This window comes from Nitratireductor pacificus pht-3B, assembly GCF_000300335.1.
In the GTDB taxonomy this organism is placed as follows: Bacteria; Pseudomonadota; Alphaproteobacteria; order Rhizobiales; family Rhizobiaceae; genus Nitratireductor; species Nitratireductor pacificus.
In genome coordinates this window covers 167,851-222,737 of record NZ_AMRM01000003.1, presented here as the reverse complement: position 1 = coordinate 222,737, position 54,887 = coordinate 167,851, and the positions used below count along the sequence as shown (strand labels likewise).

The window sequence follows — 54,887 nt, the reverse complement described above, 5'->3', positions numbered from 1 at the left end:
TTCCATCCGGTGGTATAACGCGGCCGTCAAACGGGAACCGCTCTACGGCGCGTTACGTCCATTCGGACGCGCAAGGGACGCTGTCCCTCTGCATTGCCCGGACGTCAGGTGCTGCCGCCTGACAGCAAAATGCTCTACCGCTCGGCCTTCCGGATGAAGGCGGCGATGCGCTTCGGCAGGTCTCCGGTTTCAAGCAGCGGCGCATGTCCCTGACCCTCGACGGTGATCTGTTCCATCGCCGGATTGCGCGCCGCCATTTCCGCCAGCGTCTGCGCCGAGAGCAGGCGGGAGTTTGCGCCGCGGATCGCCATCAGGGGCATGGCAGCGAGCCCGTCGAATTGCGGCCACAGGGCGGGCAGGGGCTGGTCGAGGTCAATCGCCTGCAGCGCCTTCAGGAGCCTGGGGTCGAAGTCCGGCGACAGGAAACCGTCCTTTTCCCGGTAGAGCGCTTCGGCGAAGCGCGCCCAGTCGGCATCCGTCAGGGCGGAAAAATCGTCGCCATGCGCCGCCTTCTGGATCACGACGGCCTCGGCGAGGTTGCGCGGGCGCGGCGCGCGTTTCAGATAGGAGCGGATATGCGCCAGGCCATGGCCGTCGATCACCGGGCCGATATCGTTGAGAATCACCGCCTTCAGCGCCGCCGGCCGCGTCGCGGCGAGGACCATCGCGATCAGCCCGCCGCGCGACGTGCCGATGAAGGCGCCATGCTCGATCCCCATCACGGTCAGGCCCGCCAGGATGTCGGCGGCCTCCACCGCCACGTCATAGCGCTTCCAGTCCGGATCGTAGTCGGAAAGCCCGCGGCCGCGATAGTCGAAGGCGGCGACCCTGCGCCCGTGCTTCTGGGAGAGGAGCACCGCCAGGGCGTGGAAGTCGCGCGCGTTGCGCGACAGACCGGGCAGGCAGATGACGGGCAGGCCGCCATTGCCGGCGCCGTAGAGCCGGGCGTGCAGGCGAAGCCCGTCCTGCGCCGAATAATAGATGTCGCTATAGGTCTCGTCGGCCACCGGCGCCCCGTCCTCCGTCTGCACGATCCGCTTCCGCATCGACAGCTATAGAGTATCTTGCGGTGCGGTGGAAACGCCTGACGCCTGCAGAGGCACGGAGAAGCAGGAAGATGGCGGCATGGCCCGTCGATGACTCGGGAGCGCGCGGCGGCGACGCAAGGCGAGCGGCAGAATGCCTGAAAGGAAGGGCTTGCCGTGAATCAGCCGCCGGCCGCCAGGTCCGCCTCGATCTCGACCCGCCCGGACAGGCGCATCTTGTAGACCTGGTAGTTCTCCATCACCCGCTGCACATAGTTGCGCGTCTCGGCGAAGGGGATGCGCTCGATCCAGTCGACCACGGCGTCGATGTTCTGCCCGCGCGGGTCGCCATAGCGCTCGACCCAATCGGAAGCGCGGCGCGGGCCGGCATTGTAACCGGCGAAGGTCAGCACATAGGACCCGGCGAAACGCTCGAGCTGCTCGTCGAGATAGGCCGAGCCGAGCGTCGCGTTGTAGGCCGTATCCTGCGTCAGCCGGTCGCGCGAATAGGGCAGGCCGCTCCTGCGCGCCATCTCCCGCGCCGTTGCCGGCATGAGCTGCAGCAGTCCACGCGCGCCGGCGGGTGAGACGGCGCCGCCGTTGAACTCGGTCTCCTGCCGCGCCACCGCATAGGCGAGCGCCTTCCGGTCGGGCGGGATCGACGCCTCCGAGGGGATGGCCCCCAGCGGATGCGCCAGCGACCCGATGCTCATGCCGCGGCCGGCCGCGATCTTGCCGACGCGCAGCGCCAACATGTGGTCGCCGCGCCTTTCCGCCATCATCGCCAGCAGGGCCAGTTCGCCGGGATTGGTGAGCATGCCCGCCAGGTCGCGGTAGAGGGCAGCGGCGCGCCATTCATGGGCCGTGCCTTCCAGAAGCCTGATGGCGCGCACGGTCTCGCGCGCCGAGAACCGTCGCCGTTCCGCGTCGGTGGGAACGGGATAGGCGGCCGCCAACGCCGAGCGGCCGAGCTTTGCGGCTGCAAGCTGGCCGTAGAACGCCGCGCCAAAGGAGGCGGCGCGCTCATAATACTGCGTGGCATCGCCCGGCCCGCCGGCCTCCGCCGCGCGGCCGAGCCAGTAATAGGCGCGGGCGTTGGAGATCGGTCCCTCCGAGAGAGCGGCGATGCGCAGGAAATGCGTCGCCGCGCGGCCGGCGTCGTCCAGGTGGCGCAGCGCGTACCAGCCTGCGTGGAACTCGGCGTCGGCGGCGCGCGCCGGACTTTCGGCGGCGTGCGCGGCGGCCACGCGGTAGGCGGTCCCGGCGTCGCCGGCGTCGAGCAGTTCGCGCGAAAGGGCACGCCGCTCGATCCACCATTCGTCGGGATCGACCAGCGCGGCGGCATCGCGCGGCGCGCGCAGCATCACGGCAGCGGCCTCGGAGTAATCGCCCGCCCGGCGCAGATGGCGGGTCCGGGCGAAGAGATAGCCGGCGCTGCGCTGTTCCTTCGGAACCGCATCGAGCAGCTTGGGCGCGTCCCTGCCGCCGCGGATGACGGCGGCCCAGGCCTTCGCCAGAGCCTCGCCATTGCCGAGCTTCGCCACCCGCTCGGCCGAGCGCACGCGGTCCTCATAGAGCATGCGTTCCATGCGGAAACGGTGGTCGGCGGCCGGGATCAGCGCGCCGAATTCGCGGAGAAAGGCGGTCTCCTGCGCGGCCGAGAGCTTGGCTTGCCGCCAGACGGGCGACAGGACGGCGCGCGCTTGGTCCTGCTGGCCAAGCGCCAGATGCGCGCGGGCCAGGGCCAGCGCGCCCTCATAGGTCTCCGGTTTTCTCTGGGCGAAGATGTCGAGGACGGTTCGGGGCGAGGCGTTTTCGCGGTAGAGCGCGCGCTCCCCATGCGCGCGCAGGCCGGCGATGTCCGGCCAGCCGGACAGATCCTCCGCCGTCGCGGCGATCTCGGCGCTTGTCAGCCCCTGAAGGCCCGAAACGGCGATGGCCCAGGACAGAAGCCGCCGTTCCAGCGCCTTGCGGGGGAGGCCGTCGCGCAGGTGTCGGGCCTCGTCGAGCCGGCCGAGTGAAAGCGCATCGAGCCCGGCGAGCATCGCCTGCGCGTCTCTTCCATCAAGGCCGTCGGGCAGGGTTGGTCTGACGGTCGCGGTTCTCGTCACCTGGTCGATGGCGGCTTCCGGCGCGGTCACCGCATTGGGCCGGGCAAACGGCGTCGGCGCGACCGCAGGCAGGTCCTGCGCGGCGGCGGCCTGCGTCAGGCCACACACCGGCGCGAGGGCCAGCAGGAAAGGAAGAAGGGCGGCGCGGACTTTCATCGGGCGGCGGTTTCCCAGGACGCACGGGCAATGGTGCCGTACGGCTACTCTATCGATCACATGTGAAGTGCGGATTAAGCACCGGGCGCCCGTTTCGTCCGGGCGTTGGCCCCGGTCTTCGTCGAATCGACGCAAGTGCAAAATCGGCACAGTTTCCCGCTTCTTGCAGCCTGGAGATGGCAAGACTATGGTGCGCCGCTTGATCTTCGGTTAGAAGCGTCCGGCGCCGGCTTGCCGCCGGCGCAGACCAGCCAATTCATTCAGGAGTTCGCCATCATGTTCAGGGGGTCCCTCACAGCGCTTGTGACGCCGTTCGGCAAGGACGGGAGCCTGGACGAGAAAGCGTTCCGCGACTTCGTCGAATGGCAGATCGCCGAGGGCACGAACGGGCTGGTTCCGGTCGGCACCACGGGTGAATCGCCGACGCTGAGCCATGAGGAGCACCGCGAGGTCGTCCGCCTGTGCGTCGAGGTTGCCGCCGGGCGCGTTCCGGTGATCGCCGGCGCCGGCTCGAACTCGACCCGCGAGGCCGTGGCTCTGGCGCAATATGCCGAGACGGTCGGCGCGGACGGCGTGCTGGTCGTCACGCCCTATTACAACAAGCCGAACCAGTGCGGCCTCTACGAGCACTACGCCAGCGTGGCGCGCGCGACGAAGCTGCCGATCGTGATCTACAACATTCCGCCGCGCTCGATCATCGACATGACGCCGGAGACCATGGGCCGGCTGGCGAAGGATTTTTCCAACATCGTCGGCGTCAAGGATGCGACGGCCAAGGTCGACCGTGTCAGCGAGCAGCGGGCGAGCTGCGGCGCGGAGTTCATCCAGCTTTCGGGCGAGGACGCCTCTGCCCTGGGCTTCAACGCCCATGGCGGCGTCGGCTGCATCTCGGTGACGTCGAATGTCGCGCCGCGGCTCTGCGCCGCGTTCCAGAAGGCCTCGCTCGAGGGTGACCGGGCACGGGCAATCGAACTGCAGGACCGCCTGATGCCGCTGCACAAGGCGCTGTTCATCGAACCCAATCCGGGCGGCGCGAAATATGCGCTGTCGCGCCTTGGCCGCATGGAGAACGTGCAGCGCCTGCCGCTGGTGCCGGTCGAGACGGAAACCGCCGCGCGCATCGACGCCGCGCTCAAGCATGCGGGCTTGATGAACTGAGGCAGAGCCCCCAGTTATCCAGGACCATGGCCAAGGACAAGAATCCCAATCAGAAGACGGTCGCCGACAACCGCAAGGCGCGCTTTTCCTATGAGGTGCTCGACACGCTCGAGGCCGGCATCGTGCTGGCTGGAACCGAGGTGAAGTCGCTGCGCGAGGGACAGGCGAACATCCAGGAATCCTATGCCTCGATCGAGGGCGGCGAGTTCTGGCTGATCAACGCCTATATCCCGGAATACTTTGCCGGAAACCGCTTCAACCATGAGCCGCGCCGCAGGCGCAAGCTGCTGTTGTCCAAGCGCGAGATGGCGCGGCTGGGCCAGGCCATCGAGCGCGAGGGCATGACGCTGGTGCCGCTAAAGCTCTATTTCAACGAGCGCGGCCTGGCGAAGCTGCATCTGGCCGTCGCGCGCGGCAAGAAGCTGCACGACAAGCGCGAGACATCCAAGCAGCGCGACTGGAACCGCGAGAAGGCGAGGCTGTTGAAGCAGCATGGGTGAGAAAGAGAGCGAATAGGGAGTTTTGCTTGCGCTCCCTCCGCCTCCGCCAATTTTTCTATTCGCTATTCGCTATTCGCTACAAACCTCTCTACCGCGCCGAACACATCCACGAACATCGCCTCGGTCAGGCGCCCGGTATTGGTGTTGTAGCGCGAGCAGTGATAGCTGGAGAACAGCGTCAGCCCGGCGATCTCCTGGCGGCCGCCATGGCTGAAGGGATGCGCGGCGACGCGCCCGCCGAGCGCCCGCACGGTCGATTGATGGGCGATCAGGCCGAGCGTCACGATTGCTCGGAGACTGGGAAACCGCGCCAGCGCCGGGGCGAAGAAATGCGTCCGGCAGGTGTTGATCTCGGCGCCGACCGGCTTGTTTTCCGGAGGGACGCAGCGCACCGCATTGATGATCGCCGTATCCACCAGCTCAAGGCCGTCGTCGGGTCGGGCGGCGTAGCGGCCGCGCGCGAAACCGAAACGCAGCAGGGTGTCGTAGAGCAGGTCGCCGGCGTAGTCGCCGGTGAAGGGCCGTCCCGTGCGGTTCGCGCCGCGCAGGCCGGGCGCCAGCCCGACGATCAGTAGCCGCACCGCATCATCGCCCGCCTTGGGCGTGAAGATGGGGACGGGTCCGTTGTGCCAGTCCGGCTCCCGGTCGCGCCAGCCGGCGATGAAATCGTGCAGGCGGGGACACAGCGCGCAATCATGCGGCGGCTCGTGAAGCGCTTTGGCGGAACTCATAAATCGTCGAAAGGCTCGTCTTCATCCTGTTGCGGCTCGGCCTTGCGGACGGGCCGCTCGCTTGTCGCACGCCCGACCATGTCGCGCAACGAGACGAGATCGATGAAATTGTCGGCCTGCCGCCGCAGGTCGTCGGCGATCATCGGCGGCTGCGACTGGATGGTCGACACCACGCTGACCTTGCGCCCCTTGCGCTGCAGCGCCTCGACCAGCGTGCGGAAGTCGCCGTCTCCGGAGAAGATCACATAGTGGTCCACGACATCCGAAAGCTCCAGCGCGTCGATCGCCAGCTCGATGTCCATGTTGCCCTTGATCTTGCGCCGGCCGGCTGAATCGGTGAATTCCTTTGCCGGCTTGGTCACCACCTTGTAGCCGTTGTAGTCCAGCCAGTCGATCAGCGGGCGGATCGAGGAATACTCCTGATCCTCGACGAGGGCGGTGTAGTAGTAGGCGCGCAGCAGATAGCCGCGCTCGCGAAAGCTGCTGAGCAGCTTGCGATAATCGATGTCAAAGCCGAGTGCGCGCGATGTCGCGTAGAGATTTGCTCCGTCTATGAACAGAGCGATTTTCTCGCGTGGATCGAACATCTTGAAAAATCCCTTGTCAAAAAGATCGTATCGGAATGGCCCCGAGCCGACACGTTGCAAAAAAGGCCCAAATAGCTATCACTTATGATGAAATAGCGCTGGAAAATGATAGTTCCAACCAATAAATGGAATTGTTGTAAATACAAGCGAACCGGGTCTTGGCTCCTGCCGGAAGGACGCTTTCGGTGCTTTCGCCATCACGGCGCCGCAATTGCGTGTGCGAGCTGTCTCGCAAGCGGCAGGCGCCCTTGAATTTCGCCGGCGTTCGGGCTATGGACCCGCAAGATTCCTTCACAGATTGACGCATGAAAGGGGCACCTTATGGCCCGTGTGACCGTTGAAGACTGTATCGACAAGGTAGATAACCGGTTCGACCTGGTCCTGCTGGCCGGCCACCGCGCCCGCCAGATTTCCCAGGGCGAGGCCATTACCGTCGATCGCGACAACGACAAGAATCCCGTCGTGGCGCTGCGCGAGATCGCCGACGAGACGCTCTCGCCCGGCGACCTCAAGGAAGCGCTGATCCACTCGCTGCAGAAGCATGTCGAGGTGGACGAGCCGGAAGCCGATCTGCCGGCCATCAGCGAGCCGACCGACGCCCCCGCCGAAGCCGTTGCCGAGACGGAAGAAGAGGTCGTCTCCTTCGACCGGATGAGCGAGGAAGACCTGCTCGCCGGCATCGAGGGCCTGGTCGCGCCGGAAAAAAGCGACGATTTCTGATCTGGAGGCATCACCGGGCGCGGCTGCCTCTTCCGCCTCGGTTGTTTCCTGCCTATCTTGAACATGCGCCGTGCACGCCGCGGCGCATGTTTTGTATTGCGCGACGCATAGCCGGGCGCAGCTGGTCATAACGAGGAAGCCGCCCATGATGCGTCAGTACGAGCTTGTCGAGCGTGTCCAGCGCTACAAGCCTGACGTCAACGAGGCGCTTCTCAACAAGGCTTATGTCTACGCGATGCAGAAGCACGGCCACCAGCGCCGCGCTTCCGGCGACCCCTATTTCTCGCACCCGCTCGAAGTGGCGGCGATCCTCACCGACATGCATCTGGACGAGGCGACCATCGCGGTCGCCCTGCTGCACGACACGATCGAGGACACCAGCGCCACGCGCGCCGAGATCGACGAGCTGTTCGGCCCCGACATCGGCAAGCTGGTCGATGGACTGACCAAGCTGAAGCGGCTCGACCTGGTGTCGAAGAAGGCGCATCAGGCGGAGAACCTGCGCAAGCTTCTGCTGGCGATCTCCGAGGATGTGCGCGTGCTTCTCGTCAAGCTGGCGGATCGCCTGCACAACATGCGCACGCTCGATCACGTGCCCGAGGCGAAGCGCCTGCGCATCGCCGAGGAGACGATGGAGATCTACGCGCCGCTCGCCGGCCGCATGGGCATGCAGGACATGCGCGAGGAGCTGGAGGAGCTGGCCTTCCGCTACATCAATCCGGAGGCGTTCCGCGCCGTCACCGAGCGGCTGGCCGAGTTCTTCGAGCGCAACCGGGGCGTCATCAAGGCCATCGAGGAAGCGCTGTCGCACCTGTTCGCCGAACACCACATCAAGGCGACGGTGAAGAGCCGGCAGAAGAAGCCCTGGTCGGTGTTCCGCAAGATGGAGACCAAGGCGCTCTCCTTCGAACAGCTCTCCGACATTTTCGGCTTCCGCGTGCTGGTCGACACGGTGGAGGACTGCTACCGGGCGCTGGGCGTCATCCACGCCACCTGGTCGATGGTCCCGGGGCGCTTCAAGGACTACATCTCGACGCCGAAGCAGAACGATTACCGCTCGATCCACACCACCATCGTTGGCCCGTCGCGCCAGCGCGTCGAGCTGCAGATCCGCACCTTCGAGATGCACAGGATCGCCGAATACGGCGTTGCCGCCCATTCGATCTACAAGGATCTGGGCGGCAAGGTGAACGGCGCCGACCACAGGATCTCGCGCGACACCAATGCCTATGCCTGGCTGCGGCGCACCATCGAGGCGCTGTCGGAGGGCGACACGCCCGAGGACTTTCTCGAGAACACCAAGCTGGAGCTGTTCCAGGACCAGGTGTTCTGCTTCACGCCGAAGGGGCAGCTCATCGCTCTGCCGCGCGGCGCGACGCCGATCGACTTCGCCTATGCGGTGCACACGGATGTCGGCGACACCTGCGTCGGCGCCAAGGTCAACGGCCGCATCATGCCGCTGATGACGGAACTGAAGAACGGCGACGAGGTGGAGATTGTCCGCTCCAAGGCGCAGGTGCCGCCTGCCGCGTGGGAATCGGTGGTGGTCACCGGCAAGGCGCGGGCGGCCATCCGCCGCGCCACGCGCAACGCCATCCGCAAGCAGTATTCCGGCCTCGGCGCGCGGATCCTCGAACGCGCCTTCGACCGCGCGGGAAAGACGTTTTCGCGCGATGCGCTGAAACCCATCCTGCACCGGCTGGGCCGCCAGGACGTGGAGGACGTGCTGGCCGCCGTGGGGCGCGGCGAGCTGTCCTCGCAGGATGTCGTGCGCGCCGTCTTCCCCGACTACAAGGACGAACGCGTCACGCAGGCGCCAAAGGAGCGGGAGGAGGGCTGGTTCAACCTCCGCAACGCCGCCGGCATGCTGTTCCAGATTCCCGGCCGCTCGTCGCGCAAGGCGAAGCGCGCCAAGGGCGGCGAGCAGGCCAAGGAAACGAACGGGCACGGCGCCCTGCCCATTCGCGGTGTTTCCGGCGACCTGCCGGTGCGTTTCGCGCCCGAAGGCGCTGTTCCGGGCGACCGCATCGTCGGTATCCTTCATCCGGGGTCCGGCATCATCATCTACCCCATTCAGTCGCCGGCGCTGACCGCCTTCGACGACCAGCCGGAACGCTGGATCGACGTACGCTGGGACATCGACGAGCACATGAAGGAGCGTTTTCCCGTGCGCCTGTCGGTCACGGCGATCAACGAGCCGGGCTCGCTGGCCGAGATCGCGCAGCTCATCGCGGCGAACGATGCCAACATCCACTCCCTTTCGATGGAGCGGACGGCGCCCGATTTCACCGAAATGCTGTTCGACCTGCAGGTCTGGGACCTGAAGCATCTGAACCGCCTGGTCTCGCAGCTCAAGGAAAGCAACTGCGTCAGCGACGCGCACCGGGTGAACGGCTGAGGCCCGACGGCCCGGTGTTTGCCGTCCGCAGATAGAACGCTCTATCTCATTGTTTCTCCGAATGTATGCGGGTGCCGGGTGATTCCACCCGACTGCGAAATGCTCTACGGTCGGGCAAACCGCGCAACGAGGTGTCTCATGGCCAACAACGACAACCGCTCGCCGCGTCTTGCGGTCCTGATCGACGCCGACAACGCCTCGGCACGGATCGCAGACGGGCTGTTCGAGGAAATCGCCAAGATCGGCGAGGCTAGCGTCCGCCGCATCTATGGCGACTTCTCCAGCACGCGCTCGAAGGCGTGGGCGGAGATCCTGTCGAAGCACGCGATCATCCCGCAGCAGCAGTTCGCGTACACGACCGGCAAGAATGCCTCCGACATCACGCTGGTGATCGACGCGATGGATCTCCTGCACAGCGGCCGGCTCGACGGGTTCTGTCTCGTGTCCTCGGACAGCGACTTCACGCGGCTCGCCGCGCGTATCCGCGAGCAGGGGATCGACGTCTACGGTTTTGGCGAGCAGAAGACGCCGGAGAGTTTCCGGCAGGCATGCCGCCGTTTCGTCTATACGGAAAACCTGCTGCCCGACGCGGTGGCCGATGCGCCCGACGCCGGCAGGTCCAAGAAGCCGCTCCAGCCCATCGCCAAGGCGACGCCCATCATCAGGAAAGTGCTCTCGCAGATGGAGCCGGACGACGGCTGGGTACCGCTCGGCGCCCTGGGGACGCAGCTTGCCAACCTCGCCTCGGATTTCGACCCGCGCACCTATGGCTTCCGCAAGCTGAGCGACCTGGTGCGCAAGACCAACGCCTTCGAGATCGACCATCCCGAGGGTGGGGTGCTGAAGATCCGCGAGAAGCGCCGGAGGGGAAAGTCCGGCTGAGCACCGCCCCAATTCCGCCCACACCCCGCGCTAGGCCTTGCCCTGTCCGCCCGACCCGCCGGGAAATCCTCGCAGAGCGGGGTGCTTCCCTTGCCCATCGCGAGCCGGCCCGCCTATATCGGGTTGATGGCGCGTCCGTGGGAACGCGTCGTTAAGGGGCGAGACTTAGTCTATCCTTCGGTGTGGGCAGGGATTCGTTTTTTCTGGGGCGTGGTGTCACCGCATGTTGTTTCGACGCAGGAAGCCGGCTGATGTTTGGGAGCGGACCCGCACCATGGTGTGGCCGCGCCGCTCGTTCTGGCGGTCCGCGCAGTATTTCGTCAAGCGCGCCCTGAGGCTGACGGCCACGCCACACGCCATCGCCGCCGGCGTCGCCGCGGGAGTCTTCGCCTCCTTCACGCCCTTCATGGGATTTCACTTCTTCATCGCCGCGCTGCTGGCCTGGTGCGTCGGCGGCAATCTGGTCGCCTCGGCCCTCGGCACCGCCGTCGGCAATCCGCTGACCTTCCCTTTCATCTGGGGCGCGACGCTGGAGACGGGACGGCTGATCCTCTATGCCGGCCATGAGGCGAATGTCGCGCCCGTGCATATCGGGCGGATGCTGCGCCATTTGGAGTTCTCGCAGCTCTGGCAGCCGCTGATCAAGCCGATGACCGTCGGCGCCCTGCCACTCGGGATGGTCTTCGCCGTGTTCTTCTACGTGCTGACGCGGTGGGCGACGATCACGTTTCGCGAGCAGCGGCGCAAGCGGCTCGCCGAGCGCGCCCGCCGCCGCGCCCGTGCGCAATCCCTCGGCCCACGCACCGCGACCAGCTGATGATCATCGGCATCGGCAGCGACCTCATCGACATCCGCCGCGTCTCCAAGACCCTGGAGCGCTATGGCGAGCGTTTCACGCAGCGCGTCTTCACCGAGGTCGAGCGCGCCAAGTCCGACAGGCGCAGCGAACGGGCGGCCTCCTACGCCAAGCGCTTCGCCGCCAAGGAAGCCTGCTCGAAGGCACTGGGCACCGGCATTTCGCGCGGCGTGTTCTGGCGCGAGATGGGTGTCGTCAACCTGCCGGGCGGCAAGCCGACCATGCAGCTCACCGGCGGCGCGGCGCTGCGTCTGGCATCGATGACGCCCGACGGCACGGAAGCGCATATCCATCTGACGATCACCGACGATTATCCGCTGGCGCAGGCTTTCGTCATCATCGAGGCCGTGCCGCGGCGCTGACCGCGCAAAAGCGGGCGCGCGCCGCGAAACCGAAATAAACAGGCCTGCGCCGCTGCCGCATTGCCGCGGGGCCGCGGGCGCGATAAGACCGAGCCGAAAGATCTGAACCGAGGATATGATGAGCGTGGCCGACAAATCGACGAAGAAATCGGGCGGGTTGGGCGAGACCGTGAGTGTGATCATCCAAGCGCTGCTTCTGGCGCTGGTGATCCGCACCTTCCTGTTCCAGCCGTTCTCGATCCCGTCCGGGTCGATGCGGCCAACCCTGCTCGAGGGCGACTATCTGTTCGTCACCAAATGGGCCTACGGCTATTCGCGGCATTCCCTGCCGTTCTCGCCGCCGCTCTTCTCCGGCCGCATCTGGGGCGGTGAGCCGGAGCGCGGCGATGTGGTGGTGTTCAAGTTCCCGCCGAATCCGTCGATCGATTACATCAAGCGGGTGGTCGGCCTGCCGGGCGACACGATCCAGATGCAGGGCGGTGCGCTCTACATCAACGGCGAGGCCGTCGAACGCGAGAAGATCGGACAGATCGACGATGCGGACGTCACCGAGATGGATCGCCCGGTCGATCTCTACCGCGAGACGCTGCCCAACGGCGTGTCCTACGAGACGCTCGACCTGACCCCGAACGGCGTCGGCGACGACACGCGCGAATTCGTCGTTCCCGAGGGCCATTACTTCATGATGGGCGACAACCGCGACAACTCCGCCGACAGCCGCTTCTCGGTCGGCTTCGTGCCGCTGGAAAACCTGGTCGGCCGTGCCAACATCATCTTCTTTTCCATCGCCGGCGGCGCCAGCCCGCTCGAACTGTGGCGCTGGCCGTCCGAGGTGCGCCCGTCGCGCATCTTCGACTGGGTCGACTGAGATTGCCCAAGCCGATGGCCGCAAAACGCCTGCGCGGAAAAGACCTTCTGGAAGCCGTCAGCACCCGCACCGGCATCGCGTTCGAGGACAACGAGCTGGTGGAGCGCGCGCTGACGCATGCGAGCGCCCGCGGCAAGGCCGGCTTCGACTATCAAAGGCTGGAGTTTCTCGGCGACCGGGTGCTGGGCCTGGCGGTGGCCGAGCTGCTGCACGAGCAGTTTCCGCAGGCGCCGGAGGGCGAGCTTTCCGTCCGCCTCAACGCGCTGGTGAACGCCGAGACGCTGGCGGAGATCGCCGATGCGCTGGAGATCAGCCCGCTGATCCACATCGGCAGCGACCTGCGCGGCGCGGCGGCCCGCAAACAGGTCAATCTGCGCGCCGACGTGATGGAAGCGCTGATCGCGGTGATCTTCCTGCAGGGCGGGCTGGACGCGGCGCGCGGCTTCATCCGCCGGCACTGGGGCGAGCGGGCGCAGGCCGCCGACGCGGCGCGCAGCGACCCCAAGACGACGCTGCAGGAATGGGCGCATCAGGTTTCCGGCGCGACGCCCGTTTATGCGGTTGAAGACCGGCAGGGACCGGATCATGATCCCATCTTCTCCATCGCCGTCCGCGTCAAGGGCTACAAGCCCGCCCATGGACGCGGGCGTTCCAAGCGCGAGGCCGAGCAGGCCGCCGCGACAAGCATGCTGGAACGCGAAGGCGTGTGGCAGAACAGCGAGGCCGCTTCATGAGCGACGAGAACAGACCTTCAACGAGTGAGCCCGCCGAAAACCCGGCCGAGACGCGTTCGGGCTTCGTCGCGCTGATCGGCGCGCCCAATGCCGGCAAGTCGACCCTGCTCAACCAGCTTGTCGGCGCCAAGGTGTCGATCGTCACGCACAAGGTGCAGACGACGCGTGCCATCATCCGCGGCATCGCCACCCATGACGCGGCGCAGATCGTCTTCATCGACACGCCGGGCATCTTCAACCCGCGCCGCCGCCTCGACCGCGCCATGGTCACCACCGCCTGGGGCGGCGCCAAGGATGCGGACATCGTCGCGCTGCTGATCGACGCCGAGCGCGGCATCAAGGGCGACGCGGCGGCGATCCTCGACCGGCTGAAGGATGTCGCCCAGCCGAAGGTGCTCATTCTCAACAAGATCGACCGGGTGAAGCGCGAGACGCTCCTCGAGCTCGCCGCGCTCGCCAACGAGAAGGTGGCTTTCGACCGGACCTTCATGCTTTCGGCCCTGAACGGCTCCGGCTGCAGGGATTTCCTCGACTACATGGCGGCAACCCTGCCCGCCGGCCCCTGGTATTACCCGGAAGACCAGATCTCCGACCTGCCGATGCGCCAGCTCGCCGCCGAGATCACGCGCGAAAAACTGTTTCTGCGCCTGCATCAGGAAGTGCCGTATTCGCTGCATGTGGAGACGGAGAAATGGGAGGAGCGCAAGGACGGCTCGGTGCGCATCGACCAGGTCGTCTATGTGGAGCGCGACAGCCAGAAGAAGCTGGTGCTCGGCCACAAGGGCGCGACCATCCGCGCCGTCGGCCAGGCGTCGCGCGAGGACATCTCCGGCATCCTCGAGCAGACGGTCCACCTGTTCCTGTTCGTCAAGGTGCGCGAGGGCTGGGGCAACGATCCCGAGCGCTACCGCGAGATGGGCCTTGAATTCCCCGGGTGAGGGGAGGACAGTCGCTGCATGGAATGGCGTGACGAAGGCATCATCCTGGGCGCGCGCAGGCACGGCGAGACGAGCGTCATCCTCGAGACGATGACCGCCGCCCATGGCCGCCATCTGGGCATGGTCAAGGGCGGGCGTTCGCGCCGCATGCAGCCGCTTCTGCAACCCGGCAACCGGGTCGATCTGGTCTGGCGCGCGCGCCTCGACGAGCATCTGGGCCTGTTCCAGGTGGAGCCGCTGGAGCTGAACGCGGCGCGGCTCCTGTCTTCCGCAGTCGCCGTCTACGGCATCCAGCTCGTGGCCGCCCATCTGCGGCTGATGCCCGAGCGCGACCCGCATGCCGGCCTCTACGAGACCCTGAAAATCATCACCGCGCATCTGGACGACGCCGCACTGGCCGGCGCGCTGGTGGTGCGGTTCGAGCTGGCACTGCTCGATGAGCTGGGTTTTGGCCTCGACCTGTCGCGATGCGCGCTGACGGGCGCCCGCGAGAAACTGGCCTATGTCTCGCCGAAATCCGGCCGCGCCGTGACGCTGGAAGCCGGCGAACCCTGGAGCGACAGGCTGCTGCCGCTGCCGGCCTTCCTGCAACAGGGCGGCGCGCAGGCGCCCGCCGAAGGCGACGCGCTCGACCAGGCGTTCCGCCTGACCGGGTTCTTTTTCCACCGCAACGTCTACGAGCCGCGCGGCCTCGAGGAGCCGGGCGCGCGCGCCGGCTTCATCGCGGCCTTGGCGCGCGGCAAGCAGTCATCCGTGGACTGAAGGTTACTCGGCCGGCGACAGAACCGGCCGCTCGACGGCCTGCTCGCGGATCGGCCAGTGCACGACGGCCGCGAAGAGGCCGAGAAGCACGCCGAGCCACCAGACGGGATCATAGCTGCCGAACAGGTCGTACAGATAGCCGCCCAGCCAGACGCCGAGGAAGGAACCGACCTGGTGGGAGAAGAACACCACGCCGCCCAGCAGGCCGAGATGCCTTGTGCCGAACATGGTCGCAACCAGCGCATTGGTCGGCGGCACGGTGGATAGCCACAACAGGCCGATGACGATGGCGAAGATGGTGACGCTGAGCGGCGTCTGCGGCAGGAGCAGGAACGCCGTCACGGCGATCGACCGGCCGATATAGATCAGCGCCAGGAAGGCCGGCTTCGGATAGCGCTGGCCGATATAGCCGGACGCCAGCGAGCCGATGATGTTGAAGAAGCCGATCAGCGCCAGCGCGATCACCGCATAGCGGGCGTCGATGCCGATGTCGCCGATATAGGCGGGAAAGTGCGCCGTGATGAACGCCACCTGGAAACCGCAGACGAAGAAGCCGGAGACGAGCAGCACGAAGCTGCGATGGCCGAGCGCCTCGCGCAGCGCCTGCCCGACCGTTTGCTGGAATTCTGCCTGCGCCGCCCGGTTCGACGCGGCATTGCCGATCAGCGGGATCGCCAGGATCGGCACGATCAGCATGGCGATGCTCATGTAGATCAGAGTGTCCGACCAGCCGAAGGCGTCGATCAGGCCCTGACTGATCGGCGCGAAGAGGAACATGCCTGCCGAGCCCGCTGCCGTCGCCAGCCCGAAAATGAAGCTGCGCTTCTCGGCGGGCACGTTGCGGGCGAAGGCCGCCAGGATGATGCTGAAGGAAGCGCCCGCGACGCCGAGACCGACCAGCACGCCGCCGCCGATATGCAGCATCGCCGTGTTGGTGGCGGTCGCCATCATCAAAAGGCCGGAAGCATAAAGGACCGCCGACAGGGCCAGCACCCGCCAGGTGCCGAAACGGTCGGCGACCGCCCCGAAGATGGGCTGTCCGATGCCCCACAACAGGTTCTGGATCGCCATGGCCAGCCCGAACGTGGTGCGGTCCCAGCCGGTGTCGGCCAGCATCGGCAGCTGGAAGAAGCCCATCGCCGAACGCGGGCCGAAGTTCAGCGCCGCGATGAGGCAGCCACAGACGATGATCAGCCATGGAAGCGTGGGCTGCTGGGTGGATCGGGCAGGGCTGGCCTGGGACATGGCGATTCTCTTGGGCGATTCTCTTGGATGCCGCCGATGCCGACGGTGATGCAGGAAAGGGCCGGCAGATTACCCGAGGGGGAGATCTGCTCAAATGAATTAATCCTGCATGACCGTTCAGTTTTGTTCATACAAGAGGAAACCGGGCGCGGCGCGCTCGGCCGAACGAAGCGTCTCCATTCGGATCGGCGGCCGCGTCGCGGTCCCCGCTATTTCCCTGCGGCCTGCCGGGTAGGCTTGGACCGGGCGGAGGACGCCGGCTTGTCCTTGCCTTTCGCCACTTCCGCGCCGGTCGCGACCGGCAGGTAGTGAACATCGCGCTGCGGGAAGGGGATCGAGATGCCGTTCGCGTCGAATGCCTGCTTGGTGGCCTTGGTCAGGGCGTGCCGCGTCGACAGCCAGTCCGGGGTGGCGGTCCAGTAACGCAGGGTGACCCCGACGGCGCTGTCGCCGAGCTCGGAAACGAAGGTTGCCGGCTCCGGATCCCTGAGCACGCGCCCGTCCTTCGCGGCGAGGTCCAGCATCACCTTCTCCGCCCGCTCGATGTCGTCGTTGTAGCCGATGCCGATCACCAGATCGTTGCGGCGCTGGGCGTTGCGCGAATAATTGGTGACGGCGGTGTTCCACAGCGCGCTGTTCGGCGCGAGAACGTACAGTCCGTCCACCGTCTTCATCTCGGTGGCGAACAGGCCGATCGACCGGATGGTGCCGGTGATGTCGTTTGCCTCCACATACTCGCCGGTGCGGAAGGGCTTCAGCACCAGCAGCATGATGCCGGCGGCGATGTTCTGCAGCGTGCCCTGCAGCGCCAGGCCGACGGCGAGGCCGACCGCGCCGAGCGCGGCGATGATGCTCGCCGTCTGCACGCCGAACTGGGCGAGCACCGTGACGCCGACGAGAATCAGGATGGCGTAGCGGGCGACCTTCGAGAGGAAGGCGCTCAGCGTGTCGTCGAAAGCGGGCAGGCGCATCAGCGCCTTGTAGATCCCGCGCTCCGCCGCGCCGGCAACGATGAAGCCCGCGATGATCAGGATGATGGCGCCGAGAATCGAGAAAGCGTAGGATACCGCGAACTGGCTGACCTCGGCCATTGCCGCCTGCGCCATGGTCATGAGCCGCTCTGATTGCATTTCCATATAAGAAAATCTCCGTGCAGTGTTTGTGATCGTCGATGTCTCTGAACCGAAACACCGCCCCTGTCGAAATCCGCAACGTTTCCCGTCCGGGATCGTTGCGGCGTCCGGCCTGCATCGGCCTTGCGAAGACCCCGTGTCTAGCAAGCCTGGAGGTTGGTCGCAAATCAGCGGCTGGAGCATCGGACCGAAAAGTGGACGCCGGTTTTCGGTTGTTCCGATGCGCCATTAGAGCATCGGACCGAAAAGTGGACGCCGGTTCTCGGTTGTTCCGATGCTTCATCATTGATCCGGATCGTCCATTGTTAGAGCATCGGACCGAAAAGTGGACGCCGGTTTTCGGTTGTTCCGATGCGCCATTAGAGCATCGGACCGAAAAGTGGACGCCGGTTTTCGGTTGTTCCGATGCGCCATTAGAGCATCGGACCGAAAAGTGGACGCCGGTTCTCGGTTGTTCCGATGCTTCATCATTGATCCGGATCGTCCATTGTGCGCCCGAAAGGACGCACGGCGATCCAGGCATGCCGCATGCCGCCGGAACCTGACCATGCGGAGATCGTTGCTGTTCCATGCCTTTTGAGATCCGCCCCGCCGAGCCCGGGGATATCGAAGCGCTGCTGGCCATCGAGAACGCCGCCTTCGCCGGCGACAGGCTGTCGCGCCGCTCCATGAGGGCCCTGATCGGCCGGCCCTCCGCGATCGCGCTTGTGGCCATCGACGGGGCGGACATCGCCGGCTATGCGATCGCTCTCCTGAACCGCCTGCACCGGGTCGCGCGGCTCTATTCCATCGCCGTGTCGCCGGTCAGGACCGGCCGCGGCGTGGCCGGCGCCCTCCTGCATGCCGTCGAGGCGGAGGCCGGAAACCGCCGCCGCCGCGCCATGCGCCTGGAGGTGCGCGAGGACAATCGGGGGGCCATCGCCTTATACGAAAGAAACGGCTATCGCCGCTTCGCGCGGCGCGACAACTATTATCATGACGGGATGTCGGCCTTGCGCTACGAAAAGCAACTGCGCGGCACCGAAGACGGAGAACGGCCCTAAATGACCTGGGTCATCCTGACTGGCAAGAAGGGCGATCTCGACGAGTTCGCCACCCCCCACAAGATCATCACCAACCGCGACTACCTCGCCCATCCGGCGCTGTTTCGTGGGCAACGCCCCAAGATCATCAATCTTTCATCGAGCTACGCCTACCAGAGCCGCGGCTACTACGCGTCGCTGCTGGCGAGCTCGCGCGGCCACCGGGTGATTCCCTCGGTCGAGACGATGATCGACCTGTCGGCGCGCAAGCTCTACGAGAACGCGCTGCCGGAGCTGGAACAGGCGCTCAATCGCTGCCGCGAGGAGCTGGGCGGAACGTTCCCGGCAACCGTCAGCGTGTTCTTCGGCATCGGACCGAGCAAGGCCTGGGAGCGTTTCGCCCGGCTGCTGTTCGACTGGTTCCGGGCGCCGGCGCTGGAAGTGGTGATCAAGGACGGCGACTGGGCGACGATCACCCGGATCGGCTTCCGCCCTCCGGCTCGCATGACCGATGCCGAGAAGGAGCGTTTCATCGCCTCCCTGGAGACCTACACAAGCCGCCAGTGGCGCGACGGCAAGGGGCGCGCGCCCTCGCGCTACACCTTCGCCACGCTGGTCGATCCGAAGGAGGAGCTGCCGCCGTCCAGCATCTCGTCGCTCAAGCACTGGTCGCGGGTGGCGGCGCGGATGGGGGTGGAGGTCGAGCCGATCACCCGGAAGGACCTGCCGCGGCTGGCCAATTTCGACGCCCTGTTCATTCGCGAGACGACGGCCATCTCGAACCACACCTATCGCTTCGCCCGCCGCGCCCAGCAGGAGGGGATGCCGGTCATCGACGACCCCCTGTCGATGATCCGCTGCACCAACAAGGTCTACCTGAACGAGCTTCTGACGGGCCACGGCGTGCCGGTGCCGCCGGCGGTGATGATCGCCGGGCCGGGCGACCTGGAGCGGGCCGCCGACCAGCTCGGCTTCCCGCTGGTGCTGAAAATTCCCGACAGCTCGTTCTCGCGCGGCGTCAAGAAGGCGTCGAACCTGGCCGAGCTGAAGACGCTGGCGAGCAAGTGGATGGAGGATTCGGACCTCCTCATCGCGCAGAAATTCTTGCCGACGGAGTTCGACTGGCGCATCGGCGTTCTGGGCGGCGAGCCGCTGTTCGCGGTGCACTACCTGATGGCCAAGAAGCACTGGCAGATCGTCAACCACGAGCGCGGCGGACGGCCCGACGAAGGCGGCTTCCGCTCCTTCACGCTGGCCGAGACGCCGCCGGCGGTGATCGACATCGCCGTGCGCGCGGCGCGCTGCATCGGCGACGGGCTCTATGGCGTGGACATCAAGGAAACGCCGGAGGGCATCTACGTGATCGAGGTCAACGACAATCCCAATCTCGACCATGGCTGCGAGGATGCGGGCGAGAAGGATGCGGTCTGGACCCGTCTGACCCAGTGGTTCATCGACCGTCTGGAACGCTAGGTCACATGCCAGACCGGTTCGGCATTCAACGGAAACGTTGAACCGGTCTGCTCCTTGCTGTTCCGCATGAGACGAAGCGATGCAGCAACCAGCAATGGCGCTTGCCGGACCCCCGCACTGTTTCAGCCCGGCCCGACGGGGGAGACGGTCAGTCTGACACCGAGCGCTTTGGCGACGCCGAGCAGGGTTGAGAGCTTTGGGTCGCCTTTCTCGCTGAGCGCTTTGTAAAGAGCCTCGCGGGTCACGCCGGCCTCCTTCGCAATCGCAGTCATTCCGCGAGCGCGAGCCACGTTGCCCAGAGCATGCTTGATAAGGGCAGGGTCGCCATCCTCGAAAGCTGCCTCGACATATGCGAAGATGGCCTCTTCATCGTCCAGGTACTCGGTTACATCCCATCTGGTTGTCTCAATCGCCATCAATCCAACTCCCTGGCCATAGCGATGGCCTTCCTTACATCCTTCCTCTGGGAAGATTTGTCGCCGCCGCAGAGGAGAAGAACAACCGTGTCGCCCCGTCTGGTGAAATAGACGCGGTAGCCCGGCCCGTAGCTGATACGAATCTCGCCGATGCCATCGAAGAACTTGGTGTCGCCAAAGTTCCCGATCTCGATCCGCGCAATCCTGATCTCGATGCGAGCTCTGGCGCGAATGTCCCTGAGAGACTTGAACCAAGAGGCGAACTCGGCGGTTTTGCGCACTTCGATCATCTGTGAATTATAGTTCACAGATCGGGCTGAGGTCAATTGAATTGTGAACTATGGTTCACGATGTTGATCGCCGGGCCTCGAGATTGTCATTGCTTCTCGACAATCGCGGAGGAACCCGCGGACGGTTCGAGAGCGACGCGCGTCGGCTCGCGCGATACGGACGTGGCCGATCAATCCATTTCAGATGTTTGATCGTGACCCTGGACCGTCCACGCGCATCGCTTCGATCGCTTCGAAGCGCACGATGAATGCCTTCTGGGCGCGCTTGGCGGGCAGGGGAGCCAGATCCAGCGTTTCGGGCGGGACGCCGCGCGGGCGGCCGAAGAACCGCGCCGCCTCAGCCTCGTCGAAACGGGCGAGCCTCGTCGCCTCGTAGAAGGCAGCCACGCGGTCGGCGCGCTTGATGGCCTTCTTCAGCGTTTCCTTGAGGTCCGGCCGAAGCGCGAAACGCAGATGGATGGCGCGCTGCAAGCGCTTCTCGACGGATTTGTAGTCGTCACCGAGCGTCGCCTTGAACGGCGAGATCATGTCGCCGATGACATATTCCGGCGCGTCGTGCAGCAGGGTGGCGAGCAGCATGTCGGGCGTGGCATCGGCGACGACCATGCCGAAAACCTGCTCCACGAGCAGCGAATGCTGCGCCACGGAATAGGCGTGATCGCCCTCGGTCTGGCCGTTCCAGCGGGCGACGCGCGCCAAGCCATGGGCGATGTCGCCGATCTCGATGTCGAGTGGCGAGGGATCGAGCAGGTCGAGACGGCGACCGGACAGCATGCGCTGCCAGGCGCGTTGCGTCGTCGCCGGGCCGGTCTTTGCACCGCCGGTCGGGGACTTGCCCTTGCCGGGCATCAGGCGGCGTCTCCGCCTATCTCGGGGCCAGTCTCGGGGCCCTTGTCGGGAAAGGTGAAACGCGCCCAGGCGGGAATGGCGAGCGTGACCGGCACGTCTCCGGCGAGGATGGGCGTGCCGGCGTCGATGGCGTCCTTCACCCGGTCGATCCGGGCGATGGCCAGGCCGGCGGCGCCGTGGACCGTGCCGAGCGTGCCGAGCGCGCGGCCTCCGGCCGTCAGGTCGGTGCCGGCAGCGGGGAGGGCGGCTTCGCCCGCGACGGTGAGGACACGCCGCCGCGCCGTGCCGCGATGCTGCATGCGCGAGACCACCTCCTGACCCACATAGCAGCCCTTCTTCAGACCGACGCCGCCATTCTGGTCGTAGAGCACGTCGTGCGGGAAGGCGTCTCCGAGCTGGAAGTCGGCGCCGCTTTCGGCGACCGCGTGGGCAATCCTGAGCGCATCCCAGGCAGCGATGTCCGCACCGGCAGCCGGGCCTTCGCCATGGCGGCGCAGCACATGGGTGCCTTCGGGAAAACGGCGGTCGAGAAGCGCTGAATCATCGCTTGAGGAAACGGAATCATCGCCCCATGAAACGGTGACAGGGCCTTGTTCCTTCACGGAAATCTCGAGCTTCGCGCGCAGCTTGTAGAGCGTCAGGCGGCGCTGGAGATCGGCGGCGATATCGGCGCGGCATTCCAGGCTGAACGCATCCGGCCCGGCGCGCGAGACGATGAAATCGAACAGGATCTTGCCCTGCGGCGCAAGCAGCGCCCCGGCACGGGCCTCGCCGGCTTTGAGTTGGTCGAGATCGGTGGTGATGATGGTCTGCAGGAAATGCTCGGCCTCGGGGCCGCTGACAGCGATGAGGGCGCGGTGATGAAGAAGGCAAGTCGGCATGGTGAACCCGCGAAGCGTCCGTGGGAGGTGCTGGAGACCCTCTAGCTAGGACGCTTTGCCCGGCGCCGCAAGGCACGGATTGTCAGGAGCGCCGCGAGCGACGGCGGAGATTGCGTGCCACCTCCGAGAGGGCCTCGGCGCTCCGCGCACTGACGCCGCCGCGCGCGTAGTCGCGGCGGATGGCGTTCTCGATCTCGTCGGCGATCGTGTCGAGGGAAGGGTCGTTGCGGCTGTCGCCGTCGCTGCGGTGGTCGAACAGGTTGATCCAGTGATCGGTATCGCGGCCGAAGCGCATCAGCCGGTCGAAATAGACATCGCCGTCATGCCGGTGAAACAGCACGCCGATCACGCCGGCGGCGATCGACAGCGGGCTCATCACCACGTCGCGGAACCCGTCGGCCATGAGCTTGACCTGGAACAGGACGACCCGGCGGATGACCCGGGCGCGGCCGCTGCGCCGCCGCTCCCGCACGGGGGTGAAAGCTGCGGTCTCCGAGCGTGCGATGCCGGTCATTGGATGTCCTCCCGGAAAACATATGGGGATGCGCCCAGCCGTTGCAAGGGCGCGTCAGTCCCCGGCGACGAAGAATGCCCAGCGCCCCTCCGGCGTGATGCCGACCCGGTAGAAGATGTAGGCGCCGAAATTCTTCATGTCCTCGTAATCGCCCGCCGTCACCAGTTTGAACAGCTCGACGCGCTGGCGCTTGTCGAGCGTCTCCAGCGGCAGGGCGAAGAAATACGGCCAGACATAGCTCTCGGCGGGCGTTCCCGCGTCGAGATGGACATAGCCGGCCTGCAGCACCTCGAGCAAGATGGCGAGAATCTCCTGGCCTTCGCCGTCGCCGGACAGTTCGCGCAGGAATTCCAGCGGATCGCCGTCGAGGCCGCCCAGCGAAAGCTGGGTCATGCTTTCGCCCATCCCGATCAGTGGCCTGAGCGCTTCCAGATCGCCACTCTTGCAGGCCTCGACGATCAGCCCGTGCATCCGCCGCACCGGCTCGGGCAGCTTGTCGAGATCGTAGTGGATTTCCGGCGCGGGCTTGCCGGCGCCGGTGTCGGGCCGCAGGGCGTCGCGCGCGGGAGCATCCTCGGACGGGAGTGCTTCCTCGCCGTCGGTCTCCTTTGCAGGTTCGCCTTCGACGGCCGAAGGCGTCTCGACCGGCGGCGGCAGCGGAACGCGCTCGACGCTGTCGGGCGACGCGCTTTTCGGCAGCGGCGGCGCTTGCTCAAGCTCGCTCAGCGCATTGGCCGGAACGCTGGCCAGGGTCAGAAGAATGAGCCCGGCAAGGCCCGCCGGGGCGAAAAGGCGGCAACCCCGCCGCATGTCCTGATGTGTGGTCCGCACTCTGTGCCGCATCCTCGCGCCTCAGTTCCCGTATCGCTGGGCGATGTCCTTCGACAGAAGGGCGCCTTCCTTCATGTAGAGTTCGACCGCTGCCCGCGCCTGCGCCGTGCAGCTCTGGTAGGTGCCGGCAAAGGCGCGGTAGCCGTGGTTGAAGCTGGCCACCAGCTTCTCGCGGCGCGCCGGCGACGGCGCCTCGGTCTCCAGAAGCGCCTGCATTCTGGCCCGCCAGCTGTCTGATTCCTCGCCGCAGACATTGCGCAGATAATGCACCGCGCCGAGCACTTCCGCCAGCCGCAGGAGCGGCTTCTCATAGGTGGCTTCCACGGCATGCGCCGGAACGGCCGCCATGAGCAGCGCCGCGAGGCAGACGACGATTGCGCAACCCCTGTTCATGCCCTGTATTTTCCCGACGCCATCCGTCATGTCAAATGCCCCCGCCGCGGCGAGGCATACCGCATCGGCGTGAAGAAAGTGGCAATAGTGAGAGCGTTGCGCATTTGAGGGAGGGGGACGTCACGCATCGGCGCGGGCGTCGAGTTCCTCGGCAATCGCCAGCGTGCTGTCGGTGACCGGCAGATCGCGCATCTCCGGAAGCGTGAACCAGCCGGCCTCGCTGGCGTCGTCGCCCGCCACGGCCGTGCCGTCCGCAACGGTTGCGCGATAGACGTCGAGCAGGAAGACGGGGCCTTGCGGTTCGTTGGCGAGGCGGAGCCGGCGATGCAGGCGCGTCACCTCTCCGGCAAGCCCGGTCTCCTCGAAGAGCTCGCGCACGACCGCCTGCCGGGCCGTCTCTCCCGCCTCGATCCGCCCGCCGGGGAAGGCGTACAGGCCTTTCGCAGGCGCCCGCCCGCGGCGCACCAGCAGGAACCGCCCGTCGCGGACGACGACGGCGGACACCGCGCGGATTTCCTCTGGTTTCATGAACACAAGCCTTGCATCGCCACCGCCCATCGCCAACAGTCGGCACGATAATGGACGAACGGCCATGGATGAAGCAATGACCGGGTGCAGGAGCGTGACCGACGACGGCGGGCAGGGGAAAGGCTGAGCCATGTGCGGACGCTTTGCCCTCAACGCGACGTCCGATGCCGTCAAATCCCTTCTGGCGGTGATGGAGGTCGATCCGTTCCCGCCCCGCTACAACATCGCGCCGACGCAGCCCATCCTGATGGCGCTCGCCGGCCCGGCGGCGGCCCAGGGATCGAACCTGCCGACGCGGCGGACCATGCTGGTGCGCTGGGGCCTGATCCCGTCCTGGGCGAAGAACCCGGCCGACCTGTCGCTGCTGTTCAACGCGCGCTCGGAAACGGCTGCGGAAAAGGCCTCCTTCCGCGCCGCCATGCGCCATCGCCGCGCGTTGGTGCCCGCTTCGGGCTTCTATGAGTGGCGGCGTGTCGGCACCAAACGGGCCGAACCCTACTGGGTGCGCCCGAGGCATGGCGGCGTGATCGCCTTCGCCGGCCTGATGGAAAGCTGGTCGGAGCCGGGCGGCACGGAAATGGACACCGGCGCCATCCTGACCACCGAGGCGAACGAGGATCTGCGCGGCATCCATCACCGCATGCCGGTGGTGATCGATCAGCAGGATTTCGCCCGCTGGCTGGACTGCCTCAACCGGGAGCCGCGCGACGTGGCCGATCTGCTGCGCCCGGCCGATCCCGGCTTCTTCGAGGCCATTCCGGTCTCCGACCGGGTCAACAAGGTGGCCAATATCGGGCCGGAGCTGCAGGAACGCGCCGAGGGGCGGGCAGCCGCACCGGAAGAAAAGCCGAAGGATGCGAGCGGCGACCAGCTCTCGCTGTTCTGACCGCCGAAGGGCGACGTCATTGCTCCCGGATGGGCATCACACCAGGATGCGGGAGAGATGGGCGGCTTCCGCGCCGAAGCGGTAAAGCCCCTCGCGCGCGCTTCTGAAGGATTGCGGGACGGTCTCGGTAACGGGGAGCGGAAGGTCGGCTTCGGCAAGCGTGCCGGTGACGAATGCGGCGAGCGTCTTGCCGAACACGGTGCCCGGCCCGATGCCGCGTCCATTGTAGCCGGAAAAGCCGACGACATTCCGCGCCAGCCGGTGGAAGCGCGGCAGATGGTCGTTGGTCATGCCGATCTGTCCGTACCAGCCCGCCTCGAAGCCGGTTCCACTGAGTTGCGGAAAGACCCGCGCCATGGCGCGCTCCGCCCAGGCGCGGTGGATGGCGAGGCCCGTGCCGCTCAGCGCGCCGACGCTGCCGAAAACGAGCCGCCCGGCGCGGTCCCAGCGGAACGAGGTGAGAATCTGCTTCGTGTCCCAGGCGCCTTCCAGCCCGGGCAGGATCCGCGCCCGCAGGTCCGGCGCGAGCGGTGGCGTCGCGAAGTTGAAATAGGGAAGATGGACGAGTTCCTCGCGCACCGGAGCCCAGGGCGTACGGGTATAGGCGTTCGTGGCGACGATGACGGTGTCCGCCGACAGCGTTCCCCGCTCAGTGTGAAGCCGCCAGCCGGTCCCGTCGGCTTCCGCGCGGGTGACGCGCGATCCCGTATGGACCGCCGCGCCGGCACGGATGGCGGCGGACGCGAGGCCGCGCGCATAGGCCAGCGGCTGGATCGTGCCGGCGCGCTCGTCGAGGAGGGCGGCGGCGTAGGCGTCGCTGCCGATGCGCGTCGCGGCTTCGCCGGCATCGAGCAGCCGAACCGGCGCGCCGCGCGCCGCCCATTGCCGGGCGCGCTGCTCGAGCTGGCGGACGCCGGACTGGCCGACCGCGCAGTGCAGCGTGCCGTTGCGCACCGCCTCGCAGTCTATCTCGTGCCGCTCCGCCAGGTCGAACACGACACGCGGCGCATCGCCGAGCAGCGTCAGCAGGCGCTCGCCATGCTCGGCGCCGAGGATCGCCGGCAGGTCGTCCGGCATGACCCACATGCCGGCATTGACCAGGCCGACATTGCGGCCCGAGCCACCGAAGCCGACATCCTCCGCTTCGAGCACGGCAACGGAAACGCCGGCTTCCGCCAGATGCAGTGCCGCCGACAGGCCCGTATAGCCCCCGCCGACGATCGCCACGTCGCTGCGTACGGCGCCTTCGAGCGGCCGGGTGGCGGGCGCCGGCGGCGCCGTCGTCTCCCAGAGACCATGGGACAGGGGGTCGTTCTTCATGGCGCGGCTGAACCTCTGGATGCCTCGATCAAGGATCGACACATCTCATGCGCACCGCCGGCGGGCCAAGTGAAAATTGTGCATCATTTGATGCATTTGCGGCATTCCCGGAAGCGGTCGCGGCGGCAATCGCCCGGCCGCGCTACGGCACCCGTTCCCGCATGCCGCCTTCCGGCCTGCGCCGGAAAACCCGTCATCCCTGCAACGCGCCCGGTCGCGGACCGGACGAGAACCTCAGTCGGTCTGCGTCGTCAGGGGGCTTGGCCGGGGCACGGGCGCCGGCTTTTCACTCTTGCACTGCAAGGCGGCGGCGATCGCTGCCGGCCCAACCGCGTGATACTGGCTGAGCAGGAGCTTTTCCTGACCGGTCGATTGCTCTGCTGGCTTGCTCATTTCGCGGGGCATACCTTGATCCTTGATTCCGCGTTGTCGTCCCTTCCGCGCAGATGGGGATCGAATCCGACAAAATCTTGACCGAAAGCCCCATCGGAAAGCACGTCGTTAAAATTGCCGCATCAGCCTTAACATTTCCTTCACAATCGGGGCCGGGAGACAATACTCCTTTTGGGTCCGGGCCGGCGCGATCCGCCTGATCCCCAGCCTTTCGAAGATCAGCATTTTGTCTTGACGGGTTTTCCTCCTGCGGCGATAAGAACAGCCATGAAAACGCTCTGCGCCATTACCGGCATTTGCATTATCGGCTAGCGCCTCACGCTGGTCCGGACGTTTTCGCCCTTCACACACGAGAAAAACGCCCTGGCCAGGAGGCCGGCCGCCCTGTGTTCCTGCCGGGCATGGCCGTGATCGCCATTGCTTTTGGCCGGAGCGCGTTGGAAGAAGTCTGAACGGGTCGAAAACGGGAAGCGACGATGACTGATGGTTTGACGGATGGTTTCAGGGGGCTCAGGGTCTACAACACGCTGACCCGCGCCAAGGAAGACCTCGTTCCCATCGATCCGGACAATGTGCGCATGTATGTCTGCGGCCCCACGGTCTACGACTTCGCCCATATCGGCAATGCGCGCCCGGCCATCGTCTTCGACGTGCTGTTCAGGCTCCTGCGCCACCTCCATGGCGCCGACCATGTCACCTATGTGCGCAACATCACCGACGTGGACGACAAGATCAACGCGCGGGCGAGGCGCGACTATCCGGGCCTGCCGCTGAATGAGGCGATCCGCGCCGTCACGCAGAAGACCGCCGACCAGTACCATCAGGACGTGGCGGCGCTCGGCTGCCTGACGCCAACCGTCGAGCCGCGCGCCACCGACTTCGTGCTGCCGCGCGAGGACGGGCTGACCGACATGGCGAGCCTGATTCAATCTCTCATCGATCGCGGCCATGCCTATGAGGCGAAAGGAGAAATCCTGTTCGACACGGCGTCCATGCCGGCCTATGGCGGCCTGTCCAAGCGCAAGCTCGAAGATCAGCAGGCGGGCGCCCGCGTCGCCGTCGAGGCGCACAAGAAGAACCCGGGCGACTTCGTCCTGTGGAAGGAATCCTCCGCCGACGAGCCCGGCTGGGACGCGCGGTTCGCGATCAGCGGCAAAGATGTGCCGATCCGCGGCCGGCCCGGCTGGCACATCGAGTGCTCGGCCATGTCGGCCGCCTATCTGGGCGAGGTGTTCGACATCCATGGCGGCGGCCTCGACCTGATCTTTCCCCATCACGAGAACGAGATCGCCCAGTCCTGCTGCGCGCACGGCACCGACGTCATGGCGCGTACCTGGATGCACAACGGCTTCCTCCAGGTGGAGGGGCGCAAGATGTCGAAGTCGGAAGGCAATTTCATCACCATCCACGAGCTGCTGGCGACCGAGAAGTTCGGCGGCCGCGCCTGGCCGGGCGAGGTGCTGCGCCTCGCCATGCTGATGACGCACTACCGCGAGCCGATCGACTTCTCCGTGCGCAAGCTGGAGGAGGCGGAAGCCGTGCTCGACGGCTGGTACCGGGCGGTCGGCGACGTGGAGCCGGCGGGCGTCGATTGCGCCGACGTGCTGGCCGCCTTGTGCGACGATCTCGGCACGACCGGTGCCATTGCTGCCATGCATGAGCTTCGCGCCGAGGCGGCGAAGGGCAGCGCCGGCGCGAAGGCCGGCCTGAAGGCGAGCGCGGCACTGCTCGGGCTGCTTGGCTCGACGGAAAGTGAATGGCTGGCGGCGAAGGCTTCCGACGCGTCCATCGATGCGGGCGTGGTCGATGCTCTGGTCGAGGAGCGGCTGGTTCATCTGCGCGAGAAGAACTTCGCCGAAGCCGACCGCCTGCGCGACGCGCTGACGGAACATGGCGTCCAACTGATGGACTACAAGGATCCCGAAAGCGGCGAGCGGCGGACGAAATGGGAGGTGAAGCGGTGATGACAACGGCGGTGACCCCCCTCTGCCCTGCCGGGCATCTCCCCCTCAAGGGGGGAGATCGGGCGGTGGAGCCGTCGGTGTTAATCGTCAGCGAGGAGGCGCTACGCTGCCACCAGCCAATCTCCCCCCTTGAGGGGGAGATGCCCGGCAGGGCAGAGGGGGGTATCGCATGACGCCACACCACGACGTTTCGGCGCTCAACCGCGCCAATGCACGCCGCATGCGCAAGACGATGACCGAAGCCGAGGCGCGGCTCTGGAATGCCCTGCGGGCGCATCGCCTGATGGGGCTTTCCTTTCGCCGGCAGATGCCTGTTGCCGGCTATATCGTCGATTTTGCGTGCCCGACGCGGAAGATCGTCGTCGAGGTTGATGGTTCGCAACACGGAGGCTCGGCCCACGACCAGAGCCGCGATGCGGCGCTGGCGGCTCTCGGATGGACCGTCCTGCGCTTCTGGAACGACGACGTGGAGCGCAGCCTGGACGACGTGTGCCAGCACATCCTGGCGGTCGTGCAGGAATTTGAGGAAGATCGGGTAGGGAGCGAGGTGAAGCGATGATCGATCATATCGGCATAGAAGTCGCGGATTTCGAACGCGCCAGGACGTTCTACGACAAGGCGATGGCGCCGCTCGGCGCATCGTTGCTGATGATGGTGCCGGCCGAGTTCACGGGTGGGCGCAAGGTCGGCGGCTACGGGCGCGACCGGCCAGTCTACTGGCTGAGCGAAGGCGGGGCGCAGCGGGCAACCGGCCACGTCGCCTTCACCGCCAACACGCGCGCCGAGGTGGACGCGTTTCACGCGGCGGCGCTGGCGGCGGGCGGCCGCGACAACGGCGCGCCGGGGCCGCGGCCGCATTATCACGCCGACTATTACGGCGCCTTCGTGTTCGACCCCGACGGCAACAACATCGAAGCCGTCTGCCATCGTCCGGAATGAGGAAGGTGCGGAAATGAGCCTCGACAACAAGCCCGTCTATTCCGGCGGATGCCAGTGCGGCGCGGTTCGCTTTCATATCGAGGGCGCGTTGGGCAAGGGATCGGTCTGCCATTGCCGCATGTGCCAGAAGGCGTCCGGCAACTTCATGCTGCCGCTGGTCTCCGTGCGCAGCGCCACGCTTTCCTGGACGCGCGAGGAACCGAAGCGCTTCCGGTCGTCGAGCCATGTGTGGCGCGGCTTCTGTCCGCATTGCGGCACGCCGCTGACCTATGAGGCGCCCGACGGCATGGCTGTCGCCATCGCGGCCTTCGACCATCCCGAGGAGATCGCGCCGATCGTGCAATGGGGCCTTGAGGGAAAGCTGCCCTACATGGACACGATCCCCACCCTGCCGGGCTACACGACCGAGGAAGACCCCGAGGCGGTCGATTTCCTGCGCGACCTGGTCTCCTACCAGCACCCCGACCACGACACCGATCATTGGCCGCCGGAGGACAGGGGATGACGGGACCTTCCTTTTCCGGCGGCTGCCAGTGCGGCGCGGTGCGCTTTCGCGCCACGCGCCTCGGCCGCCCGTCGATCTGCCATTGCCGCATGTGCCAGAAGCAGTTCGGCAGCTTCTTTGGCGCCTTCGTCACCGCCCATGACGACGGTCTGCGCTGGACCCGTGGCGCGCCGAGCTATTTCCGGTCGTCCGAAACGGTGGCGCGCGGCTTCTGCCGCGATTGCGGCACGCCGCTGACCTATCGCCATCCCGGCGGCATCGAACTGGCCATCGGCGCGTTCGACGAGCCGCAGGCGCTCGAACCGCAGGTGCAGGTCAATCACGCCGTGCGGCTCCCCTGGATCGACAGGCTTTTCGACAAACCCGCCTATGAAAGCGAGGCGATGAACAGCTTTCACGCCTCGGTCGCCTCCTACCAGCATCCCGATCACGACACAGAGGCATGGCCGGCGCCCTGCCACCGGCACGAAGGACCGCAGAATGACTGAACACCGCACGCTTTACCCGGAGATCGAACCGTTCGACAGCGGCCTGCTCGACGTCGGGGACGGCCACCGGATCTATTGGGAGCGGTGCGGCACGCGCGGCGCCAAACCGGCCGTCTTCCTGCATGGCGGGCCGGGCGGCGGCATCTCGCCCCAGCACCGCCGCCTGTTCGATCCGGACGCTTACGACGTGATGCTGTTCGATCAGCGCGGGTGCGGGCGCTCGACGCCGCATGCGGAGCTGGAAGCCAACACCACCTGGCATCTCGTCGCGGACATGGAGCGGCTGCGCGGCCTGATGGGGGCGGAGACATGGCAGGTTTTCGGCGGCTCGTGGGGATCCACGCTCGCGCTGGCCTATGCCGAGACGCATCCGGGACGGGTCTCTGAACTGATCCTGCGCGGGGTCTACATGCTGACGCGCGCCGAACTCGAATGGTACTACCAGTTCGGCGTCTCGCAGATGTTTCCGGACAAGTGGGAACGCTTCGTCGCCCCCATCCCGGAGGCGGAGCGCGGCGACCTGATGGCGGCGTACCGCAAGCGCCTGACATCGGACGATCGTGCCGTCCGTCTCGAGGCGGCGAGGGCGTGGAGCCTGTGGGAAGGCGAGACGATCACGCTGCTTCCCGAGCCGGAGAACAGCGACCGTTTCGGCGAGGAGGACTTCGCCATCGCCTTTGCCCGCATCGAGAACCACTATTTCGTGCATGGCGGATGGCTCGAGGAGGGCCAGCTTCTGCGCGACGCCGGGAAGCTTGCGGGCATCCCGGGCGTCATCATTCACGGCCGCTACGACATGCCGTGCCCGCTGCATTTTGCCTGGCAGTTGCACAAGGCGTGGCCGGAAGCGGAGTTTCACATCGTCGAAGGGTCGGGTCACGCCTATTCCGAGCCGGGCATTATGGATCGCCTGATCCGCGCCACCGATCAGTTTGCGGGGCGCTGAGCATGTCCGGGAAGGAACGCCTTTATCTCTTCGACACGACGCTGCGCGACGGCCAGCAGACGCCCGGCGTGGATTTTTCCGTCGACGACAAGATCGCCGTGGCGAAGCTGCTCGACGATTTCGGCTTCGACTATGTCGAAGGCGGGTATCCGGGCGCCAACCCGACCGACACGGCGTTCTTCGCTGAGAAGCGCACGCGGAATGCCGGCTTCGTCGCCTTCGGCATGACCAAGCGCGCCGGCGTCTCGGCATCCAACGATCCCGGGCTGGCGCTGCTCTTGCAGGCTGAGAGCGACGCGGTCTGCTTCGTCGCCAAGAGCTGGGACTATCACGTCCGCGTCGCGCTCGGCTGCACCAACGAGGAGAACCTCGAGGCCATCGACGCCTCGGTGACGGCCTGCGTTGCTGCCGGCAAGGAGGCGATGGTCGATTGCGAGCATTTCTTCGACGGCTACAAGGCCAATCCCGGCTATGCGCTTGCCTGCGCGCGGACGGCGTTCGAGGCGGGCAGCCGCTGGGTGGTGCTGTGCGACACCAATGGCGGCACGCAGCCGGCCGAGATTCGCGCCATCGTGGCGGCGGTCATCGCCGCTGGCATACCCGGCGACCATCTGGGCATCCACGCCCATGACGACACCGGCCAGGCGGTGGCCAATTCGCTGGCGGCGGTCGAGGCCGGCGTGCGCCAGATCCAGGGCACGCTGAACGGCATCGGCGAGCGCTGCGGCAACGCCAACCTGATCACCATCCTGCCGACGCTGATGCTGAAGCCGGCCTATGCCGATCGCTTCGAGACCGGCATCACGCATGACGGGCTGGCCGGCATCGCGCATCTGGCGCATGCCTTCGACGAACTGCTCAACCGGGCACCCGACCAGCAGGCGCCCTATGTCGGCGGCTCGGCCTTTGCGACGAAGGCCGGCATTCACGCCTCCGCCGTGTTGAAGGAGCCGGAGACCTACGAGCATGTGCCGCCGGAGACGGTCGGCAACACGCGCCGCGTCATGGTTTCGGACCAGGGCGGCAGGTCGAACTTCATCGCCGAGCTGAAGCGCCGCGGCATCGCGGTCGACAAGGCCGACCCGCGCCTCGACACGCTGATCGCCCGCGTCAAGGAGCGCGAGGCCGAGGGCTATGCCTATGAGGGGGCGGACGCCAGTTTCGAGCTTCTGGCCCGCCGGACACTGGGTCATGTACCGGAGTTCTTCCGCGTCGACGGGTTCCGCTGCATGGTCGAGCGCCGGTTCGACGCCAATGGCGACTTGAAGACGGTTTCCGAGGCCGTGGTGCGCGTGACGGTCGATGGCGAGACGCTGATGTCGGTGGCGGAAGGGCACGGACCCGTCAACGCGCTCGACATCGCACTGCGCAAGGATCTCGGCAAGTATCAGGTGGAGATTTCCGACCTGGCGCTGGCCGACTACAAGGTGCGCATCCTCAACGGCGGCACGGCGGCGATCACGCGCGTGCTGATCGAATCCCACGATTCCACCGGTGCCCGCTGGTGGACCGTGGGCGTCTCGGACAACATCATAGACGCCTCCTTCCAGGCGCTGATGGATTCGATCGTCTACAAGCTCCTCCGGAACCGGGACGCGGACGAGGCGACCGAGGCTGCCGGCGTGGCGGTCTGACGGGGCCTGTGGCGCCATCTGTCAGGAGGGGGGTCTGGACCAAAGGAATGCGATGGATCAGGCCGGCGGATTCGTGGAACAATGGGTGTTCGCGAAACACCGGCCAGCCTGGCCATTCCCTCGATCTCAGGCCGCTTCATGACCAACACGGCAACCGATTCGCTGGAGAAGAGCCAGGACGATGGCCTGCGCGGCTTTCTGTTCGCGCTGTCGGCCTATCTCATGTGGGGCATCCTGCCGCTCTACATGAAGCTCGTGGCGCACATCCCGGCGGTCGAGGTGGTTGCCCATCGCATCGTCTGGTCGGTGCCGATCGCGGCCGTCATCCTTTTCATGCTGGGGCGCACCGGGGATGTCGGACGCGCGCTGCGCTCGCCGCGCACCCTGGCGATGGCGGCGCTTACGGCGGCGATCATCACCTGCAACTGGGGCATCTATGTCTGGGCGATCTCCGTCGACCGCGCGGTGGAGACGGCGCTCGGCTATTACATCAACCCGCTGGTCAGCATCGCCATGGCGGCCGTCTTCCTGCGCGAGAAGCTCAACCTGTACCAGATCGCAGCCGTGGCGCTGGCGGCACTTGCTGTCCTGATCATGACCATGGATGCCGGCGGCATGCCATGGGTGTCGTTGAGCCTCGCCCTGTCCTTCGCCTGCTACGGATTCCTGCGCAAGACCCTGCCGATCGGCCCCAGCCAGGGTTTCTTCCTCGAAGTGCTGATCCTGTGCATTCCCGCGCTTGCCTATATCTTCTGGCTGAGCTGGACGGGGCAGAGCCATTTCCGGTGGTCGCAGCCCACCGACATCGCCGTGCTGCTGGGATGCGGCCCGGTAACGGCGATCCCGCTCATCCTGTTTTCCTTTGGGGCCAAGCTGCTGCGCTATTCGACCGTCGGCATCATGCAGTACATCGCGCCGACGATGATCTTCCTGATCGCCGTGTTCGTCTTCCAGGAACCCTTCGGCGGGGTCAAGGCGGTGGCCTTCGCGCTCATCTGGTCGGCGCTTGCGGTCTATAGCTGGTCCATGTTCCGCGACGCGCGGCGGGCAAAAAACAGCCGCCCCTGATCAGGGGGCGGCGAGTGCCCGTGGTGCCGCAGGAAAGGGGATGGACCGGCACGTCGGGTGATGCGGCGGATGGAGACCGTCTCCGGCCTCTGTTCCGCGGCCAGAAAAGCAGGCTTACGTAACGTGCGCGCGGCAGTTTCCTGACAGGGCCGTGACAATACCGGGGAAAAGCGGGGCCTGTGAAAAGCAAAGCTGCAGCGCCGACTGCTGCCCGTCGATCAGAGCCGCTCGATGGCGACGGGCGCCTCGCCGTTTCCGCCGTCGCTGGCGGGCGCTGCCAGCAGGGCCGGCACGATGTCCTCCGCCCGATCGACCACCAGCGGCTGGACGCGCTGGGCGGAGTGGACGAAACCCTCGTCCCTCATGTGCTGGATCAGGGTCAGGAGCGGGTTCCAGAATCCGCTGATATTGGCGAAGACGATCGGCTTTTCGTGCCGCGCCAGTTGCGCCCATGTCATGATCTCGACGATCTCCTCCAGCGTGCCGATGCCGCCCGGCAACGCCACGAAGGCATCCGAGCGGTCGAACATCAGATGCTTGCGCTGGTGCATGTCGTCGGTGACGACCAGTTCGTCGAGCCGGGTCAACTCGACCTCGGTCGCTTCCTTGCGGATGAGGAATTTCGGAATGATGCCGGTAACGGCGCCGCCGGCATCCATGGCGCCGCGCGCCACGGCGCCCATGATGCCTTTCGTGCCGGCGCCGTAGACCAGACGCAGGCCCGCGCCGGCAAGCGAGCGTCCAAGCGTCAGGCCCGCAGCAAAGTGATTTTCATCGCGGCCGTTGCTTGAGCCACAATAGACGCAGACTGATTCGATGGTTTTCATGGTTGCCATTGCATGGCGCTGCAACGCGCCCGGTCAAGAGGGCAAGGTGTTTTTCTTGTAGCCGTACTGAAAACGCGTTACAGCCTGTCATAAAACGGAATTAAGAAAACTATGGTTCTGACACCTTTAAAGGGGCTTCTCTTCGCGGCCGGCGCCGTGGTCGCCGGGGTTGGCGCGGCCTATGTGGCCGGCGCTTTCGATCCCTACCTGAATGACAAGCCTGCCGCGCTGGTGGCGACGACGCCGGGAGAGGATGCAGCAGCGCCCGCTTCCGGCGAGGCCGCCGGGCAGAAATCCGCCCGGCTCGAGGCCCCCGCCGGCGCACCGGAAGCCGCGACGGAACCGAACGACGCACAGCAAGCCGCGCCCGGACCGGCGGCCCAGCCCACTGGTGAACCCGCCGCGCAAACCGGCTCGGAAGCCGAGGTGATCGCGCCGTCTTTCGACCTGGTGCGCGTGGAGCCGAACGGCTCGGTGGTCATCGCGGGGCGCGCCGCGCCCGGCGCGACGGTCGAGATCATCCATGGCGCGACCGTGCTCGGCACGGCGACCAGCGGGCCGGGGGGCGATTTCGCCGCCGTCCTGGAAGAGCCGCTGAAGCCCGGCGACTACCAGATCGTCCTCCGGGCGACGACGCCGGACAATGTCGCGGCCACCTCGCTCGAGACGGCGATCGTCACCGTGCCCGACAACGAGGCCGGTCAGGTTCTGGCGCTGGTCGATCGGCCGGGCGCCCCGAGCCGCCTGATCACCGTGCCGGAAGCGCAACCCGTCGGGGAGGGCGGTTCGGAGGTTTCCGCTGCGGCGCCCAATGCGCCCGCCGCCGGCCAGCAGCCCCCGGCAGAGACGCCGACGCCCGCCGCGCCGGAGCCGGTCCCAGAGCCGCAGGCGGCGGCCCCTCAACCCGCGCCTTCGGCGCCGGCGCCGCAGGAAGCGCCCGCGCAGCCCGCACCCGCCGCCACGCAGGAGGCCGTGCCGAACATCGAGGCCGTCGAGATCGACGGCCGCCAGGTCTTCGTCGCCGGCGCGGCCCGGCCCGGCGCCACCGTGCGCGTCTATGCGAACGAAATTCTGCTCGGCGAGACCGTGACGGCGCCGAACGGCCGCTTCCTGATCGAGGCGGTGCGGGATCTCCCGGTCGGCGACTACATCGTGCGCGCCGACATGCTGTCGAGCGACGGCAGCACCGTCGTCGCCCGCGCGGCGGTGCCGTTCACGCGCGCCGAGGGTGAGCAGATTGCCGCCGTGGCGCCGCGCGCCGACACGGCCGAAAAGAGCGGCCGCCTGCCGGTCGAACCCGCCGCGCCCGCCGCCACCCCGCAGCAGCAACCCGCGGCCGATGGCAGTGCGCCGGACGCGATGGCAGCCGCGCCGGCCGAGGCGGCGGAGAAGCTGGCGCCGGTCGACGGGTCGGTCATCATCCGGCGCGGCGACACGCTGTGGCACATATCGCGCCGTGTCTATGGACGGGGCGTTCGCTACACGACCATCTATCTGGCCAATCGCGAGCAGATCGAGAATCCCGACCGGATCTGGCCGGGACAGGTCTTTGCCGTTCCCCAGAAGACGGAGGAAGGCGAGCCAGCCGACATGGATGCCATCGCTCCCGAAGAACCGGCTCCCGCCGCGCAATAGCCCGCCGAAAGAAGTTTTCCGCGCGCGGTTGATCCCCATCATCGTTCATCGTATATCGGCGATGAACGATGATGGGGATGTTCCATGAAACGACAGACGACACCGGACAATTGCTGTTCCCACAGGAGCATGGCGACGGGCCTCGCCGCCCTGTCGCACCCCGCGCGCATCGAAATTCTCCGCCATCTGGCGGGCCTTGACCGCGCCTCCTGCTGCAAGGATGTGGTGGGTCATCTGCGGCTCGCCCAGTCCACCGTGTCCCAGCATCTGAAGGTTCTCGTCGAGGCCGGCCTGCTGCACAGGAAGCCGGAACGCCAGAGCGCGCGGTTCGAGGTGGATGTCGAGGCGCTGAACGCGCTGTCGGGCAGCCTCGCCAGTCTCGCCAGCGCCTGCGCGGCGGCGAACGCGCTGCAGCTCGTCAAGCAGGAGGGCGCGTCGCATGGCTGACAAGACCGTATCCGCCGACGGCTCCACGCTGCAGACCCTGCGCAATCTCTGGCCCTATATGTGGCCGACCGACAGAGCCGACCTGAAGCGGCGGGTGGTGATCGCGGCCTTCTTCCTGGTCCTCGCCAAGATCGTGCTGGTGTTCGTGCCCTATTTTTTCAAATGGGCGACCGATGCGCTGTCCGGCGAGGGTGGTCCGCCGGATGTCGTGCCGGTGCTGCTTGCGGGACCGGTCATGCTGGTCGTCGCCTACAATCTCGTGCGCGTCGTCCAGGTCGGCTTCAACCAGTTGCGCGATGCTCTGTTCGCGCGTGTCGGCCAGCATGCGGTGCGCCAGCTCGCGCACCGCACCTTCGTGCACATGCACGATCTGTCGCTGCGCTTTCATCTGGAGCGGCGCACCGGCGGCCTGTCGCGCATCATCGAGCGCGGCACGAAGGGCATCGACACCATCGTCCGCTTCACCATCCTGAACACGGTGCCGACCCTGCTCGAATTCGCGCTCGCGGCGGCGATCTTCGGTTTCTCCTATGGCTGGATCTACGTGGTGATCGTCGCGGCCACCGTCTGGCTCTACACATGGTTCACGGTGAAGGCGAGCGACTGGCGCATCGCCATCCGCCGGGAGATGAACGATTCCGACACCGACGCCAACACCAAGGCGATCGATTCGCTGCTCAATTTCGAGACCGTGAAATACTTCAACAACGAGGCGATGGAAGCGCGCCGCTTCGATGCGTCGATGGAGCGCTACGAGGACGCGGCGACCCGCACCTGGACCTCGCTCGGCTGGCTGAACTTCGGGCAGGGTGTCATTCTCGGTCTCGGCATGACCGCCGCGATGGGCCTGTCGGCCTATGAGGTGATGCAGGGCACGCAGACCGTCGGCGATTTCGTCTTCATCAACGCGATGCTGATGCAGCTCTCCATTCCGCTCAACTTCATCGGCTTCGTCTATCGCGAGATCCGCCAGGGCCTGACCGACATCGAGCAGATGTTCGACCTGCTCGATGTTCCCGCCGAGGTCGTCGACCGGCCCGATGCGAAACCGCTCGCCGTCGCCAGCGGCGCGGTGCGCTTCGACGATGTGCGCTTCTCCTACGATCCGGAACGGCCGATCCTGAAGGGCATCAGCTTCGAGATCCCGGCCGGCCGGACCGTCGCCATCGTCGGGCCGTCGGGGGCGGGCAAGTCGACCATCTCGCGCCTGCTGTTCCGCTTCTATGATATCAAGAGCGGGGCGATCACCATCGACGGGCAGGATGTGCGCGACGTGACGCAGAGAAGCCTGCGCGCGGCCATCGGCATGGTGCCGCAGGACACCGTCCTGTTCAACGCGACGATCGCCTACAACATCCGCTACGGTCGTCCCGACGCGACCGACGAGGAGGTGCGCAAGGCGGCGGAAATGGCGCAGATCGGCACGTTCATCGAGGCGCTTCCCGACGGCTACAGGACCATGGTCGGCGAGCGCGGGCTAAAGCTGTCGGGCGGTGAGAAGCAGCGCGTCGCCATCGCTCGCACCATTCTGAAGGCGCCGCCGATCCTGTTGCTCGACGAGGCGACCTCGGCGCTCGACACGCATACGGAGCAGGAGATCCAGTCGGCGCTCGACACGGTCAGCCGCGGCCGCACAACCCTGGTCATCGCCCACCGGCTTTCCACCGTCATCGGCGCCGACGAGATCATCGTGCTGAAGGGCGGCGAGATCGCCGAGCGCGGCCGGCACGAGCAGTTGCTGTCGGCGGGCGGTCTCTATGCCGACATGTGGAACCGCCAGCGCGAGGCGACCGAGGCGGAGGAACGCCTGCGCAGGGCGCGCGAGACAGACGAGATGGGCGTCGTCGTGCGCCGCGAGCCGGCCTATTGAGGCGGCTCGCGGCACATCGATGTCAGAAGGTCAGTGCGCCTTCCCGAGCAGCGCACCCATCGCCCTGTTGATCCAGAACCATGGATCCTGCTCGCGATCTTCCGGCGCATCGCCGCGCAGGATCGCCAGCAGTTCCTGGTAGCGGGCGGAACGGGCGTGATGCTTGCGGTACTGGTCAAGGTGCCATTGCAGGAACGCCTCGTCCGGCTTCCGCCGCATCGCCCTGGCGGAAGCCTCCAGCCACGCTTCGGCGATCCTGCGGCCGGCCGGCGAGTCCGGCGCCTCTCCATTGGCGATCGCAGCGCGGATGCTTGCGAGCGTCGCGTCCGTCGCCTTGGCATAGGCGTCCGGATCGAACGTGTCGTTCCACATCGCGCCCGCCTCGTCGCTGATCGCCGCTATATAGTCCTCGTCGACCAGCATCCCGGCGATCTCGTTCCAGGCATCGATCTGGCCGGGAGTAGGATTCTCGGGCAGTTCGGGCGTCGCCGCCTCCAGCATCTTCCGTCGCCAGTCGGGGTTCATTTCCGCGCTGTTCGACATCCGGTCGAGCAGGTGCTCGATCCTGCTGCGCATCTGGGCTTTCGAAAGGGTCGTCATGGTCCATAGTCTCCGCAGATCGGTTTCGGTGGGGTCTTCCATGCTGAGCGTGGCGCGCAGGACCGAGGCAGTACGCTGCTGGACGGCGAGTTCCGCCTCCAGCGCTTCGAGCCGCATCCGCAGTACCTGCTTCAGGGTCAGGCGCTGCGACAGGATCTGGCCGATGGTGGCCAGGCTGACGCCCGCCGCCCGCAGCGCCCCGATCAGATCGAGGCGGGCCACGTCGGCCTCGCTGTAGACGCGATAATTGCTCGAGGTGCGCAGGGCAGGCGGCAGGAGCCCCCTGTCCGAGTAGAACCGGATCCGCCGGACCGAGACGCCGCTCAGCCGGGACAACGCGCCGATGGTGTAGTGCTTTTCGCTCATGACGATCTCTTGCGGGTCTCCACCTGATGGAGGGTCAAGAGCCTTTTTGAAAGAAATCCGTTTCCTGATTCAAGAAGGGAATCCGCCGCCGCTTTTCGACAGGCAAGACAGCGCCCTGCGTTGCCGAAGCGGGCGGATTCCTTTACCAAGGCCGCTACTCGATTTTTGAGAGCGCCCCGCAATGAGCCTGCTAGACACGATCCGCAACACCCTCGTGCCGATTCATCGCGAGGGGTACCCTTTCATCGCCGCCTTTGCCGGCGCCACCGTGCTACTTGGCCTTCTCTGGGGGCCGCTGTTCTGGATCGGTCTCATCCTGACGGCCTGGTGCGTCTATTTCTATCGCGACCCCGAGCGCGTCACGCCGGTCGACGACGATCTGGTGATCAGCCCGGCCGACGGGATGGTCTCCTTCATCGGCCCCGCCGTGCCTCCCGCCGAACTCGGCATGGGACCGGGCGAGATGACGCGCATCTCCGTCTTCATGAACGTCTTCTCCTGCCACATAAACCGCGCCCCGGTGCGCGGCCGGATCTCGCTGATCGAGCATCGTCCGGGCCGTTTCCTCAACGCCGAGCTGGACAAGGCGAGCACCGAGAACGAGCGCAACGGCCTGGTCATCGAGAGCCCGCATGGCCCGGTCCCCGTGGTGCAGATCGCCGGCCTGGTCGCCCGCCGCATCGTCTGCTGGGCCGAGGCGCCCGGCGCACTCGCCGTCGGCGAGCGTTTTGGCCTGATCCGCTTCGGGTCCCGCGTCGATGTCTACCTGCCGCAGGGGGCGGTGCCGCGCGTCGCCGTCGGACAGACGGCGGTCGGCGGCGAAACGGTGATCGCCGCGTTCGGCAGCGAGCGCACGCAGCCCCTGGTGCGCGTGTCCTGATGGCCGGCCCGTTTCCCCCATTCGAACCGCATGGCGGCGGCGGGCCGAAGATCAGCGAGATCCCGCTGCGCATGCTGGTGCCGAATGTCATCACGGTGCTGGCGATCTGTGCCGGCCTTTCCGGCATTCGCCTCGCCTTCGAGAACCGCGTCGAGATCGCCGTGGTGATGGTGCTGATCGCCGCCTTCCTCGATGCGGTCGACGGGCGCGTGGCCCGCATGCTGAAGGCCTCGTCGAAATTCGGCGCGCAGATGGATTCGCTCGCCGACATCGTCAATTTCGGCGTCGCGCCGGCACTGGTGCTCTACGCCTATCTGCTCGACCGCGCCGGCGCGCTCGGCTGGATCGCAGCGCTCTTGTTCGCCATCGCCTGCTGCCTGCGGCTCGCCCGCTTCAATGTCATGCTCGAAGACCCGGACAGGCCGGCCTGGCAGAACGACTACTTCGTCGGGGTCCCGGCGCCGGCCGGGGCGGCGCTGGTGCTGCTGCCGGTCTATATCGGGTTTCTCGGCGTCGCGCCCGACCGCACCATGGCGCTGGTCGCCTGTTTCTACACGGTTCTGATCGGTTTCCTGATGGTCAGCCGCCTGCCGGTCTATTCGGGCAAGAGTTCCGGCAGCCGCGTGCGCCGCGAATATGTGCTGCCGCTGATCCTCGGACTGGCGCTTTACGTGCTGTTCCTGACCAGTTTCACCTGGCTCACCCTGTCGGTATCCACGGTCGCCTATCTGGGCTTCCTGATGGTCAGCATGCGCGCCTATGCGCGTCGCGCTGCGCGCGAGGAAGAAGAAGCCGCGTCGAGGGAAGCGTAGGGCGCCGTACCTGCCGGGGTCAGGTGCGGCCGCGCGCCGCGATCATGCGGTTGAACAGTGCCTGGGACGCGCGCATGTCCGGTTCGCCCGACGCCGAGATCAGTTCTTCGATGGTCAGGGGCGCGAGCGTCCTGATGGTCCTTGCCGGCAGGAAGCCCTTGCGGGAAACGAAGACGGGCACGACCCGCGCCTCGGACTTCAGCGCGATGCGCGCCACGGCGCGGAACAGGCGGAACGTCATGGTGTCGGGCTCGGTCCCGTCCGGCAGGTAGACGGCCAGCCGTCCATTGCCCTTGAGCCGCCGCACCAGCCGCCGACTGACAAAAACATGATGCGCGTTGAAGGCAATGGTGCGGGCCATCGCGCGCCAGGGCTCGAGCAGCGGAGAGCGGGCGGAATCCTCATCGAGAATGTGCAGCGTGTCGTCCGGAAGAAGCGACAGCATCAGCGCCGGGTCGAGGCGGGACTGGTGCCAGATGGCATAGATGACCGGCGGCTGGGCCCGCCGCGCCACGTCCATCTCGCGGTCGCTGACGCGGAACAGGAGCTTGAGCGGGGCATAGAGCGCCGCCTGATGAAAACTCAGTCCGCGGCGGTATTGCACCAGGCCGGCTGCGGTCGCCCACAGCGCGACGCACACCAGAATGATTTCGATGAGCAGGATCATGCCGCGTCTCCCGGCCGCGTGGCGTGCCCGCCGTGGCCCGGCGGGGCGACGGCCAGCATTGTGAATCTAGACACGGCCATCCTCGCTGCTTGTGCCTCCTGCGAACCCCGTACCGTTCGGGCGCGGCGTTCTGCGACCGCTGCCGCGTGAAAGGTAACGGAAGAGACCGGAAGGTCAATCGCGTTTGCCGTGCTGTGGAAAGCGCTTCCCCGAGACCGGCTATGCAGGCATCTGGTAGCGCGTGAAGCGGTCCTGCTTCACGTCGAAGATCAGGCCGGTCTCCGTGAGCGCTGGGCTGGCGAGCGGCAGGATCCGCGCCGCCACCTCGGAAGGATGGGGCAGGGTGGCCGGATCCTCGCCGGGCATGGCCAGCGCCCGCATGGCGGTGCGGGTGGCGCCGGGGTTCACGGCGTTGACGCGGAGGTTCATGTTCTTCGTCTCGTCGGCCCAGGAGCGCGCCATGGCCTCGACGGCCGCCTTGGAGGCGGCATAGGGACCCCAGAAGGCGCGCGCGGAATGGGCGGCTCCCGACGACAGGATGATGGCGCGGCCCGCATCCGATGCGCGCAGCAGCGGATCGACCGCGCGGATCAGCCGCCAGGTGCCGGTAACGTTGATCGCCATCACCTTGTCGAACACCTTCGCTTCCACATGGCCGAGCGGGGCGATGACGCCCAGTATGCCGGCATTGGCGACCAGCACGTCGAGCTTGCCCCAGCGCTCGTGGATGGCACCGCCGATACGGTCGATGCCGGCCATGTCCGTCAGGTCGAGTGGCACGAGGGTCGCTTCACCGCCGGCGGTGCGAATCTCGTCGTCCAGCTCCTCGAGGCCGCCCACCGTGCGGGCGACGGCGATGACATGCGCGCCGGCCGCCGCCAGTTCTTTGGCGAGAAAATAGCCGATGCCGCGCGAAGCGCCGGTGACCAGCGCCAGCCGGCCCTGCAAATCTGGTTTCGTCTGTGTCATTGACCGCCTGCGGCAAGAAGGGAAAGGGAGCGCACATTGTCGGCGCCTTCGTGATCCATCAGCCGCGTCGGATAGTCCTTTGTGAAGCAGGCATCGCAATATTGCGGCTGATCGTTGTTGCGCCCCGCCTCGCCGACGGCGCGGTAGAGGCCGTCGATGGTCAGGAAGGCCAGCGAATCGACGCGGATGAACGCCGCCATCTCCTCGACCGTCATGCGCGACGCGAGCAGCTTGCTGGCCTCGGGCGTATCGACCCCGTAGAAGCAGGACGCGCGCGTCGGCGGCGAGGCGATGCGCATATGCACCTCCGTCGCGCCGGCGTCGCGCACCATCTGGACGATCTTCTGGCTGGTCGTGCCGCGGACGATGGAATCGTCGACCAGGATGACACGCTTGCCCTCGATGAAGCGCCGGTTGGCATTGTGCTTCAGCTTGACGCCCATATGGCGGATGGAATCGGTCGGCTGGATGAAGGTGCGGCCCACATAGTGGTTGCGGATGATGCCGAGCTCGAAGGGCAGGTCGGCCGCCTGCGCGTAGCCGATGGCGGCGGGCGTGCCGGAGTCCGGAACCGGTACGACGATGTCGGCCTCCACGGGCGTCTCGCGCGCCAGCTCGGCGCCGATATGCTTGCGCACCTCGTAGACGTTGCGCCCTTCGACGGACGAGTCCGGCCGCGCGAAATAGACATATTCGAAGATGCAGAAGCGCGACTTCGACGTCGCCTCGAAGGGAAACAGGCTCTCGATGCCGGCTTCCGTCACGACGACCATTTCGCCGGGCTTCAGGTCGCGCACGTAGCGCGCGCCGATGATGTCGAGCGCGCAGGTCTCGGAGGCGAGGATATAGGCGCCGTCGAGATCGCCGAGCACCAGCGGCCGGATGCCGAGCGGGTCGCGGCAGCCGATCATCTTCTTCGAGGTCAGCGCGACGATGGAGAAGGCGCCCTCGATCTGCCGCACGGCGTCGATGAAGCGGGCATTGGTGTCGTGTTCCTTGCTGGTCGCGACCAGGTGCAGGATGGTTTCCGTGTCCGAGGTGGAGGAGAAGATCGCGCCCTGCTTCTGCAGCTTGCGCTGCACGGTCATGGCGTTGGTCAGGTTGCCGTTATGCGCGATCGCCAGCCCGCCCTCGGCGAGTTCGGCGAAGAAGGGCTGCACATTGCGCAGGCCGGAACCGCCGGTGGTGGCATAGCGCGTGTGGCCGATGGCGCGGCTGCCCTGGAGCCTTGCGAGCACCGCCGGCTTGGTAAAAGTGTCGCCGATCAGGCCGATATGGCGCTCGACGTGGAACTGGCTGCCGTCGAAACAGACGATGCCGGCGGCCTCCTGGCCCCGGTGCTGCAGCGCGTGCAGCCCCAGCGTGACGATGGCCGCCGCGTCCGTCCGGCCGAAAATGCCGAACACGCCGCACTCGTCGTGAAAATGATCGTCGGCTTCGCCCGCGAGGAGCAAACTGTCGTCCATTGCCATGTCCAAGGTCGCCCTTTCATGCGCACCGCTTGCGGGAGCCTGATGGCCCTGAACGCAGGATGCGCTTCAATAGCCTGCAGCGCCACTCGAGCGTCTCGGGACGCGTGGCGCCGCAATCTCGGTGACGACTGTCGCCGTCAGTTGCTCGTTTCGCCCTCGCTCGACACCCCGTTCGAGATGCGATCGAAGACGGAGTTCTCCGGGTCGTCCGGCAGCATGCCCTGCAACCATTGGCCGACGCCGTCGAGCAGGGGGCGTGATTTCGCTTCCGCGACCCAGCTGGGTGGATTGCTCCCCATCAGCCAGTTGAGGAACAGAAGGGCCACCGCCACAACCAGAATGCCGCGCGCCGCGCCGTACAGAAAGCCGAGCGTCCGATCGAGTGCGCCGACGCGCGAATCGATGATGAAGTCGGCAATCTTCATGGTGACGATGGTCACCACGATCAGCGCCACGAAGAACACCGCCGCAGCCGCCGCCGCGATGGCCAGCATATCGTTACCGATATAGGGCTTCACATAGGGGAGGACCAGTGGATGGAAGAAATAGGCCGCCGCCGCCGCCGCCGCCCATGAGGCGATCGACAGGACTTCGCGGGAGAAGCCGCGAACCATGGCGAGCATGGCGGAGACGAGCGTGAAGCCGACGAGAATTCCGTCAAGCAGCGTGATTGGCATTGTAACCCCTACTCCTTTGGCAGTCAGGATGCCCCCGCAAGATCAATTTCATCGGTTCCGGGCCACTTTGCGCGCCAATCGTTTCCATCATGCCGCCTTCGAGCCCGCGATGCGCACCACCAGATCGGCCAGAGCCTCCAGTCGGGCCGCCCGGTTGGCGATCGCGCCATTGCCGTCTTCACTTCCCGGCGGCATCACCGCCTGGCCGAAGCCGAGTTTTTCGGCTTCCTTGAGACGGCTGGCCGCGTGTGCAACGGGTCTGACCGCGCCTGAAAGGCTGATCTCGCCGAAATAGACGCAATCGGCGGGGAGGGCAAGTCCGGTCATCGAGGAGACGAGGGCCGCCGCGACGGCCAGATCCGCGGCGGGTTCGCTGATGCGATAGCCGCCGGCAACGTTGAGATAAACGTCGTGGCTGGCGAAGCGCACCCCGCAATGGGCCTCCAGGACTGCGAGAATCATGGAAAGCCGTGCCGAATCCCAGCCGACCACCGCGCGCCGGGGCGTGCCGAGCGGCGAGGGGGCGACGAGCGCCTGGATTTCCACAAGAACCGGCCGCGTTCCCTCCATTCCGGCGAAGACGGCGGCTCCGGGCGCCTTGGCGCTGCGCTCGCCGAGGAACAGTTCGGACGGGTTGGACACTTCGCGCAGGCCCTTGTCGCCCATCTCGAAGACGCCGATCTCGTCGGTCGGCCCGAAACGGTTCTTCACCGTGCGCAGCACGCGGTAGTGATGCCCGCCTTCGCCCTCGAAATAGAGGACACCGTCGACCATGTGCTCGACGACGCGCGGGCCGGCGATCTGGCCCTCCTTGGTGACATGGCCGACCAGCACGATCGCCGCGCCGGTCGACTTGGCGTAGCGGATCATCTGCTGGGCGGAGGCGCGCACCTGGGTCACCGTTCCGGGCGCGGATTCGGCCATGTCGGTCCACAGGGTCTGGATCGAATCGAGGATCACCAGGTCCGGACGCCTGCCATCCTCGATGGTCGCCAGAATGTCCTCGACATTGGTTTCGGCGGCAAGCTCGACGGGCAGTTGCGCGACGCCGAGACGCTGCGCACGCAGGCGGATCTGCGCCACCGCTTCCTCACCGGAGACATAGACGATGCGGTGCCCCTGCGCGGCGAGCGCCGCGGCGGCTTGCGTCAGCAGGGTGGACTTGCCGATGCCGGGGTCCCCGCCAACGAGCAGCGCCGAGCCGCGCACGAAGCCGCCGCCCGTCACCCGGTCCAGTTCGCCGATCCCCGTCATGATGCGCGGCGCGTCTTCGATCTCGCCGGAAAGCGTGGTGAGCGCCACGGCGCGGCCCTTGCGCGCCTTGCGCCCGGCCTGCGGCCCGGAGCCGATGCCGCTCGACGTGCCTTCCTCGATCAGCGTGTTCCATTCGCCGCAGCCGTCGCATTTGCCGGCCCAGCGGGCATGCACGGTGCCGCAGTTCTGGCAGATGAACTGGACCCTGCTGCGCGCCATCAGGCCGACGCTCCCGATTGCACGTAGTGGCGGTGATAGCGCCTGCCGAGCGCCGTCAGGAGTTCATAGGCGATGGTGCCGGCGGCGGCGGCAACCTCGTCGATCGGCATGTTGCGGCCGAACAGCTCGATATAGTCGCCGACCTTCACCGCATCGGGTCTGAGCGCCGTCACGTCGAACAGGGTCAGGTCCATGGTCACGCGGCCGAGCACCGGCACGCGGTGGCCGGCGATGAAGCCGGCGGCCCCTTCCGGCACGCTGCGGCGCAGCGGCACGCCGGCGCCTGACGCGGCGCGGTGATAGCCGTCGGCATAGCCGGTCGCCGCCACGGCCACCAGCGTGTCGCGCGCCACCGGCGTCGCGCCGTAGCTGACCGACTGGCCGGCGGGTACCTGGCGCAGCTGCGAGACGCGCGTCTCCGCCGTCACCACTGGGCGCATCGGGTTCTCGACGCCGTTGACCGGCGCGCCGCCGTAGAGCGCGATCCCCGACCGCGTCGCGTCGCAGAGGAACGCGCCGCCGAGAAAGATGCCCGCGGAGTTTGCGAGACTTGATTCGGCGTCTGGAAAAAGGCTGCTAAGCAACTGAAAAGACTTGAGCTGCTGTCGGTTCATCGGATGGTCCGGCGTGTCGGCGCACGCCAGGTGGCTGATCACCATGCGCGGGGTGAGCGCCCCGGTCAGCGCGTTCTCCTGCGCCAGGATGCGGGTCCGGTCCGGGGTCAGACCGAGCCGGTTCATGCCGGTTTCCACATGCAGCGCGCAGGGGCGTGGCTCGTCGCCGTCGTCCCAGCCATGCGCCTCCCAGATGGACAGGTCGGATTGCGAGTTGAGCACGGGCAGGAGCCGGGCCTCGCGATAGAAGGCGGCGGCCTCCGGGCCGAACAGCCCGTTGAAGACATAGATCTCGGCCTCCGGCGCGGCACGCCGCACCGCCACGCCTTCTTCCGGAAGGGCGACGAAGAAGCGCCGGCAGCCGGCGGCGGCAAGCGCGCGCACGACCGGAGCGGTGCCCAGCCCATAGGCATCCGCCTTGACGACGGCGGCGGGCTCCGCCGGCGTGGAATGCTCGGCCAGCAGCCGGTAATTGGCGGCGAGCGCGTCGAGATCGATGGTCAGGCGCCCGCCTGCCACTCGCTGGTCGCAGCCAGCCGTCGCTGAAACATGTGAACTGCTCACGGTGCTACTCGTAACGTTCCGGCAGCCGGTCGTCCTCGGCAAGATCGGAGAAGCGCGTGAACTCGCCATGGAAGGCGAGGCCGACGGAACCCGTCGGGCCGTGGCGCTGCTTGGCGATGATCACCTCGGCCTTGCCGCGCATCTCGTTCATCTCGGCTTCCCACTTGATGTATTCCTCGGTGCCGGGCTTCGGCTCCTTGTTCTTCAGATAGTACTCTTCGCGGTAGACGAAAAGCACCACGTCCGCGTCCTGCTCGATGGAGCCGGATTCACGCAGGTCGGAAAGCTGTGGCCGCTTATCATCGCGGCTTTCCACCTGGCGCGAGAGCTGCGACAGGGCGATGATCGGCGTCGACAGCTCCTTCGCCAGCGCCTTCAGGCCGGTGGTGATCTCGGTGATTTCCTGCACGCGGTTCGTGGATTTGGCCGAAGATCCCTGCATCAGCTGCACATAGTCGATGACGATGACGTCGAGGCCGCGCTGGCGCTTCAGGCGCCGCGCGCGGGCGGCGAGCTGGGCGATGGAGATGCCGCCGGTCTGGTCGATGAACAGCGGGACCTTCTGCACCATCTGGGCGCAGGCGACGAGCTTTTCGAAATCCGTCTCGGTGATCTCGCCGCGCCGGATTTTCGAGGAGGGGATCTCCGTCTGCTCGGAAATGATACGCGTTGCGAGCTGCTCGGACGACATTTCGAGCGAGAAGAAGCCGACCACCCCGCCATTGGCGGCGGCGAACGAACCGTCCGCCTGCTGGGCCGGCTCGTAGGCGCCGGCAATGTTGAAGGCGATGTTGGTGGCGAGCGAGGTCTTGCCCATGCCCGGACGGCCGGCAAGGATGATCAGATCCGAGGGCTGCAGCCCGCCCATGCGCTTGTCGAGATCGCGCAGGCCGGTCGAGACGCCGGACAGGTGCCCGTCGCGCATGAAGGCGGCATTGGCCATGTCGACCGCGATCTTGGTGGCATCGCCGAAGCTCTCGAAGCCGCCATCGTAGCGGCCGGTCTCGGCCAGCTCGAACAGGCGCCGCTCCGCATCCTCGATCTGCGATTGCGGGGCCATGTCGACCGGCGCGTCATAGGCGATGTTGACCATGTCCTCGCCGACGGTGATCAGCGCCCGGCGGATGGCGAGGTCGTAGATGGCGCGGCCGTAGTCGGCGGCGTTGATGATGGTCACGGCTTCCGCCGCCAGCCTTGCCAGATACTGCGCGATCGTCAGTTCGCCGACCTTCTCGTCGGCCGGCAGGAAGGTCTTGATGGTGACCGGGTTGGCGGTCTTGCCCATGCGGATCAGCTCGCCCGCGACCTCGAAGATCTTCCGGTGCAGCGGCTCGTAGAAATGGACCGGCTTGAGGAAGTCCGTCACCCGGTAAAGCGCGTCATTGTTGACGAGAATCGCGCCAAGCAGCGCCTGCTCGGCCTCAATGTTGTTGGGCGCTTCGCGGTAAAGCCGCGTTTCCGCGACCTCGAGCTTATGGACTGCTTCTGCCATCTGGACTGCTATCCGTCATAACGGTGTGAACTGACATGCGCCCGGACAAACTGAAGACCTGAACCGTCCCGGCACCCCCCGACCTGTCGTAGACGCTGGGGGATGGTCGCGGGAAGGGGCGGATGGGAAAACGTACCGAAACACACGCTATCCACTGCAATCCACCGCGGGAAAACCACAGCGCCTGAAAAACCCGACCGGGCAGGATGATTCGCTTGACACCGAATCATAGGAGCATCCGGCCGAAAAGTGGAATCCGGCTTTCGGTCGCTGCATTGCTTCATCAATATGCCGGATCGCCGTCGTCCGAACGGACGTGCGGCGATCGGCGCAGGAGGTCGTCTCGCTATTCGGCGGCCTGGGTGAACTTGCCGGGGCGCCTGGGGCCGGCGAGGCGCTTCTCGGTCTCGCCGATATAGTCGCGCGTCACCGGCAGCGTCTCGCGCTTCTTGGTGAGCTGGATCTGGAAGACGACCATCTCCTGCCAGCGGAACGACGCTTCCGAGCCGGCGAGGTAAAACTCCCACATGCGCGCGAAGCGCTCGTCATAGATCTCCACCGCCCGGGCGCGGTTCTTCTGGAAGCGCGCCTGCCAGTGCTTCAGCGTGTCCGCATAGTGCAGCCGCAGGATTTCCACGTCGGTGATGATCAGCCCCGATTTCTCGATGGCCGGCGTCATCTCCGAAAGGGAGGGGATGTAGCCGCCGGGGAAGATGTGCTTGCGGATGAAGGCGTTGGTTGCCGACGGGCCGGTGGAGCGGCCGATCGTGTGCAGGAGCATGACGCCGTCATCGGCCAGAAGCCTGGCGCTCTGGTTGAAGAAAGTGCGGTAGTGATTGATGCCCACATGCTCGAACATGCCGACCGATACGATGCGGTCGAACGGACCCTTCAGCGAACGGTAATCGACGATCTCGAAGCGCGCCCGGTCGGCGAGACCGGCCTTGCGCGCACGCTCGGTGGCGACGCGGTGCTGTTCCTCCGACAGGGTGACGCCGAGCACCTTCGCGCCGAACTGGCTGGCGAGGTCGAGGCCCAGCCCGCCCCAGCCGGACCCGATGTCGAGCACCTTCTGGCCGGGTTCCAGCGCCAGCTTGGCGGCGATATGACGCTTCTTGGCGCGCTGCGCCTCCTCCAGCGACACGTCCGGCGTCTCGAAATAGGCGCAGGAATACTGCATGTCCTCGTCCAGGAAGAGCCGGTAGAGCTCCTCGGAAAGATCGTAGTGGCGATGCACGTTGCGTTTCGAGCGCGTCGCCGTGTTGAACTGCTGCAGGCGGCGGAATGGATAGCGCAGGGCCTCGCCCAGCCGGACGAAGAAGGCCTGCGCCCCGAGCTCATCCATGTTGCCGTAGGTCATCTGCAGCAGGGAAAGGATGTCGCCTTCGACGATATCGACATCGCCGTCCATATAGCGCTCGGGCACCGCCAGCATCGGGTCGAGCGCCATGGCGCGCTCGGCGCTCCTGCTGTGGATCACGACATGGACATGCGGACCTGTTCCGTCACCGAAACGGTGCGTCGCGCCGGCCGGATCGGTGATGGTCAGCGAGCCCTTGCGGAACAGCCGGGAAACGAATCTCTCAAGCAACCAGTTCATCGCAACACCCCCAGGAAAGTCACGGGAGATGGCAATTATGGGGCAAAATCAGGGGACTTGAAAAGAGGCCAGAAATCGGCGGCGCGCGGACCAGGCCATACTTGTTGCCATTTCATGACATGTCGTTTCTACTTTTGCCCGGAAGGTTGGGGCATGCAGAACGCCCATCAATTTAAGCAACAGGATCATGTAATTTTTTGAACTGTCGGCTTAGCTGCGCGTCGCTGCTTCCTGGATCGCCGTGCGTCCTTCCCGACGCACAAAGGATGATCCAGATTGTTGAGGGAGCATCGGAATAAACCGAAAACCGGCTTCCAGGTTTCAGTTCGATGCTCTGGAACGGCATCGGGGCCGGATGTTTCCATCCGGCCCCGGCAGAATGCGTATCTGTTGAAGCCGGGAGATCGAAGGGTGTCGCGGAGACGCCCTTTCCCGGCAGATCGGCTCAGGCTTCGTCGCCCGCGCCTTCCTCGGCGTCCGCCTCGTGGTCCTCGGCGAGGTCGTCGATGTCGGCGTTCGGATCGAAGAACGCGTCCGGACGGGCGCTGTCATTGATGTCCTCGCCGTAGATCGCCTCGGCCGAATCGAGCGTCTCGCCGCGGGCCTGGCGCTCGGCTTCGTCGGTCGAACGGGCGACGTTCATGGTCACGGTGACCTCGACCTCGGAATGCAGCGCGATCGCCACGTTGATCAGGCCGATGGTCTTGATGGGCTGGTTGAGCTCCACCTGGCTGCGGCCGATCTTGAAGCCTTCCTCGCCGAGCGCCTCGACGATGTCGCGCGCCGACACCGAACCGTAGAGCTGGCCGGTCTCGGCGGCGGAACGGATGACGACGAAGGTCTTGCCGTCGAGCTTTTCGGCGACGCCCTGCGCTTCGTTCTTCTGTTCCAGGTTGCGCGCCTCGAGTTCGACGCGCTGCGATTCGAACTTCTTGCGGTTGGCCTCGTTGGCGCGCAGCGCCTTGCCCTTCGGCAGGAGGAAGTTGCGGGCGAACCCGTCCTTGACCTTCACGACATCGCCCATCTGGCCCAGTCGTGCAATGCGTTCGAGAAGGATGACATCCATCGTTTCTGTCCTTTGTCTTCGGCGCTGGCGCCGGAATTCGCATGAAGGCAGGGCAGAAACGGAAGAGCCGGTCGAGCGGCTGGTGTTCGCTGTCCTGCCTGTCGGCAGTTAGGGATCGTTCGATCCCAACTCGGGATTTGCAGAAAACCTCGTCCGCGCCCGCCGCGGGGAGGGGTGCGGGCGGCGAACCGCCCGCGCCGGAACTTACTTCACCACGTAGGGGAGAAGGCCGAGGAAGCGGGCGCGCTTGATGGCCTTGGCCAGCTCACGCTGCTTCTTCTGGCTGACCGCCGTGATGCGGGACGGAACGATCTTGCCGCGCTCGGAAATGTAGCGCTGCAGGAGCTTGACGTCCTTGTAGTCGATCTTCGGAGCGTTGGCGCCGGAGAACGGGCAGGTCTTGCGGCGACGGTGGAACGGACGCCGCGTCGGGATCTGGTTGATGTCGACCATTATTCGCCACCCTCATTGCTGTCGCGGTCACGGCGCGGGCCGCGGTCGTCACGGTCGCGGCGCGGACCACGGTCGTCGCGGTCGCGGCGCGGGCCACGGTCGCCGCGATCACCACGGTCGTCGCGGCGCTGCATCATCGCGGACGGGCCTTCCTCATGCGCATCGACGCGCACGGTCATGAAGCGCAGAATGTCTTCCGACAGACCCATCTGACGCTCGACTTCCTTGACGGCCGCCGCCGGGGAATCGATGTCCATCAGCATGAAATACGCCTTGCGGTTCTTGTTGATCCGGTAGGCGAGGGACTTCTGTCCCCAGTTCTCGACCCTGCCGACGGTGCCGCCGCCCGCTTCGATCACACCCTTGTACTGTTCCACAAGGGCATCGACCTGCTGCGGCGAGAGATCCTGCCGGGCAAGGAACACATGCTCGTAAAGTGCCATTGTCTTGCCTTTCTTCAGTTCACGTCATACCGGACCCCAACGGCAAAAGCCTCTGCGACCTCCCTGTCCGGAACTCCGGGAAGAAAGGCGCAAGTTGGTGACGGTCGAGAGCGGAGACACGGGAGGCGGAGGAACTTGCCCTCGCGACACGCACCGACAGGCGCGCGGCCCTCCGTTCAGCCCCCAGCTGGGACCGGCAGACCGCGCGCTTATACAGTTTCTGGAAGAGAATGCAAGGCGCCCGCCTCAGGCGAGCACGAACCAGAAGTCGAGGTCCACGCTCGCCGGGTCGCACAGGTCGAGAAGCGGCTGGCAGACGGGATGTCCCACATAGCCTTCGCACAGGCGCTTCGTCTCGCCGAGGGAGCGTCCGAAGGTCACCTCGCAGAACCGGCCTTCGCTGCCGCGTCCGATGAAGTGCAGGCGCGTGTTGTCGGACCGGTCGAGATATTCGGCCTCGATGCGGTTGGAGATGGCCAGCACGTCCGGCTCGTCCGCTTCGGCTCCATCGGCGATGGCGAAGGTTCCGAACTCGACGCAGGAAAAATCAGACGGAGGGGAAGCGACCGGTTTCAAGATGCGGTTGCGCGAAAGCCTTATGCTGTCGGTGTCCAGCAGGGCCATGAAGGCCCGGGCGCTCGGCGCCTCCATATGCGCGCTCAGCATCGCGTCGAAACTCGCATCGTCGCGGGCGAGGATGACGTCGGCGAATCCGCCCCTGAGGTTGCCGAGGAAGGCGTGGAACAGGATGCCGTCCATCGGGCGCAGGAATTCCTCCTGCCAGGTGAGGGCGGCGTCAATCAGACGTCCGGTCTCGGCCTCCGCGCGCTTTTCGTATCGGGCGAAGCCGGCCACGCTCAACGGGCCTCCGCTTTTTCTCAACATCGCTGGTTTTCCTGTTTTGCCGCGCCAGCCGTTCTGACTGGTCTTGCCGGACCTGTTGCGCTGGAGTAGCTACGGCAGGGAAGTGACAATTTCTGTCAGGGTCGGGCCGGTCGGAATGCGGGCATCGCGTCTTTTCGGATTGCTGGAGCAGTTGCGCATGCACCGCCAGCCGGTCAGCGCGGGGCATCTTGCCGAAACGCTGGGGGTCTCACCGCGCACCATCTACCGCGACATAGCCACGCTCCAGTCCATGGGCGCTCCGGTGCGCGGCGAAGGCGGCGTCGGCTACCAGCTCGAGCGCGGCTACTTCCTGCCGCCGCTCCACTTCGACCCCGACGAGCTCGACGCGATCGCGCTCGGCATGCAACTCATCGCCGCGCGGGGCGACGGCGACCTGAAGCAGGCGGCCGCGCGCGTGGCGGCCAAGCTGGACGCCGTCGTGCCCGGCGGCGAGCACCGGCGCGTGCGCCAGGGGGACATGATCGCCTATGCGAAGGCGTCGGAGGCGCAGCGGCATCTGGCGGGCCTGCGCAGGGCGGTGCGCGAGCGGCGGCGGCTCAGGATCGGCT

Annotated in this window: 58 protein-coding genes (1 of these 58 running past the window's edge); 28 read left to right on the top strand and 30 right to left on the bottom strand. The window is 66.3% G+C overall.

The window, feature by feature from the left end; translation table 11 throughout:
* Positions 1 to 134: 134 nt before the first annotated feature.
* Together NA2_RS04115 and NA2_RS04110 are read right to left on the bottom strand one after the other, a co-directional pair.
* Positions 135 to 1,046, bottom strand: coding sequence for an alpha/beta fold hydrolase (locus tag NA2_RS04115; protein ID WP_008594494.1), 912 nt, complete (start codon positions 1,044 to 1,046; stop codon positions 135 to 137).
* Positions 1,047 to 1,207: 161 nt separating this feature from the next.
* Positions 1,208 to 3,292: a lytic transglycosylase domain-containing protein gene (locus tag NA2_RS04110; protein WP_008594491.1), complete on the bottom strand. Its 2,085-nt coding sequence runs from the start codon at positions 3,290 to 3,292 to the stop codon at positions 1,208 to 1,210.
* A 276-nt stretch (positions 3,293 to 3,568) separates the two neighbouring features.
* On the opposite strand from NA2_RS04110, the gene dapA reads away from it, so the two are divergent.
* Positions 3,569 to 4,450 carry a 4-hydroxy-tetrahydrodipicolinate synthase gene (gene dapA / locus NA2_RS04105; protein ID WP_008594489.1) on the top strand — a complete coding sequence of 294 codons (882 nt, stop codon included), beginning with the start codon at positions 3,569 to 3,571 and terminating at the stop codon, positions 4,448 to 4,450.
* 26 nt (positions 4,451 to 4,476) lie between these two features.
* Positions 4,477 to 4,950, top strand: coding sequence for an SsrA-binding protein SmpB (gene smpB / locus NA2_RS04100; RefSeq protein WP_008594488.1), 474 nt, complete (start codon positions 4,477 to 4,479; stop codon positions 4,948 to 4,950).
* 62 nt (positions 4,951 to 5,012) lie between these two features.
* Here smpB and NA2_RS04095 read toward each other — a convergent pair whose 3' ends face one another.
* Both NA2_RS04095 and NA2_RS04090 read right to left on the bottom strand, forming a co-directional pair.
* The gene (locus tag NA2_RS04095) at positions 5,013 to 5,681 is read right to left on the bottom strand and encodes a uracil-DNA glycosylase (protein ID WP_008594486.1); all 669 of its coding nucleotides are present in this window, start codon (positions 5,679 to 5,681) and stop codon (positions 5,013 to 5,015) included.
* Positions 5,678 to 6,268, bottom strand: coding sequence for a LabA-like NYN domain-containing protein (locus tag NA2_RS04090; protein ID WP_008594485.1), 591 nt, complete (start codon positions 6,266 to 6,268; stop codon positions 5,678 to 5,680). Before NA2_RS04090 ends, NA2_RS04095 begins: the two co-directional genes overlap by 4 nt.
* 321 nt (positions 6,269 to 6,589) lie before the next feature.
* Here NA2_RS04090 and rpoZ point away from each other — a divergent pair, with 321 nt between their 5' ends.
* The 9 genes from rpoZ to recO all read left to right on the top strand — a co-directional run bounded on the left by rpoZ (position 6,590) and on the right by recO (position 14,788).
* Entirely contained in the window at positions 6,590 to 6,988 is a 399-nt protein-coding gene (gene rpoZ, locus NA2_RS04085) for a DNA-directed RNA polymerase subunit omega (RefSeq protein WP_008594484.1), read from the top strand.
* Positions 6,989 to 7,133: 145 nt separating this feature from the next.
* Positions 7,134 to 9,386: a RelA/SpoT family protein gene (locus tag NA2_RS04080; RefSeq protein ID WP_008594482.1), complete on the top strand. Its 2,253-nt coding sequence runs from the start codon at positions 7,134 to 7,136 to the stop codon at positions 9,384 to 9,386.
* Between the two features lie 138 nt (positions 9,387 to 9,524).
* Complete coding sequence (locus tag NA2_RS04075; protein WP_008594480.1) at positions 9,525 to 10,268, top strand: NYN domain-containing protein; 744 nt, start codon at positions 9,525 to 9,527, stop codon at positions 10,266 to 10,268.
* Positions 10,269 to 10,491: 223 nt separating this feature from the next.
* Positions 10,492 to 11,085, top strand: coding sequence for a DUF2062 domain-containing protein (locus NA2_RS04070; protein WP_040676674.1), 594 nt, complete (start codon positions 10,492 to 10,494; stop codon positions 11,083 to 11,085).
* A complete protein-coding gene (gene acpS / locus NA2_RS04065; RefSeq protein WP_008594475.1) occupies positions 11,085 to 11,486 on the top strand; it encodes a holo-ACP synthase in 402 nt (133 codons plus the stop codon). Before NA2_RS04070 ends, acpS begins: the two co-directional genes overlap by 1 nt.
* Before the next feature lie 118 nt (positions 11,487 to 11,604).
* Entirely contained in the window at positions 11,605 to 12,354 is a 750-nt protein-coding gene (gene lepB, locus NA2_RS04060) for a signal peptidase I (RefSeq protein WP_040676706.1), read from the top strand.
* Between the two features lie 14 nt (positions 12,355 to 12,368).
* A complete protein-coding gene (gene rnc / locus NA2_RS04055) occupies positions 12,369 to 13,088 on the top strand; it encodes a ribonuclease III (RefSeq protein ID WP_008594469.1) in 720 nt (239 codons plus the stop codon).
* A complete protein-coding gene (gene era, locus NA2_RS04050) occupies positions 13,085 to 14,026 on the top strand; it encodes a GTPase Era (RefSeq protein WP_008594467.1) in 942 nt (313 codons plus the stop codon). The genes rnc and era overlap by 4 nt, the downstream gene beginning before the upstream one ends.
* Positions 14,027 to 14,044: 18 nt before the next feature.
* Positions 14,045 to 14,788 carry a DNA repair protein RecO gene (gene recO / locus NA2_RS04045; protein ID WP_008594465.1) on the top strand — a complete coding sequence of 248 codons (744 nt, stop codon included), beginning with the start codon at positions 14,045 to 14,047 and terminating at the stop codon, positions 14,786 to 14,788.
* Between the two features lie 3 nt (positions 14,789 to 14,791).
* On the opposite strand, the gene NA2_RS04040 is transcribed toward recO, so the two are convergent.
* A complete protein-coding gene (locus NA2_RS04040) occupies positions 14,792 to 16,033 on the bottom strand; it encodes an MFS transporter (RefSeq protein WP_008594464.1) in 1,242 nt (413 codons plus the stop codon).
* A gap of 209 nt (positions 16,034 to 16,242) precedes the next feature.
* Positions 16,243 to 17,169: a mechanosensitive ion channel family protein gene (locus NA2_RS04035; RefSeq protein ID WP_040676672.1), complete on the bottom strand. Its 927-nt coding sequence runs from the start codon at positions 17,167 to 17,169 to the stop codon at positions 16,243 to 16,245.
* 566 nt (positions 17,170 to 17,735) lie between these two features.
* Between NA2_RS04035 and NA2_RS04030 the strand changes: the two genes are divergently transcribed.
* The gene (locus tag NA2_RS04030; RefSeq protein ID WP_008594461.1) at positions 17,736 to 18,209 is read left to right on the top strand and encodes a GNAT family N-acetyltransferase; all 474 of its coding nucleotides are present in this window, start codon (positions 17,736 to 17,738) and stop codon (positions 18,207 to 18,209) included.
* Positions 18,210 to 19,661, top strand: coding sequence for a RimK family alpha-L-glutamate ligase (locus tag NA2_RS04025; protein ID WP_008594459.1), 1,452 nt, complete (start codon positions 18,210 to 18,212; stop codon positions 19,659 to 19,661).
* 122 nt (positions 19,662 to 19,783) lie between these two features.
* Here NA2_RS04025 and NA2_RS04020 read toward each other — a convergent pair whose 3' ends face one another.
* The 8 genes from NA2_RS04020 to NA2_RS03985 all read right to left on the bottom strand — a co-directional run bounded on the left by NA2_RS04020 (position 19,784) and on the right by NA2_RS03985 (position 24,363).
* On the bottom strand, positions 19,784 to 20,077 hold the full coding sequence (locus tag NA2_RS04020; protein WP_008594456.1) for an addiction module antidote protein: 294 nt from the start codon (positions 20,075 to 20,077) through the stop codon (positions 19,784 to 19,786).
* Complete coding sequence (locus tag NA2_RS04015) at positions 20,077 to 20,367, bottom strand: type II toxin-antitoxin system RelE/ParE family toxin (RefSeq protein WP_008594455.1); 291 nt, start codon at positions 20,365 to 20,367, stop codon at positions 20,077 to 20,079. The genes NA2_RS04020 and NA2_RS04015 overlap by 1 nt, the downstream gene beginning before the upstream one ends.
* Before the next feature lie 180 nt (positions 20,368 to 20,547).
* Positions 20,548 to 21,216, bottom strand: coding sequence for a YfbR-like 5'-deoxynucleotidase (locus NA2_RS04010; protein WP_008594452.1), 669 nt, complete (start codon positions 21,214 to 21,216; stop codon positions 20,548 to 20,550).
* Entirely contained in the window at positions 21,216 to 22,097 is an 882-nt protein-coding gene (gene ygfZ / locus NA2_RS04005; RefSeq protein WP_008594450.1) for a CAF17-like 4Fe-4S cluster assembly/insertion protein YgfZ, read from the bottom strand. The genes NA2_RS04010 and ygfZ overlap by 1 nt, the downstream gene beginning before the upstream one ends.
* Before the next feature lie 82 nt (positions 22,098 to 22,179).
* Complete coding sequence (locus tag NA2_RS04000; protein ID WP_008594448.1) at positions 22,180 to 22,611, bottom strand: hypothetical protein; 432 nt, start codon at positions 22,609 to 22,611, stop codon at positions 22,180 to 22,182.
* Positions 22,612 to 22,665: 54 nt separating this feature from the next.
* Complete coding sequence (locus tag NA2_RS03995) at positions 22,666 to 23,421, bottom strand: hypothetical protein (RefSeq protein ID WP_008594446.1); 756 nt, start codon at positions 23,419 to 23,421, stop codon at positions 22,666 to 22,668.
* Between the two features lie 42 nt (positions 23,422 to 23,463).
* Positions 23,464 to 23,835 carry a TIGR02301 family protein gene (locus tag NA2_RS03990; RefSeq protein WP_008594444.1) on the bottom strand — a complete coding sequence of 124 codons (372 nt, stop codon included), beginning with the start codon at positions 23,833 to 23,835 and terminating at the stop codon, positions 23,464 to 23,466.
* A gap of 120 nt (positions 23,836 to 23,955) precedes the next feature.
* A complete protein-coding gene (locus NA2_RS03985; RefSeq protein WP_040676700.1) occupies positions 23,956 to 24,363 on the bottom strand; it encodes an NUDIX hydrolase in 408 nt (135 codons plus the stop codon).
* Positions 24,364 to 24,493: 130 nt separating this feature from the next.
* On the opposite strand from NA2_RS03985, the gene NA2_RS03980 reads away from it, so the two are divergent.
* Complete coding sequence (locus NA2_RS03980; RefSeq protein WP_008594440.1) at positions 24,494 to 25,249, top strand: SOS response-associated peptidase; 756 nt, start codon at positions 24,494 to 24,496, stop codon at positions 25,247 to 25,249.
* 36 nt (positions 25,250 to 25,285) lie between these two features.
* On the opposite strand, the gene NA2_RS03975 is transcribed toward NA2_RS03980, so the two are convergent.
* Both NA2_RS03975 and NA2_RS21875 read right to left on the bottom strand, forming a co-directional pair.
* On the bottom strand, positions 25,286 to 26,569 hold the full coding sequence (locus NA2_RS03975; protein WP_008594438.1) for an NAD(P)/FAD-dependent oxidoreductase: 1,284 nt from the start codon (positions 26,567 to 26,569) through the stop codon (positions 25,286 to 25,288).
* 234 nt (positions 26,570 to 26,803) lie between these two features.
* Complete coding sequence (locus NA2_RS21875) at positions 26,804 to 26,962, bottom strand: transcriptional regulator (protein WP_157188126.1); 159 nt, start codon at positions 26,960 to 26,962, stop codon at positions 26,804 to 26,806.
* A gap of 488 nt (positions 26,963 to 27,450) precedes the next feature.
* On the opposite strand from NA2_RS21875, the gene cysS reads away from it, so the two are divergent.
* The 8 genes from cysS to rarD all read left to right on the top strand — a co-directional run bounded on the left by cysS (position 27,451) and on the right by rarD (position 34,506).
* Positions 27,451 to 28,926, top strand: a complete 1,476-nt coding sequence (gene cysS / locus NA2_RS03970; RefSeq protein WP_040676669.1) for a cysteine--tRNA ligase — start codon at positions 27,451 to 27,453, stop codon at positions 28,924 to 28,926.
* 169 nt (positions 28,927 to 29,095) lie between these two features.
* Positions 29,096 to 29,485 carry an endonuclease domain-containing protein gene (locus NA2_RS21435; protein ID WP_008594432.1) on the top strand — a complete coding sequence of 130 codons (390 nt, stop codon included), beginning with the start codon at positions 29,096 to 29,098 and terminating at the stop codon, positions 29,483 to 29,485.
* Complete coding sequence (locus NA2_RS03955; protein ID WP_008594430.1) at positions 29,482 to 29,865, top strand: VOC family protein; 384 nt, start codon at positions 29,482 to 29,484, stop codon at positions 29,863 to 29,865. The genes NA2_RS21435 and NA2_RS03955 overlap by 4 nt, the downstream gene beginning before the upstream one ends.
* A 13-nt stretch (positions 29,866 to 29,878) precedes the next feature.
* The gene (locus tag NA2_RS03950; protein WP_008594428.1) at positions 29,879 to 30,370 is read left to right on the top strand and encodes a GFA family protein; all 492 of its coding nucleotides are present in this window, start codon (positions 29,879 to 29,881) and stop codon (positions 30,368 to 30,370) included.
* Positions 30,367 to 30,858, top strand: a complete 492-nt coding sequence (locus NA2_RS03945) for a GFA family protein (protein ID WP_008594425.1) — start codon at positions 30,367 to 30,369, stop codon at positions 30,856 to 30,858. Before NA2_RS03950 ends, NA2_RS03945 begins: the two co-directional genes overlap by 4 nt.
* Positions 30,851 to 31,804 (top strand): prolyl aminopeptidase, encoded by a 954-nt coding sequence (pip, locus tag NA2_RS03940; protein ID WP_008594422.1) that lies wholly within the window; start codon positions 30,851 to 30,853, stop codon positions 31,802 to 31,804. Before NA2_RS03945 ends, pip begins: the two co-directional genes overlap by 8 nt.
* A gap of 2 nt (positions 31,805 to 31,806) precedes the next feature.
* The gene (cimA, locus tag NA2_RS03935) at positions 31,807 to 33,438 is read left to right on the top strand and encodes a citramalate synthase (RefSeq protein ID WP_008594420.1); all 1,632 of its coding nucleotides are present in this window, start codon (positions 31,807 to 31,809) and stop codon (positions 33,436 to 33,438) included.
* A 138-nt stretch (positions 33,439 to 33,576) separates the two neighbouring features.
* Complete coding sequence (gene rarD, locus NA2_RS03930) at positions 33,577 to 34,506, top strand: EamA family transporter RarD (protein WP_040676696.1); 930 nt, start codon at positions 33,577 to 33,579, stop codon at positions 34,504 to 34,506.
* Positions 34,507 to 34,724: 218 nt separating this feature from the next.
* Here the strand turns inward: rarD and NA2_RS03925 are convergent, their stop codons facing one another.
* Positions 34,725 to 35,333: an LOG family protein gene (locus NA2_RS03925; protein WP_157188125.1), complete on the bottom strand. Its 609-nt coding sequence runs from the start codon at positions 35,331 to 35,333 to the stop codon at positions 34,725 to 34,727.
* Positions 35,334 to 35,444: 111 nt separating this feature from the next.
* Here NA2_RS03925 and NA2_RS03920 point away from each other — a divergent pair, with 111 nt between their 5' ends.
* The 3 genes from NA2_RS03920 (at position 35,445) to NA2_RS03910 (ending at position 39,285) form a co-directional block, all read left to right on the top strand.
* Positions 35,445 to 36,968 carry a LysM peptidoglycan-binding domain-containing protein gene (locus NA2_RS03920; RefSeq protein ID WP_008594413.1) on the top strand — a complete coding sequence of 508 codons (1,524 nt, stop codon included), beginning with the start codon at positions 35,445 to 35,447 and terminating at the stop codon, positions 36,966 to 36,968.
* A gap of 84 nt (positions 36,969 to 37,052) precedes the next feature.
* On the top strand, positions 37,053 to 37,415 hold the full coding sequence (locus NA2_RS03915) for an ArsR/SmtB family transcription factor (protein ID WP_040676665.1): 363 nt from the start codon (positions 37,053 to 37,055) through the stop codon (positions 37,413 to 37,415).
* Positions 37,408 to 39,285, top strand: a complete 1,878-nt coding sequence (locus NA2_RS03910; protein ID WP_008594407.1) for an ABCB family ABC transporter ATP-binding protein/permease — start codon at positions 37,408 to 37,410, stop codon at positions 39,283 to 39,285. The genes NA2_RS03915 and NA2_RS03910 overlap by 8 nt, the downstream gene beginning before the upstream one ends.
* Before the next feature lie 30 nt (positions 39,286 to 39,315).
* Here NA2_RS03910 and NA2_RS03905 read toward each other — a convergent pair whose 3' ends face one another.
* Complete coding sequence (locus NA2_RS03905; RefSeq protein ID WP_008594405.1) at positions 39,316 to 40,251, bottom strand: MerR family transcriptional regulator; 936 nt, start codon at positions 40,249 to 40,251, stop codon at positions 39,316 to 39,318.
* A gap of 181 nt (positions 40,252 to 40,432) precedes the next feature.
* On the opposite strand from NA2_RS03905, the gene NA2_RS03900 reads away from it, so the two are divergent.
* Both NA2_RS03900 and pssA read left to right on the top strand, forming a co-directional pair.
* Positions 40,433 to 41,131, top strand: a complete 699-nt coding sequence (locus NA2_RS03900) for a phosphatidylserine decarboxylase (RefSeq protein ID WP_008594402.1) — start codon at positions 40,433 to 40,435, stop codon at positions 41,129 to 41,131.
* On the top strand, positions 41,131 to 41,943 hold the full coding sequence (gene pssA / locus NA2_RS03895; RefSeq protein ID WP_008594400.1) for a CDP-diacylglycerol--serine O-phosphatidyltransferase: 813 nt from the start codon (positions 41,131 to 41,133) through the stop codon (positions 41,941 to 41,943). Before NA2_RS03900 ends, pssA begins: the two co-directional genes overlap by 1 nt.
* Before the next feature lie 19 nt (positions 41,944 to 41,962).
* On the opposite strand, the gene NA2_RS03890 is transcribed toward pssA, so the two are convergent.
* From NA2_RS03890 to NA2_RS03835, 12 genes are all read right to left on the bottom strand, one after another.
* Positions 41,963 to 42,610 (bottom strand): 1-acyl-sn-glycerol-3-phosphate acyltransferase, encoded by a 648-nt coding sequence (locus NA2_RS03890; RefSeq protein WP_008594398.1) that lies wholly within the window; start codon positions 42,608 to 42,610, stop codon positions 41,963 to 41,965.
* 219 nt (positions 42,611 to 42,829) lie between these two features.
* Positions 42,830 to 43,579, bottom strand: coding sequence for an SDR family NAD(P)-dependent oxidoreductase (locus tag NA2_RS03885; RefSeq protein WP_008594396.1), 750 nt, complete (start codon positions 43,577 to 43,579; stop codon positions 42,830 to 42,832).
* Positions 43,576 to 45,045, bottom strand: a complete 1,470-nt coding sequence (gene purF, locus NA2_RS03880) for an amidophosphoribosyltransferase (protein WP_008594395.1) — start codon at positions 45,043 to 45,045, stop codon at positions 43,576 to 43,578. Before purF ends, NA2_RS03885 begins: the two co-directional genes overlap by 4 nt.
* Before the next feature lie 143 nt (positions 45,046 to 45,188).
* Entirely contained in the window at positions 45,189 to 45,728 is a 540-nt protein-coding gene (locus NA2_RS03875) for a CvpA family protein (protein WP_008594393.1), read from the bottom strand.
* A gap of 87 nt (positions 45,729 to 45,815) precedes the next feature.
* Complete coding sequence (gene radA, locus NA2_RS03870; RefSeq protein ID WP_008594391.1) at positions 45,816 to 47,201, bottom strand: DNA repair protein RadA; 1,386 nt, start codon at positions 47,199 to 47,201, stop codon at positions 45,816 to 45,818.
* Entirely contained in the window at positions 47,201 to 48,379 is a 1,179-nt protein-coding gene (gene alr / locus NA2_RS03865) for an alanine racemase (protein ID WP_244423580.1), read from the bottom strand. The genes radA and alr overlap by 1 nt, the downstream gene beginning before the upstream one ends.
* A 4-nt stretch (positions 48,380 to 48,383) precedes the next feature.
* The gene (locus NA2_RS03860) at positions 48,384 to 49,871 is read right to left on the bottom strand and encodes a replicative DNA helicase (RefSeq protein ID WP_008594388.1); all 1,488 of its coding nucleotides are present in this window, start codon (positions 49,869 to 49,871) and stop codon (positions 48,384 to 48,386) included.
* 346 nt (positions 49,872 to 50,217) lie between these two features.
* A complete protein-coding gene (locus NA2_RS03855) occupies positions 50,218 to 51,471 on the bottom strand; it encodes an SAM-dependent methyltransferase (protein ID WP_008594386.1) in 1,254 nt (417 codons plus the stop codon).
* A 445-nt stretch (positions 51,472 to 51,916) separates the two neighbouring features.
* Positions 51,917 to 52,537 (bottom strand): 50S ribosomal protein L9, encoded by a 621-nt coding sequence (gene rplI / locus NA2_RS03850; RefSeq protein WP_008594383.1) that lies wholly within the window; start codon positions 52,535 to 52,537, stop codon positions 51,917 to 51,919.
* Between the two features lie 204 nt (positions 52,538 to 52,741).
* Positions 52,742 to 52,990, bottom strand: coding sequence for a 30S ribosomal protein S18 (gene rpsR, locus NA2_RS03845; protein WP_002963610.1), 249 nt, complete (start codon positions 52,988 to 52,990; stop codon positions 52,742 to 52,744).
* Positions 52,990 to 53,433, bottom strand: a complete 444-nt coding sequence (rpsF, locus tag NA2_RS03840) for a 30S ribosomal protein S6 (RefSeq protein ID WP_008594378.1) — start codon at positions 53,431 to 53,433, stop codon at positions 52,990 to 52,992. Before rpsF ends, rpsR begins: the two co-directional genes overlap by 1 nt.
* Before the next feature lie 246 nt (positions 53,434 to 53,679).
* A complete protein-coding gene (locus tag NA2_RS03835) occupies positions 53,680 to 54,318 on the bottom strand; it encodes a hypothetical protein (RefSeq protein ID WP_040676657.1) in 639 nt (212 codons plus the stop codon).
* Between the two features lie 157 nt (positions 54,319 to 54,475).
* Between NA2_RS03835 and NA2_RS03830 the strand changes: the two genes are divergently transcribed.
* Positions 54,476 to 54,887, top strand: the 5' portion of a protein-coding gene (locus tag NA2_RS03830) for a helix-turn-helix transcriptional regulator (protein ID WP_008594374.1). Its footprint extends 215 nt past the window's final position; the window shows 412 of its 627 coding nt (coding positions 1-412); it begins with the start codon at positions 54,476 to 54,478; the stop codon falls past the right edge of the window.

Bases quoted from the DNA above. Each gene is read 5' to 3' on its own strand.
- cimA (WP_008594420.1), top strand. From the start codon at position 31,807: ATGTCCGGGAAGGAACGCCTTTATCTCTTCGACACGACGCTGCGCGAC.
- NA2_RS03985 (WP_040676700.1), bottom strand. From the start codon at position 24,363: ATGAAACCAGAGGAAATCCGCGCGGTGTCCGCCGTCGTCGTCCGCGAC.
- NA2_RS04020 (WP_008594456.1), bottom strand. From the start codon at position 20,077: ATGGCGATTGAGACAACCAGATGGGATGTAACCGAGTACCTGGACGAT.
- rplI (WP_008594383.1), bottom strand. From the start codon at position 52,537: ATGGATGTCATCCTTCTCGAACGCATTGCACGACTGGGCCAGATGGGC.
- NA2_RS03885 (WP_008594396.1), bottom strand. From the start codon at position 43,579: ATGACACAGACGAAACCAGATTTGCAGGGCCGGCTGGCGCTGGTCACC.
- NA2_RS21875 (WP_157188126.1), bottom strand. From the start codon at position 26,962: ATGAGCAAGCCAGCAGAGCAATCGACCGGTCAGGAAAAGCTCCTGCTC.
- era (WP_008594467.1), top strand. From the start codon at position 13,085: ATGAGCGACGAGAACAGACCTTCAACGAGTGAGCCCGCCGAAAACCCG.
- rpoZ (WP_008594484.1), top strand. From the start codon at position 6,590: ATGGCCCGTGTGACCGTTGAAGACTGTATCGACAAGGTAGATAACCGG.
- acpS (WP_008594475.1), top strand. From the start codon at position 11,085: ATGATCATCGGCATCGGCAGCGACCTCATCGACATCCGCCGCGTCTCC.
- NA2_RS03910 (WP_008594407.1), top strand. From the start codon at position 37,408: ATGGCTGACAAGACCGTATCCGCCGACGGCTCCACGCTGCAGACCCTG.
- NA2_RS03950 (WP_008594428.1), top strand. From the start codon at position 29,879: ATGAGCCTCGACAACAAGCCCGTCTATTCCGGCGGATGCCAGTGCGGC.
- NA2_RS03975 (WP_008594438.1), bottom strand. From the start codon at position 26,569: ATGAAGAACGACCCCCTGTCCCATGGTCTCTGGGAGACGACGGCGCCG.
- NA2_RS04010 (WP_008594452.1), bottom strand. From the start codon at position 21,216: ATGCCCGGCAAGGGCAAGTCCCCGACCGGCGGTGCAAAGACCGGCCCG.
- NA2_RS04070 (WP_040676674.1), top strand. From the start codon at position 10,492: ATGTTGTTTCGACGCAGGAAGCCGGCTGATGTTTGGGAGCGGACCCGC.
- dapA (WP_008594489.1), top strand. From the start codon at position 3,569: ATGTTCAGGGGGTCCCTCACAGCGCTTGTGACGCCGTTCGGCAAGGAC.
- pssA (WP_008594400.1), top strand. From the start codon at position 41,131: ATGGCCGGCCCGTTTCCCCCATTCGAACCGCATGGCGGCGGCGGGCCG.
- NA2_RS04080 (WP_008594482.1), top strand. From the start codon at position 7,134: ATGATGCGTCAGTACGAGCTTGTCGAGCGTGTCCAGCGCTACAAGCCT.
- NA2_RS03955 (WP_008594430.1), top strand. From the start codon at position 29,482: ATGATCGATCATATCGGCATAGAAGTCGCGGATTTCGAACGCGCCAGG.
- NA2_RS03920 (WP_008594413.1), top strand. From the start codon at position 35,445: ATGGTTCTGACACCTTTAAAGGGGCTTCTCTTCGCGGCCGGCGCCGTG.
- NA2_RS03980 (WP_008594440.1), top strand. From the start codon at position 24,494: ATGTGCGGACGCTTTGCCCTCAACGCGACGTCCGATGCCGTCAAATCC.
- smpB (WP_008594488.1), top strand. From the start codon at position 4,477: ATGGCCAAGGACAAGAATCCCAATCAGAAGACGGTCGCCGACAACCGC.
- NA2_RS04115 (WP_008594494.1), bottom strand. From the start codon at position 1,046: ATGCGGAAGCGGATCGTGCAGACGGAGGACGGGGCGCCGGTGGCCGAC.
- NA2_RS03900 (WP_008594402.1), top strand. From the start codon at position 40,433: ATGAGCCTGCTAGACACGATCCGCAACACCCTCGTGCCGATTCATCGC.
- NA2_RS03990 (WP_008594444.1), bottom strand. From the start codon at position 23,835: ATGAACAGGGGTTGCGCAATCGTCGTCTGCCTCGCGGCGCTGCTCATG.
- purF (WP_008594395.1), bottom strand. From the start codon at position 45,045: ATGGACGACAGTTTGCTCCTCGCGGGCGAAGCCGACGATCATTTTCAC.
- NA2_RS04090 (WP_008594485.1), bottom strand. From the start codon at position 6,268: ATGTTCGATCCACGCGAGAAAATCGCTCTGTTCATAGACGGAGCAAAT.
- NA2_RS21435 (WP_008594432.1), top strand. From the start codon at position 29,096: ATGACGCCACACCACGACGTTTCGGCGCTCAACCGCGCCAATGCACGC.
- NA2_RS03875 (WP_008594393.1), bottom strand. From the start codon at position 45,728: ATGCCAATCACGCTGCTTGACGGAATTCTCGTCGGCTTCACGCTCGTC.
- radA (WP_008594391.1), bottom strand. From the start codon at position 47,201: ATGGCGCGCAGCAGGGTCCAGTTCATCTGCCAGAACTGCGGCACCGTG.
- NA2_RS04075 (WP_008594480.1), top strand. From the start codon at position 9,525: ATGGCCAACAACGACAACCGCTCGCCGCGTCTTGCGGTCCTGATCGAC.
- NA2_RS04040 (WP_008594464.1), bottom strand. From the start codon at position 16,033: ATGTCCCAGGCCAGCCCTGCCCGATCCACCCAGCAGCCCACGCTTCCA.
- NA2_RS03925 (WP_157188125.1), bottom strand. From the start codon at position 35,333: ATGAAAACCATCGAATCAGTCTGCGTCTATTGTGGCTCAAGCAACGGC.
- rpsR (WP_002963610.1), bottom strand. From the start codon at position 52,990: ATGGTCGACATCAACCAGATCCCGACGCGGCGTCCGTTCCACCGTCGC.
- NA2_RS03855 (WP_008594386.1), bottom strand. From the start codon at position 51,471: ATGAACTGGTTGCTTGAGAGATTCGTTTCCCGGCTGTTCCGCAAGGGC.
- NA2_RS03945 (WP_008594425.1), top strand. From the start codon at position 30,367: ATGACGGGACCTTCCTTTTCCGGCGGCTGCCAGTGCGGCGCGGTGCGC.
- rnc (WP_008594469.1), top strand. From the start codon at position 12,369: ATGGCCGCAAAACGCCTGCGCGGAAAAGACCTTCTGGAAGCCGTCAGC.
- NA2_RS03915 (WP_040676665.1), top strand. From the start codon at position 37,053: ATGAAACGACAGACGACACCGGACAATTGCTGTTCCCACAGGAGCATG.
- NA2_RS04030 (WP_008594461.1), top strand. From the start codon at position 17,736: ATGCCTTTTGAGATCCGCCCCGCCGAGCCCGGGGATATCGAAGCGCTG.
- NA2_RS04015 (WP_008594455.1), bottom strand. From the start codon at position 20,367: ATGATCGAAGTGCGCAAAACCGCCGAGTTCGCCTCTTGGTTCAAGTCT.
- NA2_RS03860 (WP_008594388.1), bottom strand. From the start codon at position 49,871: ATGGCAGAAGCAGTCCATAAGCTCGAGGTCGCGGAAACGCGGCTTTAC.
- rarD (WP_040676696.1), top strand. From the start codon at position 33,577: ATGACCAACACGGCAACCGATTCGCTGGAGAAGAGCCAGGACGATGGC.
- NA2_RS03835 (WP_040676657.1), bottom strand. From the start codon at position 54,318: ATGTTGAGAAAAAGCGGAGGCCCGTTGAGCGTGGCCGGCTTCGCCCGA.
- recO (WP_008594465.1), top strand. From the start codon at position 14,045: ATGGAATGGCGTGACGAAGGCATCATCCTGGGCGCGCGCAGGCACGGC.
- NA2_RS04095 (WP_008594486.1), bottom strand. From the start codon at position 5,681: ATGAGTTCCGCCAAAGCGCTTCACGAGCCGCCGCATGATTGCGCGCTG.
- NA2_RS04025 (WP_008594459.1), top strand. From the start codon at position 18,210: ATGACCTGGGTCATCCTGACTGGCAAGAAGGGCGATCTCGACGAGTTC.
- NA2_RS03905 (WP_008594405.1), bottom strand. From the start codon at position 40,251: ATGAGCGAAAAGCACTACACCATCGGCGCGTTGTCCCGGCTGAGCGGC.
- NA2_RS03995 (WP_008594446.1), bottom strand. From the start codon at position 23,421: ATGCGGCGGGGTTGCCGCCTTTTCGCCCCGGCGGGCCTTGCCGGGCTC.
- rpsF (WP_008594378.1), bottom strand. From the start codon at position 53,433: ATGGCACTTTACGAGCATGTGTTCCTTGCCCGGCAGGATCTCTCGCCG.
- NA2_RS04035 (WP_040676672.1), bottom strand. From the start codon at position 17,169: ATGGAAATGCAATCAGAGCGGCTCATGACCATGGCGCAGGCGGCAATG.
- NA2_RS04110 (WP_008594491.1), bottom strand. From the start codon at position 3,292: ATGAAAGTCCGCGCCGCCCTTCTTCCTTTCCTGCTGGCCCTCGCGCCG.
- lepB (WP_040676706.1), top strand. From the start codon at position 11,605: ATGAGCGTGGCCGACAAATCGACGAAGAAATCGGGCGGGTTGGGCGAG.
- NA2_RS04000 (WP_008594448.1), bottom strand. From the start codon at position 22,611: ATGACCGGCATCGCACGCTCGGAGACCGCAGCTTTCACCCCCGTGCGG.
- NA2_RS03890 (WP_008594398.1), bottom strand. From the start codon at position 42,610: ATGATCCTGCTCATCGAAATCATTCTGGTGTGCGTCGCGCTGTGGGCG.
- pip (WP_008594422.1), top strand. From the start codon at position 30,851: ATGACTGAACACCGCACGCTTTACCCGGAGATCGAACCGTTCGACAGC.
- ygfZ (WP_008594450.1), bottom strand. From the start codon at position 22,097: ATGCCGACTTGCCTTCTTCATCACCGCGCCCTCATCGCTGTCAGCGGC.